Here is a 54333-nt window from a genome sequence, read left to right as displayed (position 1 = left end):
ATCGCGAGGCCGATCCCCGCGCAGCCCCAGAACAGTTCCTCCATGAACATGGGCAGCGACAGTCCGGTCGGGTCGCCGATCAGGTCGCGGTAGAACAGCGGACTGTAGAACCCCCGCTGGGCGGCCTCCTCCAGCACGGGCCACGGGAACTCCTGGCGCTGGTCGTATTCGAGCGCCACCGGGCGGATGCACTGCTCCGCGAACTCATGCGTGCGCCGCGCGAGATCATGCTGCGCGAGCGTGGGTCTCAGGTCGAAGGTCATCGAACGTTCGGATAACCGGTGATCGGCGGGGTGAAACCAACGTTTGCGTGCGCAAACATGAAACGAGGGGCGCCCCGTGTCGGGACGCCCCTCGTAGGTGTTCGGATCAGCGGACGGTGACCCAGACGATGCGGTCGTCGTTGTCGTAACGCACCGAGACGATCTTGGACTGGTCGAGCGGCTTGACCATGCCCTGGTGGGTCACCCGAATTGCGTAGCCGCGGTCGTCGAGCTGCTCGATCGCGTTCTGGGCGTTGCCCGGGCCGGCCGGGGCGGCCTGTGCAGGGGTGGCCAGGCCGAGGAACCCGGTGGCGACGGCGCCGGCGACGATGGTGGCGAATCCGATCTTGTTCATGTCCTGCTTCTTTCTATCCCTCAAGGTGTGCGTGCGAGCCGTGTGGCCACTGGCGTGGATTCGTCGCGGTTCGAACGTCTTCGGTGACCGTTCCGGGGGCCCTCCGTTCCGGTCTGCACTGGTAAACCCGCTGGTCAACGATTTAATTCCACTGGCAGTAATTGATTGACGAGTGGCAGGATGTTTTGGTTCATTCTTTTGCTCGGATAGCACAGCTTCGTAATGTGGACAGGTCGTGATCTGCACTCGCAAACGAGTGCGGACCGACGGCGCGGGCGGCGGCGTTCGAACGTATGATCGAACTCGTGGGCGATTTGCAGGGGATCGGCTACAACGGGCAGCCGGTACCGCCGCCGTTCCGGCGGGTGGATCCGCCGGTGCCGGTATTGGTGGACCTCGGGGTGCTGTTTCCCCGGGAACCGCACCGGCACGGCGGTTACAACCCGGCCGGGCTGCAGATGCACGCCGTCGTGGAGGGGCGCCTGACGTGTTGGGGGATGTGCGAACAGGGCTACTGGTGGGGCCTGGTCACCTACGACATCGCCTACGGCGCGCAGCGCAAATCGGTCACCCACTGGGTGCCCGCGTGGGTGCTCAAGCGGCAGATGGATCCTCGGTGACGGCATCGATGCGGCGCTGCGCCTCGCCGGGAGAGATACGCAGCCGCTGGGCCAGCACCTCGGCAGGGGTCCGGTGGGACGGGCCGCCGATGGTGACGAGCCGGCCGGTCAGCCGACGTTCCACCTCATGCACCTGTTCGCGCAGCCGGCCGAGGCGGAGCAGTGCGGACTGGGCGTCCGCCCGGCTCAAGCCGGCCACTGGCAGCGCGCTGAGCTGCCCCGACAGCACCTCGACGGTGTCCATCGCATCCATGACCTGATCTCGTATCGAACTCATGTTCGACACGTTAGCGGGGGTGGGTGACAAGTCGGCGCCGATATCGTGGACTCCATGTCCCCGAGGTATGCGACCGCCGACAGCGTCGACCGCGATGACCTGCTCGAGTTCGTGCGGTCCCGGCACAAGATGGTGCTCACCACCTTCCGTGCCGACGGCACACTGCAGAGTTCGCCGGTCACCGGCGGCGTGGACGAGTCGGGGCGGATCGTGATCGCGAGCTATCCGCAGCGCGCCAAGACCGCGAACATCCGGCGGGCGGGCCGGGCCAGCGTGACCGTGCTCTCCGACGAGTTCAACGGGCCGTACGTCCAGGTGGACGGCGATGCGGAGGTGGTCGGCCTGCCCGAGGCGGTCGACGCGCTGGTCGACTACTACCGCGCGATCGCGGGCGAACACCCGGACTGGGACGAATACCGCCGAGCGATGGTCGACCAGGGCAAGTGTCTGATCCGGCTCACCCCCACCCGGTGGGGACCGGTCGCCACCGGTGGTTTCCCGCCGCCCGCCGACGGCTGAACAGGACATGCCGGTGTCGTTGTGATAGTCAGGCACCTGCGGACGCATTGCGTCGCCTAGCACGTCAAACTATAGTCTGGACACATGTCCAGAAGGTTCGGAGTCTCTGCGTGAATCGATTCGACCAGCTCAGCGCCACGCGGCCCAGCCTCGGATCGATCTGAGTATGCGTATCGCATTGCTGTCCTACCGCAGCAAAACGCACTGCGGCGGCCAGGGGGTCTACGTCCGCCACCTCAGCCGCGGGCTCGCCGACCTCGGTCACGACGTCGAGGTGTTCTCCGGCCAGCCCTACCCCGAAGGCCTCGATCCGCGGGTTCGGCTGACGAAGGTGCCCAGCCTCGACCTCTACCGCGAACCCGATCCGTTCCGGGTGCCGCGCCCCAGTGAGATCCGGGACCGCATCGACCTGCTGGAACTGCTGACGACGTGGACCGCCGCGTTCCCCGAACCCAAGACGTTCACGATGCGCGTGGCTCGCCTGCTGGCCGGGCGGCGCGGCGACTTCGACGTCGTCCACGACAACCAGAGCCTCGGCACCGACCTGCTGAAGATCGCGGACATGGGGCTGCCGGTGGTGGCCACCGTGCACCACCCGATCACCCGCGACAAGGTGGTCGACGTGGCGGCCGCGCGCTGGTGGCGCAAACCGCTGGTGCGCCGCTGGTACGCCTTCGCCGAGATGCAGAAGAAAGTCGCCCGCCGGATTCCGGAACTGCTCACCGTCTCGTCGTCGTCGGCCAACGACATCGCCGAGGACTTCGGCGTCGCACCCGAGCAGTTGCACGTCGTCCCGCTCGGGGTGAACACCGAACTGTTCCGGCCCGCCGAGCACCGGGTGAGCGGCCGCATCATCGCCATCGCCAGCGCCGACGTACCGCTCAAGGGTGTCAGTCACCTGCTGCACGCGGTGGCGCGGCTACGGGTCGAGCGCAACCTCGACGTGCAGCTGGTCTCGAAGCTCGAGCCCAACGGGCCGACCGAGAAGCTGATCGCCGAACTCGGCATCTCCGACATCGTGCACAGTTCGAGCGGGCTGTCCGACGAGGAACTCGCGGCGCTGCTCGCATCCGCCGAGGTCGCCTGCATCCCGTCGCTGTACGAGGGTTTCTCGCTGCCCGCGGTGGAGGCGATGGCCAGCGGGACACCGATCGTGGCCAGCCGCGCGGGGGCGCTGCCCGAGGTGGTCGGCGAGAACGACGAGTGCGCTCGCCTGGTGGCGCCCGGTGACGTCGACGAACTCACCGCCGCACTCGGCGAGCTGCTGGACTCGCCCGCCACCCGGCACCGGCTGGGAGCGGCGGGCCGCCGTCGTGCGCTCGACGTGTTCAGCTGGGAATCAGTTGCCGCGCAGACGGTTTCGGTCTACAAGAAGGCGATGGCACATGCTGACCGTTGATTTCGACCGGCTGGGAGTCGGGCCGGGCACCAAGGTGATCGACGTCGGCTGCGGTGCGGGCAGGCACACGTTCGAGGCGTACCGGCGCGGGGCCGACGTGATCGGCTTCGACCAGAACGCCCAGGACCTCAACGACGTCGACGAGATCCTGCAGGCGATGAAGGCTCAGGGCGAGGTGCCGGCGTCGGCGAAAGCCGAAGCGGTCAAGGGTGATGCGCTCGATCTGCCGTATGCCGACGGCACGTTCGACTGTGTGATCGCCTCGGAGATCCTCGAACACGTCCCGCAGGACACCGTCGCGATCGGTGAACTGGTGCGGGTGCTCAAGCCCGGCGGAAAGCTCGCGATCACCGTGCCGCGCTGGCTGCCCGAGCGGATCTGCTGGCTGCTGTCGGACGAGTACCACGCCAACGAGGGCGGCCACATCCGGATCTACAAGGCCGACGAACTGCGCGACAAGGTGACCGACCGCGGGATGCGGTTCACCCACAGCCACCACGCCCACGCCCTGCATTCACCGTTCTGGTGGCTCAAATGCGCTGTGGGAACGGAGAAGAACGACCACCCCGCCGTCGCGGCGTACCACAAGCTGCTGGTGTGGGACATGATCTCGGCGCCTTGGCTGACCCGCCGCGGGGAGGAACTGCTCAACCCGCTGATCGGCAAGAGCGTCGCCCTCTACTTCGAGAAGCCGGATGTCCGCGGCTGAGCTGCCCGGGATCCCCGGCGTCTTCACCCCGGCCCAGTGTCGGCAGACCGCGGAGTCCATTGCCGCCGAACAGGAGTCCTCAGGCGCGATTCCGTGGTTCCGCGGCGGGCACACCGACCCCTGGGACCACGTCGAGTCCGCGATGGCGCTGACCGTCGCGGGTCTGCTGGAACCGGCGCGCGCTGCCTACGACTGGTGCCGCACCACGCAGCGGCCCGACGGGTCCTGGCCGATCCAGTTCCGCAACGGCGTGATCGAGGACGCCAACAGCGACAGCAACTTCTGCGCCTACATCGCTGCGGGCGTCTGGCATCATCTGCTGATCACCGGTGACCGCTCCTTCGCCGAGGCCATGTGGCCCGTGGTGTCCAAGGCCGTCGACTTCGTCCTCGGTCTGCAGCGCCCCAACGGTGAGATCTCCTGGGCGCAAAGCGAATCCGGTCCCATCCCCGAGGCCCTGCTGACCGGGTGCGCGAGCATCCACCACAGCATGCGGTGCGCGCTCGCACTCGCCGACTACATCGGCGAACCGCAGCCCGAATGGGAGGTCGCCGTCGGCCGGTTGGGCCACGCGATCGTCGCGCATCCCGGCTCGTTCGTGCCGAAGGACCGGCACGCGATGGAGTGGTACTACCCGGTGCTCTGCGGTGCGCTGCGCGGCCCGGCCGCCCGGGCCCGGATCGACGACCGCTGGCACGATTTCGTCGTTCCGGACCTCGGCATCCGGTGTGTCGACGACCGGCCCTGGGTCACCGGCGCCGAGACCTGCGAGCTGGTGATGGCGCTCGACGCCATCGGTGACCGGGTGCGGGCGCACCAGCAGTTCGCCGCCATGCACCACCTGCGGGAGGCGGACGGATCCTATTGGACCGGACTGGTTTTCGCCGACGGCAAGCGCTGGCCGGAGGAACGCACCACGTGGACCGGGGCCGCGGTCATCCTGGCCGCGGACGCGCTGACCGGCGCGACGCCGGGCAGCGGGATCTTCCGCGGTGCGGATCTCCCGCGCGGCCTCGAAGACGAGTTCGACTGCGCCTGCGCCGTCAGCGACCGCTGACTTCTGGCGTTGACTCTGCGCCCACGGCGGTCGCCACTCGCACAATGGCGCCGTGAGCGCAGAGTCAGCGACCGCTGTTCACTCCAGCGAGCCGGCCTGTCCCGCAGTGCGTTCCAGCACCCGCATGGATCCGGTCACGGTGACCTCGCGGAACGCCCCGGTGCCCAGCGCGCGCTGGTAGATGTGGAACGGCGCCTGTCCGCCCTCGTCGGGATTCGGGAACACGTCGTGGATGATCAGTGCACCGCCGGGTTCCACCCACCTGGCCCAGCCCTCGAAGTCGCGCTGCGCGGCCTCCTCGGTGTGACCGCCGTCGATGAACAAGAGCCGCAACGGCGTTCGCCATCCGCGGGCCACCACCGGTGAGCGGCCGACCACCGCGACGACGTGGTCCTCGAGGTCGGCGGCGTCGAGGGTGTGGCGCATGGTGGGCAGGGTGTCGAAGCGCCCGGTGACGGGGTCGACCATGGTGGTGTCGTGGTACTCCCAGCCGGGCTGGTGTTCCTCGGAGCCGTGGTGGTGGTCGACGGTGTAGACCACACCGCCGGTCTCCTGCGCCGCCGCGCCCAGCATCAGCGTGGACTTGCCGCAGTAGGTACCGATTTCGACGCCGATCCCGTCGCCGAGGTAGCGGATCGCGGTGTCGTACAGCGTGCGTCCCTCGTCGGCCGGCATGAAGCCGACGGCCTCGTCGGCGAGCGCGAACAGCCGCGCGGCGCGGGGCGGGAGATCAGTGTCGGTGAGGCTCATGGTCATCCAACTTAGCCGTTGCTGGCCATGCGGCGTTGTAGTAGCGTCCGGACATGTGTCCGATCCGACGCTGGAGTCGACTCGGCGCCGCCTGACCGCGAAACAAGCCGACACCGTGGACCGGCTGGGACGCGCCGCGGTCGACATCCTCAACCGTGACGGTTTCGCCGGGATGACCGTGCGGCGCGTCGCCGCCGAAGCCGGGGTCGGGGCGGCGACGGCCTATACCTACTTTTCCTCCAAAGAGCATCTCGTCGCCGAGTTGTTCTGGCGCAGACTGGCCGCGGCGCCGCCGGCTGAGCACACGTCGGCCGACCCCGCCACCCGGGTGGTGGAGGTGCTGCGCGACATCGCGCTGCTGGTGGCCGACGAGCCGGAGTTCGCCGGTGCGGTGACCAACGCCCTGCTCGGCAAGGACCCCGACGTCGAGGTGCTGCGGCAGCGCATCGGACGCGATGTGCGCGACCGGCTGGTGAACGCGCTGGGAGCGCCGGTCGACTTCGACGCGGTCGAGGCGCTCGAGCTGCTCTACGTCGGTGCGCTGGTGTGGGCCGGGATGGGTTACTCGTCCTACGACGACATGACGCAGCGGCTGGAGCGTTCGGCGCGGCTGCTGCTGCGCTAACCGCCCACCAGCGCCGTCGACGCCGCGACGGCGGGGTCGAAGAGCTCGTGCACGTCGCGGCCGTCCTCGAAGATCAGCGCCGTCAGCTCCCGAAGCCCGCCCAGCAGCACCACGGCCAGCGGGCGACTCAGCGGGGCGCGCCCGGACCGGCGGAACCCCGGGCTGCTGGTCAGCGCGACGAGCATGTCGGCGAGCCGGTCGATCGCCCAGCGGTGCAGCGGGGTGGCCTGGGCGCCGAGGGCGGGCAGTTCGCGGATCCAGCTCAACGTGATCGCGGGCCGTGCGGAGATGTGGTCGACGTACGCGCCGACGGCGCAGCGGATCTGCTCGTCCCACGCGGCCTCCGGATCCACCGCGGCGGTGATCCGCGCGATCAGTGCATCGTTGTTGGCGCGCAGGAGTTCGACGAAACACTCCTCCTTCGTGGCGAACCGGTCGTAGAAGGTGCGTTTGGAGGTGCGGGCGTGCCGGACGATGTCGGCAACCGTGGTGTCGCGGTATCCGCGCTCGGCGATCGAGGCCGCCAGCCCGTCGAGCAACCGGCCGCGGAAGCCGTCGGAAAGAGTCCCGTCGTGCTCCGCCGAAGCCATCCCACCTCCCCGCAACCCTTGCGCCTCCTGGTACCGGCCGGTACCGTACCTCACAAGTTTCCGGTACACCGCAGTACCGCCAACCGGCTGGAGTGCCATGAGTGAAGCAATGATCGCTGAAGTCCCCACCCCGAGCCCCCGGGCGGCGCACCTGCCGCCCGCCCTGCGCGCCCCGATGCCGCTGCAGGGCCTCGCCTACGGCGCCGCCCGCCGCCAACTGGTGTCCTGGATGGCCCGCCGGCACGGACCGGCGTTCACGCTGCACATCCCGATGTTCGGCCGCACGGTCATCGTCGCCGACCCGCAACTGGCCAAACAGGTGTTCATGGCCCCGACCGACGCCGTCGGCAACATCCAGCCCAACCTGAGCCGCGTGCTGGGGCCGGGTTCGGTGTTCGCCCTCGACGGTGCCGAACACAAGCGGCGCCGCAAGCTGCTCACCCCGCCGCTGCACGGCAAGAGCGTGAAGAACTACGAGAAGCTCTTCGAGGAGGAGACCCTCCGCGAATCGGCGAACTGGCCCGACGGGCGGCCGTTCGAGACGCTGGAGCCGATGATGCGGATCACGCTCAACGTGATCCTGCGGGCGGTGTTCGGCGCCGACGGTGAGAAACTCGACGAACTGCGCCGCATCATCCCGCCGTGGGTGACGCTGGGCTCGCGCCTCGCGGTGGTCCCGAGCCCGTCCCGCACATTCGGGCGGTGGACGCCGTGGGGCCGGCTCGCCGCATACCGCAGGCAGTACGACGCGGTGATCGACCGGCTGATCGACGAGATCCGGCGCGATCCGCGGTTCGACGAACGCGACGACGTGCTCGCGCTGCTGCTGCGCAGCACCTACGAAGACGGTACGGAGATGACGCGCCGCGAGATCGCCGACGAACTGCTCACGCTGCTGGCCGCCGGTCACGAGACGACGGCGTCGACACTCGGCTGGGCCTTCGAGCGGATCAGCCGCCACCCCGAGGTGCTCGCCGAACTGGAAGCCGAAGCGGCGACCGACGACAACTCCTACCGGCAGGCCACGATCTTCGAGGTGCAGCGCAACCGCACCGTCATCGACTTCGCGGGCCGCCACGTCTACGCGCCGACCTTCGAACTCGGCGAGTGGGTGATCCCGCGGGGGTATTCGATCGTCGTCGCTCTCTCGGAGATCCACGAACACGCCTCCGACTACGCGGACCCGGAGCGGTTCTCGCCCGAACGGTTTGTCGGGGCTCGCCCCTCCCCGCTGGCCCATGTGCCGTTCGGCGGAGGTACCCGCCGCTGCATCGGTGCGGTGTTCGCGAACGTGGAGATGGACATCGTGCTGCGAACGGTGTTGCGGCACTTCGCGATCGAGACGACCACGGCGCCGGGGGAGAAGGTGCACTCCCGCGGGGTGGCCTATACGCCGAAGGCCGGCGGGCAGGTCACCCTGCGCCGCCGGCCCCAGCCGCTGGCCTGAATCAGGCCTTCGCGTCGGCCCGCTTGGGCAGCTTCCAATCCGGCCGCGGGAAGTGGCAGGTGTAGCCCCACGGCATCCGCTCCAGGTAGTCCTGGTGCTCGGGTTCGGCCTCCCAGAACTCGGGGGCCGGCGTCACCTCGGTGACCACCTTGCCGGGCCACAGCCCGGAGGCGTCCACGTCGGCGATCGTGTCGAGCGCGACGCGCTTCTGCTCGTCGTCGACGTAGAAGATCGCCGAGCGGTAACTCGTGCCGATGTCGTTGCCCTGCCGGTTCTTCGTCGTCGGATCGTGGATCTGGAAGAAGAACTCCAGGATCGCCCGGTAGTCGGTCTGCGCCGGGTCGTAGGTGATCTCGATCGACTCCGCGTGCCCGGGATGGTTGCGGTAGGTGGGGTGGTCGTTCTGGCCGCCGGTGTAGCCGACGCGGGTCGACACCACGCCGGGCTGCTTACGGATCAGATCCTGCATCCCCCAGAAGCAGCCGCCCGCCAGGATGGCCTTCTTGTATTCGGTCATCGCGCTTCCTCCTTGCTGAACAGCCTCGTGTACTCCCCATATCCTTGCGCCTCGAGATCGTCGAGGTGGACGAACCGCAGCGCGGCGGAGTTGATGCAGTACCGCAGCCCGCCCTCGGAACGGGGTCCGTCGTTGAAGACGTGGCCGAGATGGCTGTCGCCGTGCGCCGAACGCACCTCGGTGCGGATCATCAGATGGCTGAGGTCCCGCTTCTCTTTCACGTTGGCGGAGTCGATCGGCCGGGTGAAGCTCGGCCAGCCGCTACCGCTCTCGAACTTGTCGACGGAGGCGAACAGCGGTTCGCCCGAGACCACGTCGACGTAGATGCCCGGCTCGTGGTTGTCCCAGTACTCACCGGTGAACGGCCGCTCGGTGCCGTTCTCCTGCGTGACGTGGTACTGCTCGGGGGACAGCGCGTTCACCGCGGCGGGATTCTTGATGTAGCTCGTGTTCTTGTGACGATCAAGTGCCACATGACCTCCTTGTGTGCGCTCTCTACAACCGTAGGTCGCGCCGCGATAATCCCTGTTCGGCGTGTACGAAACCTCGACAAAAACAGTTAGAACATGTTTCAGTTCTGGTGTGACGGAGACGGCCCCCGCCAGGTTCACCAACGCCGAGCTGCTGTCGGCATTCGCGACGTTCGAGGAGACGGTCGCCCACGCGGCGCAGACCCGGGACTGGGATCCCTGGGTGGAGCAGTACACCCCCGACGTCCTCTACATCGAGCACGCCGCGGGCACCATGCGCGGCCGCGAGGAGGTTCGGGCGTGGATCTGGAAGACCATGACGACGTTTCCCGGCAGCTACATGACCGCGTTCCCGGCGCTGTGGGCGGTCCCCGACGAGGCGACCGGTCGGATCATCTGCGAACTCGACAACCCGATGCGCGATCCCGGCGACGGCTCGATCATCAGCGCCACGAACCTCTCGATCATCACCTACGCCGGTGAGGGGCTGTGGTCCCGGCAGGAGGACGTCTACAACCCGCTGCGGTTCGTCTCGGCGACGGCGAAGTGGTGCCGAAAGGCCCGTGAGCTCGGCACGCTGACCGACGAGGCCGCCGCGTGGCTGCAGCAGTACGGGGGCGGGCGGTGAGCACCGCCCTGGTCATCGGCGCCAACGGGTTCCTCGGGTCGCACGTCACCCGCCAACTCGTCGCCGGTGGGCACGACGTGCACGTGATGGTGCGTCCGACGGCGAAGACGATCGGCATCGACGACCTGGCGGTGCAGCGCTTCACCGGCGACATCTGGGACGACGACACCCTGCGCGAGGCGATGACCGGCTGCGACGACGTCTACTACTGCGTGGTCGACACGCGCGGCTGGTTGCGCGACCCCGCGCCGCTGTTCCGCACCAACGTCGAGGGCACCCGCAACGTGCTCGACGTCGCGGTCGAGATGCCGTTGCGCCGCTTCGTGTTCACCAGCAGCTACGTCACCGTCGGACGCCGCCGGGGCAGGCGTGCGACGGAGTCCGACGTCGTCGACGAGAGGCGGGTGACGCCGTACGTGCGTTCGCGGGTCCAGGGTGAGCGGCTGGTACTGCGCTACGCGCAGGCCTACGGGCTGCCCGCGGTCGCGATGTGTGTGTCCACCACCTACGGCCCCGGTGACTGGGGCCGCACCCCGCACGGCGCGATCATCGCCGGCGCGGCGCTCGGCAAGCTGCCGTTCGTGATGAGCGGTATCGAACTCGAGGCCGTCGGTGTCGAGGACGCCGCGCGGGCCCTGCTCCTGGCCGCCGAGAAGGGCCGGCCGGGGGAGCGGTACCTGATCTCGGAGAAGATGATCAGCAATGCCGAGGTCGCGCGGATCGCCGCCGACGCCGTCGGGGTGGCGCCGCCCGCCCGGTCGTTACCGCTGCCCGCGGCGTACACGCTGGCCGCGCTGGGCAGCGTGAAGTCGCGGGTGCGCCGCACCGACGAACGGATGTCGCTGGCGTCGCTGCGGCTGATGCGCGCCGAGGCGCCGCTGGACCACAGCAAGGCCGAGCGGGAACTGGGCTGGCAGCCGCGGCCGGTCGAGGAGTCGATCCGCGAGGCCGCCCGGTTCTGGGTGGAGCTGCGGAAAAACAAGCGAGACAACAAGAGTCAGGTGTAGACATGCCAGCGCCCCGATGGCTTGCCCGGGCCAACCGCGTCGGCCTCAACCGCGTGGTCAAGTTCATCGCGCCGTGGCTGCCGGGGTTCGGCATGGTCGTGCACCACGGCCGGAAGTCCGGTCGGGAGTTCCGCACGCCGGTCAACCTCTTCCGCCGCCGGGACGGGTTCGTGTTCGCGCTCACCTACGGGTCGGGTGCGGACTGGGTGCGTAACGTCGTCGCGGCGGGCGGCTGCGAACTCATCACGCGGCGCAGGCATTACACGTTGACCGACCCGCAGCTCTACGTCGATGAGGATCGCGCCGAGATGCCGAGATTCCCGGTCCGCTCCATCCTGCGTGTCGCGAACGTCTCGGAGTTCCTGTATCTGCGGATCGCCCCGTAGTCGTCGCTCCCGTTGAGTCTTCGGTGAGGGCGCGGAAGGTCGAGAAGACGCCGCCCGGAGCGCAGAGTCAACGACGGCCGCGGGGCGACCGGTGCAGCGGACACCGCGTCTCCCGCACCCCCAGCACCGGCTGCCGCACACCGCCGGGGTTGAACAGCGGCGACCACGGAAACTCGTACGCCTCGTCGGCCCACACCAGCTGCAGCGCCGTCACGTCCGGCCCGTAGATCTCGACCGCCACGCCCATGTGCGCGTGGGGTTCGGCGACCTCGACGAATTCGAGCAGCTGATCCGGCAGCCCCATGGTGTCACCCGGTAACACCGTGCCGTCGTACTCGATGCAGTAGCGCGCCACCGTATTCAGAACCAGCCGGGCGCGGTCGGTGTCCACGGCGGTGATGAGCAGTTCCGGCAGCCCGCACTCGTGGAGCCCGATGGTGTAGGCCCACGGTGTGGGCTCGGCCTCGACGTATTGGATGGCCCAGCCGTTGCGCACGGATATGTCGTAGATGTAGTCGAGGTATTCCTTCCGAGACGCCTCCGGGTGATCGCAGAGCCAGCACATCTTCGCCCCTTCCTCGTGGTTGCCCACAGCATGCGCGCGGGGTCCGACAAGGCCGCCTTTCGTGGCAGTACCGGCAATGACGACAACATCCTGCCACCGATCGGTCAATCACTGCCATCCGGAATCACCGCCCTGACCTGCTGGTTCAAGCCATCAGAACGGCCGAGAAGCCCTCCCGACCGAAGACGAGAAAGAGGAACGGAAATGAACAAGTTCGGATTCGCCACCATCGTCGCCGGCGCCGTCGCCACCGGGTTCCTGGGCCTGGCCGCCCCTGCGCAGGCCGCCCCGGCCGGCCCGGGCAACGCCCAGAACGCGATCGCGCAGCTGGATGACCGTGGCTACTCGGTACGGGTGAACCATCAGGGCATGGTCAAGCCGCTCGACCAGTCCAAGATCGTGTCGGTGCGCTACGACAACGACGACCGCGTCGTCTACGTCACCGTCCGCTGAACACTCAACACGAAGGGGCGCCCCGATCCCGGGGCACCCCTTCGTGTTGTCGGCCGTTACGGATTGTTCGCCGTCGAGCCACCGCCGTTGCCGACGAGCAGGACCAGATCGCGGTCCCAGCCGCGGGCGCGCACCCGGTTCAGCGACCGGCGGAGCGCGGCAAGGGCGCCGGCGACCACCAGCGCGCACAGCCCCCACACGCCGAAACCCGCACCCACGCCGGCGGACCGGATGTCGGCGTCGCCTCGGGGCGGGGACACCGCATCGCCCCGCGCGTCGACCCAGATGCCTACGCGGTCACCGGCCTTGACCGGACCCTGCGCGTCGACGACCTTCTCGCGAGTGGTGCCGTTCGCGAACCACTGCACGCGCACCGTGAACTTCGTGACGGTCCGCTGTGGGGTCGCCTTGGCCCGCTCGAGGGCGATCGCATCGACCGGATGGCGCTGGGCGGCCTCGACGTCGGCGGCTTCCGCCTGATCGGCACGCACGGCGTCCGACACCTGCACCGCGAAGAGGGCCGCCACGACGAGCAGCGCGGCGGCGGTCACCGCGGCGCACGCCTCCACGCGGTCGACGAACCGCACCAGCGGACCGCCCGCCAGTCGACGCAGGGTGCACCGTAGCCGGGCGAACGCCCTTTGCTGAGCAATTGTTACGGGCATGTTTCCATGGTCTCGCGACGAGACCGATAAGCCAACTTCGCGCCGGGCGATTTCAGACACACTCGGGCCCGCAAGCCTGAATGCCAGAATCATCCGGTGCCCACGCTCAACGGTCAGGTGTCTCACTGGTTCGACGCGCTACCGCCCTGCAGGGCCGCGTTGCCCGGCGACAGGAACGCCGACGTCTGCATCGTCGGCGCCGGCTACACCGGGCTGTGGACCGCCTACTACCTCAAACGCGCCGACCCGTCGCTGCGGATCGTCATCCTCGAGGCCCGCTTCGCGGGTTTCGGCGCATCCGGGCGCAACGGCGGGTGGCTGTCGGGGCTGGTGCCCGGTGACCGGCGTGCGATGGCCGAACAGTACGGCCGCGACGGTGTGCTGGCCTGGCAGCGCGCGCTCAACGACGCCGTCGACGAGGTGGCCGCCGTCGCCGCCGCCGAAGGGATCGACGCCGGCATCGTCAAGGGCGGCAACCTCGAGATCGCGCGCAACGCCGCACAGGCCGCCCGGCTCGCGGCCGAACTCGACGAGGAGCGGTACTGGCAGGTCGACGGCGTCACTGCGTTGACGAAAGCCGAAGCGGCAGAACGTATCCGGTTCGACGGGGTGGTGTCGGCGTATCACAACCCGAACTGCGCACGCATCCAACCCGCCCGGCTGGTCCGGGGGCTCGCCGAGGCCGTCGAGCGGCTCGGTGTGCCGATCTACGAACAGTCCCCGGTGACCGCGATCAGCCCCGGCCTGGCCCGCACCCCGCACGGCACCGTGCGGGCGCCGATCGTGCTGCGCGCCACCGAGGGGTTCACCGCCGGGTTGCCTGGGCTGCGCCGCCGGTGGCTGCCGATGAACAGTTCGATGGTCGTCACCGCGCCGATCCCCGACGACCGGTGGGCCACCATCGGCTGGGCCGGCTATGAGACCGCGGGCGACACCGCCCACGGGTTCTTCTACGCCCAGCGCACCGTGGACAACCGCATCGCGATCGGCGGGCGCAGCGTGCCGTACCGGTACGCGTCCCGGACCGACGACGACGGCCGGGTCCCGGAGCGGACGATCACCGCGCTCACCGCCGTTCTGCATTCGCTGCTCCCGCAGATCCGCGACGTGCCGATCGACCACGGCTGGTGCGGTGTGCTTGCGGTGCCGCGGGACTGGGAGTCCACCGTCACCCTGGACCGGGCGAGCGGGTTGGGCTGGGCCGGCGGGTATGTCGGCCACGGCGTCACGGCGACCAACCTGGCCGGGCGCACGCTCGCCGATCTGGTGCTCGACCGGTCGACGCCGCTCACCGAACTGCCGTGGGTCGGACACCGGTCGCGGGGGTGGGAACCCGAACCGCTGCGCTGGCTCGGCGTGCGCGGGCTCTACCTCGCCTACCGGCTGGCCGACCGGCTCGAGGAGCGTGGGCGGGCCACCACGTCGCCGATCGCCAGGATCGCCGACCGGATCACCGGGCGGCCCTGACGCTCGGCATTGCACGCTCGGCATTGCGCGAGCGTGCGCAGAGTGCTGCACTTTTCTCGGCGTGTCGTGTGCAGACACGCACGCTCGCGGACGGGGGAGTGCGGATGAACGGCGGTGAACGCGATGTTGAAGTGGCTGCGACAACTCGACCTGAGGAGGTCCGTCATGTCCGGGCGACCAGTTCTCGAACCGACCACCGAACATCCGATCACCGTCACGCCCACCGGCAGGCACGTCCACGTCGAGGTGAACGGCACCGTGATCGCCGAGACCGACAGTGCGCTGACCCTGCAGGAGTCGAATTATCCGGCAGTGCAGTACATTCCGTTGGCCGACGTCGTCGAGTCGGCGCTGGTGTGCAGCGACACCACAACGTACTGCCCGTACAAGGGCGACGCGTCGTACTACCACGTCACCGCCGCCGGGGAGACCGTCGAGGACGTGATCTGGACGTACCCGCAGCCCTATCCGGCGGTCGCCCCGATCGCCGGGCACGTGGCGTTCTACCCGGACAAGGCGACCGTCACCGTCGGTGAGCGTCCGTAACTGCGGTCGAACCTGGTTTGGTCTTGATTCGCGTGCTGTAATGGCGGCACGACGACCACCGGCGCCGATCGGGGCTGACCATGCCGAGACTCCCGGGTATTCCGGCGCTGGCCGCTGTCGGTGAGCTGCCCCCGGGGCGAACCGTCGACCTACCTGGCAGGGGCAGCACGTATGTGCACGACTCCGGTCCGCAGGACGGCCCCACCTATCTCCTGCTGCACTCGGTGGCCTGTACGGGGCTGATGACGTGGTATCCGGCGCTCGACGTGGTCAAGCAGTTCGGTCGGGTGGTGGTGTTCGACCAGCGGTGTCATGGGAGCGGCATCCCATCCTCCCGATTTCTCCTCGAGGACTGCGCCGACGACGCCGCCGCACTAGCCGACGCGCTCGGAATCCGAACGTTCGTGCCGGTCGGGTATTCGATGGGTTCGCTTGTCGCGCAATTGATCTGGCGACGCCACCCCGGCCGGGTCGACGGACTGGTGTTGTGCGCGGCGGCCGCGGCTGTCTCCCGTGCCGCGTACGAGCGGCTGGCCACCGGCATCTTCGCGGCGTTGATCGACGCGTTCAGCCCGCCACTGCGGGGGCCGTCGGGTACGCCGGTGTGCGCGGCGGCCGACGGTGTCTTCGGGGTGCCGCAGTGGTTGCTCGACCAGTTCCGCAGCACCAGCCCCGGTGCGATCACCCGCGCCATAGCCGAGATCACCCGGTTCGACTCACGGCCGTGGATACCAGAGATCGACGTGCCGACCGCGGTGGTGATCACGATGCGCGACCGCGCATTCGGCACAGGACGCCAGCGCTGGCTGGCCGATCGGATACCCGAAGCCGTCGCCGTGCCGGTCGATGCCGGCCACGCCAGCTGCACGCTGCAGTCCGCCAAGTTCGTGCCCGCCCTGGCCGAGGCGATCAGCTCGGTGCACGACCGCGTGATCGCCGCTGCCGCATCATGAAACGGCTCAGCGGCTGGGACGTCCTGCTGCTGAACAGCGAAACGCCGAACGTGCACCAGCACACGCTGAAGATCGCCGTCGTCGACACGTCGGAGTTCGAGGGCGAGGTGAGCTTCGAGGTCTTCTGCGAAACCCTGCGCAACCGGATGCATCTGCTGGATCCGCTGCGCTACGAGTTGGTCGACGTTCCGCTGCGTCTGCACCGCCCGATGTGGCGGGAGGACGTCGCCGTCGACTTCGCCTATCACGTCCGGCGGACCCGGGTGGCCGCTCCGGGTGGACGACGGGAACTCGACGAGCTGATCGGTCAGATCGCAAGCACCGCACTGGATCGCAGCCGACCCCTGTGGGAGCTGTACTACGCCGAGGGGCTTGCGCACGGCCGGATAGCGGTCATCGGGAAGGTCCACCATGCGCTTGCCGACGGTGTGGCGTCGGCGAACCTGATGGCGCGTGCGATGGAGTGGCCGGACACCGTGCCCGGTGACGGTGAACCGGACCGCACGGGTGCCCGCCCGTCGGCGGTGACGCTGCTCCGCGGAGCGGTCCGCGACCACGCGCAGAAGCTGACCGAGCTGCCCGCCGTCGTCAGGGACGGTGCGCTCGGGATCTACCGGGTGGGACGCCGGTCGCGGCAGCGCCGCCACCACCCCGACCTGGCCTCTCAGTTCAATCCGCCACCGACCTTCCTGAACCACAAGCTGTCACCGGCACGCGGCTTCGCGAGTGCCACTCTGCCGCTGGCCGCAGCCAAGGAGACCAGTAAGCGTCTCGGGGTGACCATCAACGACCTGGTGTTGGCGACCGCGGCCGGCGGGCTGCGAGAACTGCTGCTGAGGCACGACGGTCACGCCGACGCACCGGTCATCGCCTCGGTGCCGGCCGCGACGGACGTCTCGAGGCACCGGATCGCCGGCAATGCGCTGAGCACCATGCTGGTGTCCCTGCCGGTGCACATCGCCGACCCTCTCGAGCAGGTTCGCGTGACCGCGCTCGGGACACGCGCCGCCAAGGAGGACCACGAGCTGCTCGGGCCCGGAACGGTCGGGCGCTGGCTGGAGTACGTGCCCCCGTTCGCGCTGCGGACCGTCTTCGCATGGACCGCCAGGCGCAGGGCGCCCAATCTCCTGTTCAACGTGATCGTCTCGAACGTGCCCGGGCCTCGCCGCCGCGGCCGCATCGCCGGAGCGGTGGTGACCGAGATCTACTCGGTGGGTCCGCTGGCGGCGGGCAGCGCCATGAACGTCACGGTGTGGAGCTACGTCGACCAACTGAACTTCTCGGTGCTCACCGACGGGGAAACGCTCGCGGACACCCACGAGGCGACCGACGCCATGGTCCGCGCCTTCGTACGGATACGCCGTGCGGCCGGGTTCAGCGAGACCGGGACGGTCGACATGGCGTTGCCGCAAGCACATTCGGGGAGCTGAGCGGGGGGAGAGAGAGATCAGCGGGTGCGGACCGCGTAGCGGCGCTCCGCGTACGCCAGATCGTCGCGCCACAGCCGCGTGGCCGCATGCCGCATCAGCGGGGTGATCAGCGGCGCGACCTTGCGGCCGTAGCCGAACCGCGGCCGATCCGAATGCGCGACGACGGCCTCGATCACCGCGGTGCGTGGCCGGCCGTCGGGTCCCGGCCCGACCGGGGTGGCATGGGTCTCGACCACGCTGCCCGCCCCCTCGCCGTCGATGATCCGCATGACGATCGTGCGGGGTTCGGGCGCGATGAACTCCGCGATCACCGGCACACCCAGGCGTCCGATGTGGAATGTCACCGCCACCAGGAACCGGTCCTCGGCCTCGGGGATCGCCCCGGACGGCGGTGCGCTGATCACCTCGAGACGGCTGAACGAGTACGGGTGGAACCAGGCGCCGTGCCACGGGTCGAGCCGGTTGGCGATGACGTCGTCGGGTTCGCACACCCCGACCAGCCGGGTGACCGCCGACAGCGTGGGTTCCGGGGGCCGCGCCGGGATGATCGGACGGTCGGTCGGCTCCTCGCCGCCGACCCGGTCCAGCCGCACCCACGACAACACCCCGTCGTCGAAGGCGGGCAACGGTTTCCAGCCGAACTCCCGCCGCTCCCCGGACAGCCGCAGCCCGTGCCACGGGCAGATCAACGTCCCGCAGTCCACGGTGCCGGTCGACAGGTCGGCACCCAGATGCGGACAGCTCGCCGGACCGACGTGCAGCTCACCGCCGGTGCCCCGCCATGCCACGATCTCGACCCCGGCGACCGAGGTGCCCAGCGGTTTGCGGCGGATGGTGTCGCTCGCGGCGAACGGATACCAGTTACCGCTGGGCCTGACCTTCGCACGGGCCAGCGCATCGTCGATCAGTGCGGGCTGCGCATCCTGGTAGGTGGGTTTCTGCTGCGCCCAGTCAATGTGGGGCAGCACCTGGAACGGCGACGTCTTCGCCCACTTGGCCTTGATGTCGGCGAGCTTGCTCATGTCTGCAGTTGCCTTCCTCGCGAGGCGAGCCGCCGCAGCGTCGCGGATCGGCCGCTGGTCGGGACGGTGGTGAGGGGATGCCCCGCGACACCGAAGTGCGCGAGCAGGCGGTTGGCGGCCGCCCATCCCGTGGTCGCGGCGCGCTCCATGAGCGCCACCGGCAGGTCGATGCGGATCCCGTCGCCGGCCAGCGCCAGCCCGTCGACAGGGGTGGCCACGGTGGGCCTGCGGGCGAAATCGCCGGGCGCGAACCGCGGACAGTCGCCGCGCAGCAGCAGCCGTTCCCCGACCACCCCGGCGTCCGCCGTCTCCGGGTAGATCTCGTGCAGCCGAGCCAGCAGTCGCCGGGGCAGATCGTCGCCGGCGTCGGTCACCGCGTAGGAATGCAGTTCGACCACCGAACCGCACGTGCGGCGCGCCCAGTCCGCGGCCTGCCGTTCGTAGCGTTCGAGCACGCTGACGTTGTCCAACGGGGTGAGCCCGCCGGTGCCCAGGAACGCGGGCCGGTCGGCGGCCACCGGACGGTTCAGCCACAGGCGCTGCACCAGGAACGGCGGGGCGACGCCCAGCCCGTCGACCGCCGCCCGCCACTCGTCGTCACCCAAACCCGCTGACGCACCGACGATTCCGCGCAGACCGGCCGGGTCCGCGGCGAGCACCACACCGTCGGCCGGTAGCGGCGGCCCCGCATCGCGGTGCACGGTGAACCCCGGCTGCACCGACGTCACCGACGCCCCGGTGTGGAACCGCACGCCGAGGCCTTCGAGGTAACGCCGCAACGGTTCCCACAGCACGACGTCGAAGTTGTCGCCCGCGACGTCGAACACCAGACCCTCGCTCGAGCCGAGGAAGTAGATGTGGAACATCGTCGCCAGCTCCGCGGCCGACAGATGCGGCGGCTGGGCGAAGAAGCTGCGGGAGAACACCTCGAACGCCAGATGCCGTGCGGCCTCGGGGAAGTTGATGTCCCGCAGGAACGTCTCGGCGTCGACGTGGTCGAGCCGGTCGTAGATGTCGGGCACCGACACCGTCGCCAACGGTGCGGCCGCCCGCGCGTTGATCCGCGCCAGATCCCGGAACCGGAAGGTGGGGCTGCGCAACGCGAATGCGACGGCGTTGAAGGGCGGGGTCAGCGGCAACCCGCGGAACGTGTCGCGACGACCCTGCCCGTCGATCAGCGGGTAGTCCTCGACCGGGACCAGCATGGACAGCTGCGGGTCGACGCGCCGCAGCAGGGTGCGCAGGTTGTAGTACTGGCGGAAGAACGCGTGGAATCCGCGGTTCATCGCCGCCGGGCCGAGTCCGTCGACGTCGTCGGTCCATCCGCCGACCCGGCCACCCAGGTACGGTTCGCGTTCGACGACGTCGACCTCCACGCCGCGTTCGGCCAGTCCGGTCGCGGCGGTCAGACCGGCGATACCGCCGCCGACCACCACCGCGCGCGGCGTGCGTGCCGGTGCCGCGGTGCCGGCCCGGACCACGGGCGCCGGATGCACGACGCGCCGCGGATCCCTCACTGTCGTGGCGCCTTCGCGGTGAACGTGTGCACGACGTTGCGCTGCCAGCCCGGGACGGTGTCGCTGCCGACATCGGTGAAACCGTTGCGCTGCAGGCGGTTCCGGAACGCCGATGCGCCGTCGAAGTCGAGCACGCTGCGCCGCAGATAGGTGTAGAGCGATGCGTCGCCGGTGCGCAGCCGCCCGGCCGGGATGATGATCGCCCAGCACACCGCATTCCACACCGCGGTCGCCACCGCGGAGTCGCGCACGGAGTACTCGTGCACGGCCAGCGGTGCACCCGGCCGTAGCAGCGCGCGGAACGCCTGCAGTTGGGCGTCCGGATCGTCGAGGTTGCGCAGCAGGTAGGCGGCGAAGATCCCGTCGAACGGCCCGGTCACCCCGGCGGACTCGAGATCCTCGATCCGGCTGTGCACGAACCGCACCGACCCCGGCCACGCTTTCGCCCTGGCCTCGGCCAGCATCCCGGCCGAGGCGTCGACGGCGACGATCTCGGCGTGCGGGGCGGCGGACAGCAGCGCGGCGGTCGAGGCTCCGGTGCCGCAGCCGGCGTCGAGCAGGCGCAGCCCGCGTCCCCCGTCGGGCAGCCCCATCCGCTGCGCGGAGAGCCGGAGGTGTTCGTGGTAGCCGGGATTGGCGCCGACGAGTTTGTCGTAGGCCGAGGCGCCGACGTCGAAGGCGGCGGGCACGCGGGCTCGGGGCAGCGAGTCACTCATCGCGCACCCCCTCCGGGGACACCTTGGCGCCCTGGGTCCGCTGGCGCTCCCACAGCAGCAGGACGCCCGTCACGAGCGCGAACCCGAACAGGAAGTCCTCGACCGGGATGTCCCACGGAAATCGGATACCACTGGTGTGCTCCTCGTTGTAGATGACGATCGGATCGCTCAGCTTGGTCAGCCAGCCGTCGACGGGGATCTGGAACCCGGTCACGATGAGCATCGAGATCCAGTACGACGTGCGCCGGAACAGGCCGGTGCGCAACCACCACAACTCCCAGGCCACCACCGCGAACACCGAGAGGATCGCGGGCAGGGTGTAGCCCAGGCCGGTCACGTCGACTGCGCCGATCGGGCCCGCCGCCGTCGCTTCCGCGTCAAGAGGGTGTCGACGGCGTTGTAGGTGAACAGTCCGCACAGCGGGATCACGAGGAAGAACAGCAGCTCCTCGATCGGCACCTGCGGGAAGCCGATGCCGGTGACGAACCGCGGGTTGTACCGCCAGACGCCGGCGGCGATCGCGATCAGATCCCACACCACGAACACCGCGGCCACCGGGAGGATGGCCGCGGCGGCCCGTCGTGCCTGCCGGTACACGCCCCTGCCGAGGACCTCCAGCGGCAACGTGATCACCAGGCAGGCGAGCAGTACGAGCAGATAGTGGAATCGATCCATACCTACCTCGTGCTCAAGCCTTCGCGGGGTGGACCAGCCGTGCGCGCCACGCGCGGAGCAGCCCGGCGCCCGCCACCTGGAGCCGGCGTCCGTTCCCCACGGTGGCACGCTGGTTGAAGATGTCGAAATCGATGGCTTCGATGCGGTCCAGTATCTCCGAATACAGCACGGCGGCGGCGCCGACGCAGGCCCGCGAGCGCGGCGCCAGCAGTTCGACGCCGTGGCGGGCGTAGTCGTAGATCCGCCGGGTGGTCGCATGCTGTTCGGCCAGCGCCTTGCGGACGCGGGGTTCGGTGCGCTTGGTGGTGTGGCACCACATCAGCAGTTCGCGGTCCACGCCGTGGGCGGCCAGCTCGTCGGCGGGCAGGTACACCCGGCCGCGGTCGAGGTCCTCGTCGACGTCGCGCAGGAAGTTCGTCAGCTGGAACGCCTTGCCCAGCGCGGCGGCGTACGGGGCGGCCTCCTCGCGGGGGCCGACCGTGCCGAGCACCGGCAGCAGCTGCAGCCCGATCACCTCGGCGGAGCCGTACATGTAGCGGTCGACCGCCGCCCGGTCCGGATAGTCGGTGACGGTCAGATCCATCCGCATCGACGTCAGGAAGTCGTCGAACAGCTCCCACGGGATCCCGTAGCGGCGGGCGGTGTGCACCACCGCGGCCAGTGCCGGATCGCCGCCGGTGGCCTGCCCCTGGACCAGCCCCTCGAACAGCTGGGTGGCCATCTGCTGCAGCCGGTCGGCGCGTTCGCCGACGGACGCGGTGTCGGTGAGGTCGTCGAGGATGTCGTCGGCGCGGCGGGCGAACCCGTACAGGGCGTGCACGGCCGGCCGCTGTTCGGGGGCCAGCAGCCGGGTGGCCAGGTAGAAGGTGCGTCCGTGTTCGGCGTTGAGGACGCGGCAGCAGCGGTAGGCGTTGCGCAGTGCGGGGTCCCGGACGCCCGCGGCGTCGAGTTCCGATCCGATCATGACAACCCGCTCCTCGCTCTGGTGGGGGCCGCCGTCGGGGCGCTGGAGGCGGCGGTCCCCGTGATTCGGTCTGCGGCCAGTCGGCCGGACAGCAATGCGGTCGGCACCCCGACACCGGGCACCGTCGACGATCCCGCCAGCACGACGTTGTCCACACCGCGCACGGTGTTCGCGGGGCGGAACGGTCCGGTCTGGCCGAACGTGTGCGCCAGCGCGAACGGGGTGCCCGCGGCCATGTCCTGCCGCGCCCAGCCGTCGGGGTCGACGACGTGCAACACCTCGAGGTCCTCGCCGACCCCGGGCATCCGCCTGCGCACCCTGGCCAGCATGTCCTCGACGTAGGCGTCGCCGGTCCGCGACCAATCCACCTGTCCCACTTTGTTGTTCGGCGCGGGGGCCAGGACATAGAGCAGATCCCGGCCGGGTGGGGCGAGGCTGGGGTCCCCCGCGGTCGGCCGGGTCACCAGCAGCGACGGGTCGCTCATCACGCGGCCGTCATCGATGATGTCGCGGAACGTCTGCTCCCACGCCCCGCCGAACAGGATGTTGTGGTGTGCGATACCGGGATCGACTGCGGCACATCCCACATGCGCGACGACCGCCGACGGCGCCGGCCGCAGCGGGAGCAGGCGGCGCGGGGTGCGGCCGAGCAGGCGGTAGGTCGTCGGGAGTTCGGTGGTCAACACGACGGCGTCGGTGGGGATCCGGTCACCCGCTTCGGTGCGCACCGCGGTGATCCGGCCGTCGGAGGTCTGCTCCAACGTCGAAACCGATGCACCGTAACGGAATTCGGCGCCGGCGTCGGTGGCCGCGGCGGCCATCGCATCCGGTACCGCGCGCATCCCGCCGCGCGGGAAGTACACCCCGGCGACGGTGTCCATGTAGGCGATGACCGCGTAGGCGGCCAGCGCCTTGTGGGGCGGGACACCGGCGTAGAGCGCCTGGAAGGTGAAGATCCGCCGCAGCCGTTCGTCGCGGATGTAGTTGCGCACCACCCGGTCCCACCGCCGGAAACCACCGATGGCGGCCAGCCGGGCCAGCTGCGGGGTGACCAGCGACAGCGGGGAGTCGAAGTTCGAGGCGATGAACCCGTTGAACTCGGCCTGGTAGAGCCGGGTCAGCCAGGTGCGCAGCCGCAGGTAACCGTCGGCGGCGTCGGCGCCGGCGAACCGTTCGATCTCGGTGGCCATCGCGGTCGCGTCGGTGTGCACGAGCAGGCTGCTGCCGTCGGCGAACGACGCACGGTAAGCCGGGTCGACGGGGTCGAGCTGCAGCCGGTCGGTCATCGAATCGCCCACCGCGGCGAACGCGTCTTCGATGATGTCCGGCATGGTGAGCACGGTGGGGCCGGTGTCGAGCCGGTAGCCGTTGATGTCGAGGCGGCCCATCCGGCCGCCCGGGAACGTCTCGCGTTCCAGCACGGTGACCGTGCGGCCGCGTCCGGCCAGCTGCAGTGCGGCCGACAGGCCGGACAATCCGGCGCCGACGACCACCACGCGGTCTGTTCGCCCCCCGACGGTGCGCATCAGTTCGAGTCTCCTACCTGTGAGCTGGTCATGCAGCCCGCGCAGTGCAGACGGCGGCCATGTTGACCAGTGCGGTTCGTACGGTGTCGTCGAGCGGGCTGGCGTGCAGCCGATCCAGTGCGTGGGACAGCCGCCGCTCGATGAGCTGCTCGATCCACTGCACCGCGCCCGTCGCGGCGATGAGGTGCTGCCAGCGGGCGATGTCGTCGGCGTCCAGATCACGCCGCGACATCAGTTCGGTGAGTTGGTGGCGCACTGACGGTTCGGCCAGCCGGTGGGCCGCCACCACGACGCTGGTGGCCTTGTGTTCGGACAGATCGCCGCCGGCGGGTTTCCCGGTGACGGTGGGGGTGCCGAAGATGCCCAGCAGGTCGTCGCGCAGCTGGAAGGCCTCACCGACCGCGTCCCCGTAGCGGCCGAGCAGCCGCAGCGTCGGTTCCGGACAGCCCGCCAGTGCGCCGCCGATCTCCAGCGGCCTGCGGACCGTGTAGTTGCCGGACTTGCGACGTGCGACGTCGAGCACGTCCTCCAGTGTCGGCCGTCCGCCCGCGTCGTTGACCAGATCGGCGAACTGGCCGACCGCCAGTTCGGTGCGCATCGCGTCGTAGCGCGGAAGCGCCCGCTCCAGCGCGGCGGAACCCAGCCCGCTCTCCCGCATCATCTGCCCCGCCCACACCAGGCACAGGTCGCCGAGCAGCACCGCCGCCGACGCGCCGAACCGGTCGGCGTCGCCGCGCAGGCCGTGGTTGTGGTGCCATCGGGCGAACCGCACGTGCGCCGACGGGCGGCCGCGACGCAGCGGGGAATCGTCCATCACGTCGTCCTGCAGCAGCGCGAAGATGTGCAGCAGGTCGAAACTCGCCGCGGCGCGCAGCGCGGCGTCATCGGGTGCGGCGGCGGACAGCCAACCGAGGTAGGCGAACGTCGACCGCAGGCACTTCCCGTCGCTGACGAAATCCCGCAACACGTCGAGGGTGATGTCGACACCGGTGAGCCGCAGATCCGCCGCGCAGCGGTCGGCGACGAACTCGCTCACCGCGTCGATGGCCGCCCGGCGGACCTCGGATCGCCACAGGTCGAAGGACCCTCCGCCGAGGCGGGCGCCCGGCGCCGGCCGCAGGGGAGCGGCGAGCAGCCGATCGTCGACACCGCTCACCCGCGCCCCTTCGTCGTCACCCGATCCAAACTAGGGTTGTAGGTGTCCGTACCCGTGATCGTGAAAACCAATCGGGATCCGATGTCACGATTGCGTCATCACCTCGTCAATGAGCCGGGAGGCCGCCCGTGGGGCTTGACCAGGCCTTTCGGCGTCGCGTTCAGTTCGGCGGCCCGGTCAGTCCGCGGCTGACGCTGCTGCCGTTGCGCCGGGGCCGCGGCGATCCGTGTTTCGTGGTCGGCGCCGACGGCGCGCTGTGGCGCACCAGCCTGCCGCCCAGCGGTCCGGTGACCGCGCGGATCACCCGGGCGGCGGCCGATGCGGTGGACGTCGAGGCGTGGGGTCCCGGCGCGGCGGAGTTCCTCGACGGCGCCCCGGCCCTGCTGGGCGCCGACGACGACGCAGGAGGATTCGACCCGCAGGAGCCGACGATCGTGCGGGCGCAGCGCAGGGTGCCGCATCTGCGGCTGGGACGCACCGGGCGGGTGCTCGAGGCGCTGGTCCCCGCGATCCTCGAACAGCGGGTGTCGGGAATGGACGCCTTCCGCGCCTGGCGGCTGCTGGTCACCAAATACGGCACACCCGCACCGGGACCCGCGCCCGCGCAGATGCGGGTCCCGCCGAGTGCCGAGGTGTGGCGGCACATCCCGTCGTGGGAGTTCCACCGCGCCAACGTCGATCCCGGCCGGGCCCGCACGGTGGTGCTGTGCGCCACCCGCGCGGCCTCACTCGAACGGCTGTCGGCGCGCCCGCCCGAACAGGCCAGGACGGCGATGATGTCATTGCCCGGGGTGGGGGAGTGGACCGCCGCGGAGACCGCGCAACGGGCCTGGGGCGATCCGGACGCGCTGTCGGTCGGCGACTACCACCTCGCGAAGACGGTCGGCTGGAGTCTGCTCGGGCATCCGATCGACGACCCCGCGATGGTCGAACTGCTCGAACCGATGCGTCCGCACCGCCACCGCGCGGTGCGCCTGCTGTTGGCCAGCGGGCTCGCCGTCAACCCGCGCTTCGGCGCACGGCAGGCGATTCCGAAACTTGTCGATCTGTGACGCGCGACGGGGCACTGATTACGTAGGCGCGGGGCCGGGTAGTCCGCTGATCGAGTCTTGATCAAAGCGCGGAAAGAAGGAGTCGCTTCATGACGTACACCGTTCCCGGAATGACGGACAAAGAGGGCGCCCAGGTCGCCGAGCTGCTGCAGAAGCAGCTGAGCCGGTACAACGATCTGCACCTCACGCTCAAGCACGTGCACTGGAATGTGGTGGGACCGAACTTCATCGGTGTCCACGAGATGATCGACCCGCAGGTCGAACTGGTCCGTGGCTACGCCGACGAGGTGGCCGAGCGGATCGCGACGCTGGGCGGTTCGCCGAAGGGCACCCCCGGCGCGATCATCAACGACCGCTCCTGGGACGACTACTCGCTCGAGCGCGACACCGTGCAGGCGCATCTGGCCGCGCTCGACCTGGTCTACGACGGCGTCATCTCCGACACCCGGAAGGCCATCGAGGAAACCGAGGAGCCGGATCCCGTCACCAACGACATGCTGATCGGCCACACCGCCGAGCTGGAGAAGTTCCAGTGGTTCGTGCGGGCGCACCTGGAGAACTCAGGCGGGCAGCTCAAGCACGCCGGTGAGTCCACCGAGAAGGGTGCGGCCAAGGCAGCCCAGAACAAGAGCTGACCAGCGAGAGACGAAACAGGCCCGCGTCGTGTGACGCGGGCCTTGTTCGTGCGCGGGGTCAGCCGCCGTTGGTGACGGGGTTCGACGACAGCGTGATGAAGCCGCCGTTGATCCACACGCCCCAGCGGCCACCCCAGCCCGAGCTCCACACCACGGGCTGGCCGAGCCACACCTCGGCCGGTTTGGGCGGCGCCCACGCCGGGACCGGTTCGCCCAGCGCCGGCGGCGGCGGGGGCGGCGGCTGCGCGGCGGCGACCGCCGCTCCGATGCCCAGGGCGGCCGAGGTGAGACCCACCGCGACGGCGACGGCCGAGAGTGTCGTCTTCATCGGGCGTTCGGCCCCCAGTGCCACACCGACGGATCCTGCGGCGGGTAGTTCATGCAGATGTCCGTGGCGTGCGCGACGACGCCCTTGTTGTTGAAGAACAACTTCGCCCAGTTACCCCAGCGGGTCGCCATCTGCTCGTAGAACACGTTGGTGGCGGTGGCCTCGGAGTACTGCCTGCGGGCCGGGTAGTCCAGCGAGAAGAACCAGTAGATCCGGTTGCGCGCGCCGTCCTGCACGTCGATCGGACGGTTGTTGTAGTCGATCATGTACCGCTGGTAGTAGATCGGCGACGTATCCCGCGCCGCGGCCATGTACTGCTCGACCGTGCAGGTGGTCTTGAGCATCCGGTTCGGGATCGGGTAGTCGTCGGTGGAGTCGGCCGAGGCGATCGCCGGTCCGGCGCCCAGGCTCATCGCCATGGCGGCACCCAGCGCGCCCGCCACGACCTTCAGACGGTTGGCCATCGTTCCCCTGCTCGTCCGGGTGTTCACGCGGGCTTCTCCGCGACCTGCTGCAGGAGCGCCACCTTGGCCGGGCAGTACGTCGGGTAGGCCAGACCGAGGAACTTCCACGCCTGCTCGGTGGTGCTGCCCTTCTCCAACTGCCCGGAGATGAACTTCGCCGAATCGAAGGCGTTCTTGTCGACGCCCCGGTCGAGCCGCTCACACGCGATCTTGGCGATCCAGGCGTTGTAGTCCTTCGCCCCGTAGATGCCGATCGTGTGCAGCGCGTTCGAGAAGTCGGTGTCCGGATCGGCGTGCGCGACGCCCGGCGTGGCGAACGCCAGGCCGGCGAAGGCGAACGCCAGGATCGCTCTCTTCATAAGCGCAGATGTTAGCTCGCCTAACTCTGCTTTGTCACGGCGGCCCTGGACGGTCCCTCGGATCGACCAGCGGATCGACCAGGGGATCGATCTGGGCGTCGAGGGCGTCGTCGCGCACCGGCCGGTCGGCCAGTTCCTCGTAGCGTCCGAACAGGTAGGGGTATGCCACACCGGCGATCGCGGCGCCGAGCAGCGGCGCGAGCCAGAACACCCACAGCTGGGCGGGTGCGTCGTTGCCGTTGAAGAACGCGACGCCGGTGGACCGCGCGGGGTTGACCGAAGTGTTGGAGATCGGGATCGAGATCAGGTGGATCAGGGTCAGGGTGAGCCCGATCGCCAGCCCGGCGAACCCCTTCGGGGCGCGGTCGTCGGTGGCGCCGAGGATGACCAGCAAAAAGATGCCGGTCAACAGGATCTCGGCGATGACGACCGCGAGCAGCGAGTAACCCGCCGGCGAGTGATCGCCGTAGCCGTTGGCGGCCATGTTCCCGGTCGCGGTCCAGCCGTCTCGGCCCTTGGCGATGACGTAGATGATCAGGCCCGCGGCCACCCCGGCGATCACCTGGGTGATCCAGTAGGCGGGTAACACGCGCCATTCGACCCGGCGCGCCAGCGCCGCGCCGAGCGTGACAGCCGGGTTGAAGTGGCCGCCGGAGATGGTGCCGAAGGCGTAGACGCCGGTGAGCACGGTCAGCCCGAATGCCAGCGAGACGCCGAGGAAGCCGATACCGAACGCGTACCCGTCGGCGCTGGTGAACTTGGCGGCGAACACCGCGCTGCCGCAGCCGCCGAAGACCAACCAGAACGTGCCGACGAATTCGGCGGCCACCCGATGCATCAAGGTCGGTTCCCGCATGGCGCGCTCCCTTTCCCTAGGGCTGTCCCCAGGGTGGCACACGTCACACCGTCGGGTCAGCGGTATCCGGTGAACCGCGCGGTCAACGCGAGCTGACCGTCGGCGCCGACCGCCTGCGCATCGGCCACCCCGGTGGACCGGCCGACCCGTACAGGCGTTGCGCTGTAACGGCATTCGCCGCCCGCGGTGAGCCGGCGCAGGAAGTTCACCCGCAACGATCCGGTGCGCAGCGGGGCGTCGGCGCGGCCGGCGTTCACGGCGGCGGATGCGACGAGTTCCAGGCCGGTGGCGGCCACCCCGCCGTGTACGACGCCGAGCATGTTGTTGACGACCGGGTCGGCACGCTGGGCGAGCGTGGCCGGACCGTCGGGTTCCACAGCCATGATCGCGGCGAGCCCCACCTTGCGGGTGTGGTGTTCGATCTCGCTGGGGAAGTCGGTGAACTGGGCGCCGGTGATGTAGAAGGACCGCACGCTTCCGGTGCCGATGACGATGCCGCGGTGGGTGAACTCGCACAACGCCAGTGCGGTGGCGTTCTTGGCGCCGACCGACCACGCCCGGCCGACCACACCCGCGTCGTCGGCGGTGATGAGGTCGGCCGCCTCGGGCAGCAGCTCGATCGACAGTTCGGTGGAGACCGTCCACTCGTCCTCGCCGCGACGCAGGTGGTTGGCCAGGCCGCCGACGTGGTCCAGCAGCATCGCCAGCGCCGCCGCGGTCGGCAGTCCGGTGAGCGGATTGACCAGGCCACGCGTGGGCAACGTGGCGATGCTGTGGTCGCCGGTGCCTTCGAGGGTCTCGATGCCGAACCGGCCGATGGGGGTGTTGAGCGGATGCGACATCGCCTTCAGCATGCGTGATCGTTTGCCGGGACTTACCCTCTGGGGGTATCGATGCGTCGGCGGGTGGCGCACGCCGAGGGTAATTGTGCTGCGACGCAGCATCTTCGGCGTCCGGCGCGGTGCCGCGGGCCCGCTCAGGGCCGGATCAGGCATTTCTAAGAATCTGACTAGGCTTTCTGCAAACGCCACATTCTCAACATTGCCAGTAAAACGACATGGATATTCGCCGCCAGCAAACTGTTCTGCCCGCATAGCAACCGATGGGCCCGCGGGTGGCGCATTGCGGGCCGGAAAGGCGCCTACCGAAAAGCGCTGTGCCGCAACAGTATTCGTTCGCCCCCGAATCGGCGGCAGCGGTCGCCGGCAACATGGCCGGCGTATTTTGTTAGGTCGGCCTAAGTTGGCATGTCAGCCCGGGTTTGACCTATCGTTTTCTCACTTGTGGCGAGTGGAAACAAAGGCCGCTGTTCAGTGCTGCACAGAGGACCGCCTCCGCCCCGTCGGCTCATGCCGTCGCAGACGGCAGCCAGTTGTCGCTTAGCCGAGGTTCGAGAGTAAGGGTCAGGTGGGAATGACGCCCAGAATCCAAGGGCTGTACAACCCCGCGTACGAGCACGACTCGTGTGGCGTGGCGATGGTGGCGGATATGCACGGACGCCGCAGCCGTGACATCGTCGACAAGGCCATCACGGCCCTGCTCAACCTGGAGCACCGCGGTGCCCAGGGCGCAGAACCGAACACCGGCGACGGTGCGGGCATCCTGCTGCAGGTCCCCGACGAGTTCTTCCGCGCCGTCGTCGACTTCGACCTGCCCGAACCGGGCAGCTACGCCACCGGCATCGCGTTCCTCCCCCAGTCCTCCAAGGACGCCGCGACCGCGTGCGAGCAGGTCGGCAAGATCGCCGAGGCCGAGGGTCTGACCGTGCTCGGCTGGCGCGACGTGCCGACCGACGACACGTCGCTCGGCGCGCTGGCCCGTGACGCGATGCCGACGTTCCGGCAGGTCTTCCTGGCCGGGGCGAAGGACATGGAGCTCGAACGCCGCGCCTACGTCGTGCGCAAGCGCGCCGAACACGAACTGGGCACCAAGGGCCCGGGGCAGGACGGCCCCGGGCGCGAGACCGTCTACTTCCCGAGCCTGTCCGGCCAGACGTTCGTCTACAAGGGCATGCTGACCACCCCGCAGCTGCGGGCGTTCTACCTGGACCTGCAGGACGAGCGGCTGACCAGCGCGCTGGGCATCGTGCACTCCCGCTTCTCCACCAACACGTTCCCGTCGTGGCCGCTGGCCCATCCGTTCCGCCGCGTCGCCCACAACGGCGAGATCAACACCGTCACCGGCAACGAGAACTGGATGCGCGCCCGCGAGGCGCTGATCAAGACCGACGTGTTCGGCAGCGAGGCCGACCTGGACAAGATCGTGCCGGTCTGCACGCCGGGCGCCTCGGACACCGCACGCTTCGACGAGGTGCTCGAGCTGCTGCACCTCGGCGGCCGCAGCCTGCCGCACGCGGTGCTGATGATGATCCCCGAGGCGTGGGAACGCCACGAGTCGATGGATCCCGCACGCCGGGACTTCTACCGGTACCACTCCTCGCTGATGGAGCCGTGGGACGGCCCGGCGGCGGTGTGCTTCACCGACGGCACCGTGATCGGCGCCGTGCTGGACCGCAACGGGCTGCGCCCGTCGCGGATCTGGGTGACCGATGACGGCCTGGTCGTGATGGCCTCGGAGGCCGGTGTGCTCGACCTCGACCCGGCGAAGGTCGTCAAGAAGATGCGCCTGCAGCCGGGCCGCATGTTCCTGGTCGACACCGCGCAGGGCCGCATCGTCGACGACGAGGAGATCAAGGCCGAACTGGCCGCCGAGCAGCCCTACGGCGAATGGCTCGAGGCCGGCCTGTTCCACCTCGACGAACTGCCGCCCGGCGACTACGTGCGCATGCCGCACCACCGGGTGGTGCTGCGCCAGCAGGCCTTCGGCTACACCTACGAAGAGCTCAACCTGCTCGTCGCCCCGATGGCGCGCACCGGCGCCGAACCGATCGGTTCGATGGGCACCGACACCCCGGTCGCGGTGCTCTCGCAGCGCCCGCGCATGCTCTTCGACTACTTCCAGCAGCTGTTCGCGCAGGTCACCAACCCGCCGCTGGACGCCATCCGCGAAGAGGTGGTCACCAGCCTGCAGGGCACCGTCGGCCCCGAGGGCGATCTGCTCAACGCAGGCGCCGACTCCTGCCGCCAGATCGTGCTGCCGCAGCCGATTCTGCGCAACGCCGAACTGTCGAAGCTGATCTGCGTCGACCCCGACCACGAGATCCGCGGCCACAAGCACGGGATGCGCGCCGCGGTGATCCGCTGCTTGTACCCGGTCAACCGCGGCGGCCAGGGCCTCAAGGAGGCGCTGAACAACGTCCGCGCCAAGGTGTCGGCGGCCATCCGCGACGGGGCGCGCATCATCGTGCTCTCCGACCGCGAATCCGACGAACAGATGGCGCCGATCCCGTCGCTGCTGAGCGTCTCGGCCGTGCACCACCACCTGGTCCGCGAGCGCACCCGCACCCAGGTCGGGCTCGTCGTCGAGGCAGGCGACGCCCGCGAGGTGCACCACATGGCCGCGCTGTGCGGCTTCGGCGCCGCGGCCATCAACCCGTACATGGCGTTCGAGTCGATCGAGGACATGGTCGACCGCGGTGTCATCACCGGCATCAGCAGCGATGCGGCCAAGGCGAACTACGTCAAGGCCGCGGGCAAGGGTGTGCTCAAGGTGATGTCCAAGATGGGCATCTCGACCCTGGCGTCCTACACCGGCGCGCAGCTGTTCCAGGCCATCGGCATCGACCAGAAGGTGCTCGACGAGTACTTCACCGGGCTGAGCTGCCCGGTCGGCGGTATCGACCTCGACGACATCGCCGCCGAGGTCGCCGCCCGCCACGCGCTGGCCTACCTCGACCGCCCCGACGAGCGCGCGCACCGCGAACTCGAGGTCGGCGGCGAGTACCAGTGGCGCCGCGAGGGCGAGTACCACCTGTTCAACCCGGACACGGTGTTCAAGCTCCAGCACTCCACCCGCACCGGGCAGTACTCGATCTTCAAGGAGTACACCAAGCTGGTCGACGACCAGTCCGAGCGGATGGCCTCGCTGCGCGGTCTGCTGAAGTTCAAGACCGGTGCGCGCCAACCGATCCCGATCGACGAGGTGGAACCCGCCAGCGAGATCGTCAAACGGTTCTCCACCGGCGCGATGAGCTACGGCTCGATCTCCGCCGAGGCGCACGAGACGCTCGCGATCGCGATGAACCGGCTCGGCGGCCGGTCGAACTCCGGTGAGGGCGGCGAGGCCGTCTCCCGGTTCGACCGCGACGAGAACGGCGACTGGCGGCGCAGCGCGATCAAGCAGGTCGCCTCGGGACGGTTCGGTGTCACCAGTCACTACCTGAGCAACTGCACCGACATCCAGATCAAGATGGCCCAGGGTGCGAAACCCGGTGAGGGGGGTCAGCTTCCGGGGCACAAGGTGTACCCGTGGGTGGCCGAGGTGCGGCACTCCACGCCGGGCGTCGGGCTGATCTCGCCGCCGCCGCACCACGACATCTACTCGATCGAGGATCTGGCCCAGCTGATCCACGACCTGAAGAACGCCAACCCGCAGGCCCGCGTGCACGTGAAGCTGGTCAGCGAGAACGGCGTGGGGACGGTTGCGGCTGGCGTCTCTAAAGCGCACGCCGACGTGGTGCTGATCTCCGGACACGACGGCGGCACCGGCGCGACGCCGCTGACGTCGATGAAGCACGCGGGCGCACCGTGGGAGCTCGGCCTGGCCGAGACCCAGCAGACCCTGCTGCTCAACGGACTTCGCGACCGCATCGTGGTGCAGGTCGACGGTCAGCTCAAGACCGGCCGCGACGTGGTGGTCGCGGCGCTGCTGGGCGCCGAGGAGTTCGGGTTCGCGACCGCACCGCTGGTGGTCAGCGGCTGCATCATGATGCGGGTCTGTCACCTCGACACCTGCCCCGTCGGCGTGGCCACCCAGAACCCGGTGCTGCGCGAGCGGTTCAACGGCAAGCCCGAGTTCGTCGAGAACTTCTTCATGTTCATCGCCGAAGAGGTCCGGGAACTGATGGCGGAGTTGGGTTTCCGCACGGTCAACGAAATGGTCGGCCAGGTCGCCGCGCTGGACACCACCCGGGCCGCCGAGCACTGGAAGGCCCACAAGCTGGACCTCGCGCCGGTGCTGCACGAGCCCGAGTCGGCGTTCATGAACCAGGACCTGTACTGCAGCTCGCGGCAGGACCACGGGCTGGACAAGGCACTCGACCAGCAGCTGATCGTGATGTGCCGCGAGGCGCTCGACTCCGGCACCCCGGTCAAGTTCTCGACCACCATCGCCAACGTCAACCGCACGGTGGGCACCATGCTCGGCCACGAGGTGACGAAAGCCTATGGCGGACAGGGCCTTCCGGACGGCACCATCGACATCACGTTCGACGGGTCGGCCGGTAACAGCTTCGGCGCCTTCCTCCCCAAGGGCATCACGCTGCGGGTGTACGGCGACGCGAACGACTATGTGGGCAAGGGCCTCTCGGGTGGTCGCGTGGTCGTGCGCCCGGCGGAGAACGCCCCGGCGGACTACGCCGCCGAGGACAACATCATCGCGGGCAACGTGATCCTGTTCGGCGCCACCAGCGGTGAGATGTTCCTGCGCGGTCAGGTGGGCGAGCGGTTCGCCGTCCGCAACTCCGGTGCCGTCGCCGTCGTCGAGGGCGTCGGTGACCACGGCTGCGAGTACATGACCGGCGGCAAGGTCGTCATCCTCGGGCCGACAGGACGCAACTTCGCGGCCGGTATGTCCGGCGGGATGGCGTTCGTCTACGACCCGGCCGGTGCGCTCGCCGACAACGTCAACGCCGAGATGGTCGAACTCGACGCACTCGACGACGAGAATCGCGACTGGCTCCACGGCATGCTGCAGGCCCACGTCGACGCCACTGATTCGGCGGTGGGACAACGAATCCTGAACAACTGGGAAGAAGAGTTGAAGAATTTCGTCAAGGTCATGCCGCGCGACTTCAAGCGCGTGCTGGCCGCAATCGCCGAGGCGGAACGCACCGGCGCCGACAAGAACGAGGCGATCATGGCGGCCGCAAGTGGCTGATCCGCGCGGTTTCATGAAGCACACCCAGCGCGAACTCCCGCAGCGGCGGCCGGTGCCGCTGCGTCTGCGCGACTGGAAAGAGGTCTACGAGGACTTCTCCCACGACACCCTGCAGGTGCAGGCGTCCCGTTGTATGGACTGCGGGATCCCGTTCTGCCACAACGGGTGTCCGCTTGGAAACCTGATCCCCGAGTGGAACGACCTGGTCTTCAAGGACCGGTGGCGCGACGCGATCGAGCGGCTGCACGCCACCAACAACTTCCCGGAGTTCACCGGCCGGCTCTGCCCGGCGCCGTGTGAGGCGTCCTGCGTCCTGGGCATCAACCAGGACCCGGTCACCATCAAGCAGGTCGAGGTCGAGATCATCGACAACGCCTTCGACGAGGGCTGGGTCGTCCCGCTGCCACCGGACCGGTTGACCGGTAAGAAGGTCGCGGTCGTCGGGTCGGGCCCCGCGGGTCTGGCCGCCGCCCAGCAGCTGACCCGGGCCGGTCACACCGTCACGGTGTTCGAGCGCGCCGACCGCATCGGCGGTCTGCTGCGCTACGGCATCCCGGAATTCAAGATGGAGAAGCGCCACATCGACCGGCGGCTGGAACAGATGGAGGCCGAAGGCACCCAGTTCCGCACCAACGTCAACGTCGGCGTCGACATCACCGTCGCCCAGTTGCGGTCGGAGTTCGACGCGGTGGTGCTGGCCGGCGGCGCGACGGCGTGGCGCGATCTGCCGATCCCGGGCCGCGAACTCGACGGCATCCACCAGGCGATGGAGTTCCTGCCGTGGGCCAACCGGTTTGCAGCGGGGGACTTGAAAAATGAAGTGACCGGCGACGACGGCGAACCGCCAATCACCGCCAAGGGCAAGAAGGTCGTCATCATCGGCGGCGGCGACACCGGCGCGGACTGCCTGGGCACCTCGCACCGGCAGGGCGCGGTCAGTGTGCACCAGTTCGAGATCATGCCCAAACCGCCGGAGACCCGTGCCGAGAGCACCCCGTGGCCGACGTACCCGCTGATGTACCGCGTCGCTTCGGCCCACGAAGAGGGCGGCGAGCGCATCTTCTCGGTCAACACCGAGGAGTTCTGCGGTGACGAGAACGGCCGCGTGAAGTCGCTCAAGGTGCACGAGGTCGAGATGCGGGCCGGCAAGTTCGAGAAGATCGAGGGCACGGACTTCGAACTCGAGGCCGACCTGGTGCTGCTGGCGATGGGCTTCGTAGGACCGCAGAAGGAAGGTCTGCTGACCGACCTCAAGGTGGAGTTCACCGACCGCGGCAACGTCGCGCGCGACGACGACTTCGCGACCTCGGTGCCCGGCGTGTTCGTGGCCGGTGACATGGGCCGCGGGCAGTCGCTGATCGTGTGGGCGATCGCCGAGGGCCGGGCCGCCGCCGCGGGCGTCGACAAGTATCTGATGGGTCGCAGCGCACTCCCGGCGCCGATCAAGCCGACGGCGGCACCGCAGCGCTGAAGTTCTCGCCGCGACTGTGCGGTGCCATACGGCTGTCACGGCGTGGCGCGTATGACACCGCACAGTCGAGCTCTCGCGAGTCACAGCCGTCACACCAGAAACTCGGCGGGTTCTCGTCGGCGCGCCTGACGGCGTTTGCCGAGGCGACGATCTCTAATGACTTGATGTGGGTTTTGCGATAAGGTTGCCCACGATCTAGCTATTGGTATATCGCAGGAGTGATCACCGTGTACATCAGCCCGATAACCCGGTCCCGGGTGGGTCGAATCGCCTGGTCATTGTTCCGTCACCCCGTCAAGAGCCGCGAGTTCCCCGCCAAGCAGGAGCGGTTGATCACGCCTGCCGAACTGGTGCGGTACGGCGTATAGCTAAACGGAGGCCCGCCGGTGCGGCACTCGGCGGGCCCCGTCCCGAGATTTTGCTTGTTCGTTATCGATTCGTGACCGTGAGTCCGGAGTCCCTGATCGTCTCCGCCAGCGGCTCCAACACCTTGGTGTCGTACGGCGGCGGCAGGTAGATGATCGCCAGGTCCAGGCCCTCTTCGCCCAGTGCGGCGGCCTCGTCGATCACCTTCTGGTAATCGCGATCCTCGCCGAGACGCACATGCGCCGACAGCATGATCTCCTTCGGATCCCGGCCGATGTCGGCGCAGTGCGACGCCAGCACGTCGCGCTTGCGGGCGAACTCCTCCGGTGTGCCGCCGACGAAATTCCAGTGCTGCGCCCAGCGGGCGGTGATGCGCAGCGTCCGCTTCTCCCCGCTGCCGCCGATGCAGATCGGCGGGTGCGGCTGCTGCGGACCCTTCGGCTCGTTGCGCGCGTCCTTGAGCTGGTAGTACTTGCCGTCGAACGACGTCGTCTCCTGGGAGAGCAGTCCCGTCAGCACCTCACAGGCCTCCTCGAAGCGGTCGAAGCGCTCGCGGATCGAGCCGAGCTCGATGCCGTATGCGCCGGACTCCTCCTCGTTCCAGCCGGCGCCGATACCGAGTTCGAGCCTGCCGCCCGAGACGATGTCGAGCGCGGAAGCCATGTTCGCGAGTACTGCCGGGTGCCGGTAGTGGATGCCGGTGACCAGCACGCCGACGCGCAGGCGTTTGGTGGCTTGGGCCAGCGCGGTCAGCGTGATCCAGCCCTCCAGACAGGGACCGGTCGAATCCGAGAAGATCGGGTAGAAGTGGTCGAAGGTCCACCCGGACTCGAAGACGTCGATGTCGTCGGCGGCTTGCCAGATCGGCAGCATCTCCGCCCACGTGGTGTTCTGCGGTGAGGTCTTGAAAGCGAATCGCACGTAGACCGACGGTAGTCACATTTGCTGTGAACTGCCGATGAGTTCTGCCCGGACGGGAGGTCCATACGCACATGATCAACTTGACCTCGGCGTGCCACCGAACCGCAGACCTGGTGCGCACGGTGTCCGACGACGCACTGGACGGCCCCACACCCAACGCGAACATGACGGTGCGCGACCTCCTCGCGCACATCGGCGGCCTCTCGGCGGCCTTCGCCGCGGCGGCCCGAAAAGAACTCGGCGAATGGACCGATACGCCGCCCGACGAACACGCCCCACTCGACGAGGGTTGGCGCAGCCTCTACCCGCAGCGGTTGGCGGCCCTGGCCGAAGCGTGGCGCGCCGGGGAGGCGTGGACCGGAATGACCCGCGCCGGCGGCGTCGATCTGCCCGGCGACGTCGCGGGCACGGTCGCGCTGGCCGAAGTCGTGCTCCACGGCTGGGACCTCGCAGTGGCCACCGGTCGCCGGTACGACTGCGACGAGGCGACCGCCCGCGCGTGTCTGGACCACCTCGCGCAGTTCGACCCGGCCGGCACCGAGGGATTGTTCGGTCCGGCCGTGCCGATCCCCGACGACGCGCCGGTGCTCGACCGTATCGTCGCCCGCAGCGGCCGCCATCCGCGCTGGCCCGCCTGAACTGCATGACGCCGCCGCGCGGGCACACTGGGGACATGGACCCCGTCACCGCGCTGCGCCAGATCGCCTACTACAAGGACCGCGCCCGCGAGGACTCCCGACGCGTGATGGCCTACCGCAACGCCGCCGACATCGTCGAACGGTTGTCCGAGGCCGAACGGGAACGGCACGGCGCCGCCAACTCCTGGCAGTCGCTGCCGGGGATCGGACCGAAGACCGCCAAGGTGATCGCGCAGGCGTGGGCCGGTCGCGAACCCGACGCGCTGGTCGAATTGCGGGAGAACGCAACCGATCTCGGCGGCGGTGAGATCCGCGCGGCGCTCAAGGGCGACCTGCATGTGCACTCCAACTGGTCGGACGGGTCGGCGCCGATCGAGGAGATGATGCTCGCCGCCCGCGACCTCGGCCACGAGTACTGTGCGCTGACCGACCATTCGCCACGGTTGACCATCGCCAACGGACTGTCCCCCGACCGGCTGCGCAAACAGCTCGACGTGATCGACGAACTGAGGGAAACCGTTGCGCCGCTGCGCATTTTGACCGGTATCGAGGTCGACATCCTCGAGGACGGGTCGCTCGACCAGGAGGAGGAGTTGCTCGAGCGGCTCGACGTGGTGGTGGCCAGCGTGCACTCGAAGCTGGCGATGGACGCACCCGCGATGACCCGCCGCATGCTCAAGGCCGTCGCCAACCCGCACACCGACGTGCTCGGACACTGCACCGGGCGGCTGGTCACCGGCAACCGCGGTATCCGCCCGGAATCCAAGTTCGACGCCGAGAAGGTCTTCACCGCATGCCGCGACCACGGCACCGCTGTCGAGATCAATTCCCGGCCCGAGCGCCGTGACCCGCCCACCCGGTTGCTGTCGCTCGCGCTCGACATCGGCTGTGTGTTCTCCATCGACACCGATTCGCACGCACCGGGCCAACTCGACTTCCTCGGTTACGGCGCGCAGCGGGCGCTCGACGCCGGGGTACCGGTCGAGCGGATCGTCAACACGTGGTCGGCCGACGACCTGCTGGCATGGACGGGTGGCGTTTAGTCCGAACGGCATGAGGGAAGTTGCCCAGGGACATTCACGCCGAACAAGGGGTTTGCGATGGCCGAGGACCGGGGAGCCAAAGAGACGATCAAGAGCGTCGTCAAGGACGCCAAGGACAAGGTCGTCGAAGCCGCCGAACGGGTCCAGCAGCACAGCACGAGCTATATTCCCGGTATGCCGGGTTCGAAGCCGCCGTCGTTCGAGGAGCCGACCGCCCCACAGGAGCCGCTGCCGCCGAAGCCGGATCAGTCCGGACCCGACTTGCGCACGGCCACAGGTGTTTCCGTCGGTGGCTCGCAGACCGCCCGCGGTCAGCAGGGTGAGTACCTGACCACCGCGCAGGGTGCGCGCCTGTACGACACCGACCACTCGCTCAAGGCCGGGGTGCGCGGCCCGACGCTGCTGCAGGATCACCACTTGCGCGAGAAGATCACCCACTTCGACCACGAGCGCATCCCCGAGCGCGCCGTGCACGCCCGCGGCGCGGCCGCGCACGGGACGTTCCGCGGCAACGGTGCCGCGGAGAAGATCTGCAAGGCGGCGTTCCTGAAGTCCGGTGCGGAAACCGATGTGTTCGTGCGGTTCTCGACGGTGCTGGGGTCTCGTGGCTCGGCGGACACGGTGCGCGACACCCGTGGGTTCGCCACCAAGTTCTACACCGACGAGGGCACCTTCGATCTGGTAGGCAACAACATCCCGGTGTTCTTCATCCAGGACGGCATCAAATTCCCGGACGTGGTGCACGCCGCCAAACCACATCCGGACCGGGAGATCCCGCAGGCCCAGAGCGCCCACGACACGTTCTGGGACTTCGTATCCCTGCACACCGAGGCCCAAGCCCACACCATGTGGAACATGTCCGACCGCGGGATCCCGCGCTCCTACCGGATGATGGAGGGCTTCGGAGTCCACACCTTCCGGCTGACCGGCCCCGACGGGTCGACGTCGCTGGTGAAGTTCCACTGGAAGCCGCGTCTGGGCGTGCACTCGCTGGTGTGGGAGGAGGCGCAGATCGCCGCGGGCGTCGACCCCGACCTGCACCGCCGCGACCTGGCCGACGCGATCGAGAAGGGCGCCTACCCGGAGTGGGATCTCGGCGTGCAGGTCATGCCGGACAGCCCGGACCACATGTTCGAGGCCATCGACCTGCTGGACCCGACGAAGATCGTGCCCGAGGAGCTGGCGCCGGTCCAGGTGATCGGCACCATGCAGCTCAACCGCAACCCCACCAACTTCTTCGCCGAGACCGAGCAGGTGGCGTTCCACCCCGGCCACCTCGTACCGGGGATCGACGTCACCGACGATCCGCTGCTGCAGGCCCGGTTGTTCTCCTACCTCGACACCCAGCTGAGCCGGCTGGGTGGGCCGAATTTCGGGCAGATCCCGATCAACCGGCCGCACGCCCCGGTCAACGACATGTTCCGCGACGGCTTCCACCAGCACGGCGTGCACCCCGGAGTGGCGCCGTACAAACCGAATTCGCTCGACGGCGGCTGCCCGTTCTTCGCGGGCGCCGACGCCGGCGCGTTCATCGAGGCGCCCGCCGTCGTCGCCGAAGCGACGAAACTACGTGGTGCGCCTGCGTCGTACGACGACCACTTCACGCAGGTGACGATGTTCTACCGCAGCTTGAGCCCGGCCGAACAGGCCCACGTCGCCGAGGCGTACACGTTCGAGCTCGGCAAGTGCTACGAGCAGGCGATCAAGGAGCGTCAGCTGGCGGTGCTGGCCAACATCGATGCGGACCTGTGCGCGACGGTGGCCGCGGGGCTGGGACTCGAACCGCCCGCGCCGACGGTGCCGCCGGTCGAGCCCGAGGTGCTGAGCCCGGCGGTGTCGCAGATCGGTGCCACGTGGCCGGTGGCGGGCCGCATGATCGGCATCCTCACCGGGCCCGACTCGGACGTCGCGGCCGTGGCCGCGCTGGTCGACGCGCTCGGCGAGGCCGACCTGGTGCCGCTGGTGATCGCGCCGCACGGCGGCACCCTCGACCACGACGGCGGCAGCGTGCCGATCTCGCGGACCTACGCCACCGCGCGGTCCATCGAGTTCGACGGCCTCGTGCTGGCGGGTTCACCGGCCACCGTGCAGGCGAAGATCCTCGTCGACGAGGCGTTCCGGCACTTCAAGGCCCTGGGGGTGCTTCCCCAGGGTGCCGACCTGCTCGCGAAGGCGGGGGTGACCGCCGACGTCGACGGGGTACTCGAGGCGCCCGAGCCGGCCGGTCTGGCCACCGCGCTGATCGAGAGTCTGGGCCGGCACCGGGTGTGGAGCCGGGTCGTCCCGGCGTGACCCCTCAGTCCGGCAGTGTCGGCATCTCCAAACCGGGGTCGCGGCCGAGCAGCACACCGCGGGTGACGGCCAGGTTGCCGTAACGGCTGCGCACCCGGTCGACGGCGGCGTCGAGCGCGCCGGTGTCGGCCTGGGCGAACGGCAGCTCGAGCTGCTGGGCGCCGTCGCGGTCGATGTTGGACACCGCGAACCCGATCAGCGTCAACCCGCGCGCGGCGATCTCCGGCGCCGCGGCGGCGACGAGGTCGCGGGCGGCGGCGAGCACCGCATCGGTCGAGGCCGTGGTGCGCGGCATGGTGTGCGAGCGGGTGACGCGGCTGAAGTCGTCGAAGCGCAACCGCAGCACGACCGTGCGCCCGGTGCGGCCGGCGTTGCGCATGCGGCGGGTGATGCGGTCGACGAGGTTGACCACCACCGCGTCCACCTCCGCGGCGGACATGCTGTTGCCGCGGCGGCCGAGCGCCCGCTGCGCACCCACCGAACGGCGGCGCACCCCGGTCACCACCCGGCGGCGGTCGATGTTGTGCGACAACGCGTAGAGCTGATGCCCCATCGCGCCGCCGACCATCGCGGAGAGCGTCGACTCGCCGAGTTCGGCGACGTCGGCGACCGTCTCGATGCCGTGGGCCCGCAGCTTGGCGGCGGTCTTCTCGCCGACACCCCACAGCCGTCGGACCGGCAGCGGATGCAGGAAGGCGAGCTCCCGGTCCGGCGGGACGAGCAGCAGCCCGTCGGGTTTGCCCTCCTGGCTGGCCACCTTGGCCAGGAACTTCGTCCGGGCGATGCCGACCGTGATCGGCAGCCCGACCTCGTCGCGGACCCGGGCCCGCAGCCGTGCGCCGATCTGCACCGGGGTGCCCGACACCCGGCCCAGCCCGGACACGTCGAGGAACGCCTCGTCGACCGACAGCGGTTCGACCAGGGGAGTGGTGTCGCGGAAGACCTCGAAGACATCGGCGCTGGCCTGCGAGTAGGCCGCCATCCGCGGCGGGACGACGACGGCGTGCGGGCACAGGGCGCGGGCCTGATGGCCGCCCATCGCGGTGCGCACGCCGTAGGCCTTGGCCTCGTAGCTGGCGGCCAGCACCACGCCGGCGCCGACGATCACAGGCCGTCCGCGCAGCGCGGGATCGTCCCGCTGCTCGACCGAGGCGTAGAACGAGTCGAGGTCAGCGTGCAGGATGCTCGCTTGCGCGTGGTCGTGCGCCGACACGAACATATGTTCGCATGGCGGTCCGACGCGTCAGCGGCATTCCCCGTAGACGGCGCAGGTCCACACGTGCACCAGCGAGTCGAGGACCCGGTCGGCCGGGATACCGGGGGTCTCGGAGGCGAACGCGGCGAGCAGGGTGCGTTCGTTCATGAGGTTGAGTGCGGTGGCGAGGTCGTGGGCGGGCAGCGTCTCCGGGGCGGCGCCGCGCCGGCGTTCGGCCTCGATGGTCGCCGCGGTGAAGTCGATCCACTTCTGCATGAACGTCGCGAAGACCTCGCGGATGTCGGCGTTGTCCGAACCCGACGCCGCGACGGTGACGTGGCGGTGACCGCCGAAGGTGTCGAAGAAGACCTTGATGCCGGGCCGCCAGACGTTGTCCGGGGTGGCCGCGGCCGCGGCGGCCTCCAGTGCGGCGTCGGCCTCCCGGATCACCCGCTCCCACAGCGTCAGCAGCACGGCCTCTTTGGACCCGAAGTAGAAGTAGAACGTGGGCCGGGAGATGCCCGCCCCCTTGGCCAGGTCGTCGACCGAGATCTCGGCGAACGAGCGCTCTTCGAGCAGGCGTTCGGCGGTCGCCAGGATGGCCTGTTCGCGGTCGTCGCCCGACGGACGGGCCGATCGGCGGCCGCGCGCGGTGCGGGCCTGGCTGGCGGTGGTCACGGCGGTTACTTTACACCGCGTCGAATTTCTCAACACACTGTTGACGCTGTCGACAAGGTGTTGATAGCTTTACAGCATGACTGACTTTGTCGACGTCGTGATCATCGGAGCCGGGATCTCCGGCATCAGCGCCGCCTGGCATCTGCAGCGCCAGAATCCAGACAAGACTTACGCGATCCTCGAGCGTCGCGACACGCTCGGCGGAACCTGGGACCTGTTCAAGTACCCGGGCATCCGGTCGGACTCCGACATGTACACCCTCGGCTTCCACTTCAAGCCGTGGGCCACCGACCAGGGCATCGCCGACGGGCAGTCGATCTGGAACTACCTCAACGAGGCCGCCGTCGAGAACGGCATCGACAAGCACATCCGCTACGGCCACAAGGTCGTCGCCGCCAACTGGTCCGACGAGGACAACCAGTGGGAGCTCAGCATCGAGCGCGGCGGTGAGCGGATCCAGCTCAACGCCGGCTTCCTGTGGGCCTGCAGCGGCTACTACGACTACGACAAGGGGTACGCACCGGAGTTCCCCGGCGCCGAGGACTTCACCGGGACCATCGTGCACCCGCAGCACTGGCCGGAGGATCTCGACTACCAGGGCAAGAAGGTGGTCGTGATCGGTAGCGGCGCAACGGCGATCACGCTGATCCCCGCGCTCGTCGACACCGGCGCCGGGCACGTGACGATGCTGCAGCGCACCCCCACCTACATCGGTTCGCTGCCGGACAAGGACGGGTTCGCCGCGAAGGCCTACCAGCTGCTGCCCGAGAAACCGGCCTATGTCGCCGTGCGGTGGAAGGCGATCCTGCGCGCGATGACGCAGTACCAGCTGGCCCGCATGCTGCCGAACGTGTTCCGGAAAGCGTTGCGCACCATGGCCGAACGCCGCCTGCCGGAGGGTTACGACTACGACCGGCACTTCGCGCCGGACTACAAGCCGTGGGATCAGCGCGTGTGCCTGGCCCCCAACGGCGACCTGTTCAAGACCATCCGCAAGGGCAAGGCCGACGTCGTCACCGACGCGATCGAACGTTTCACCGCCGACGGCATCCAGCTGAAGTCGGGCGAGCGCCTCGAGGCCGACATCATCGTCACCGCAACGGGTTTGAACGTGCAGTTCTTCGGCGGCGCCGACGTGCTGCGCAACGGTGAGCCGGTCGACCTCGCCGACACCGTGGCCTACCGCGGCATGATGCTGTCGGGCATCCCGAACATGGCGTTCACGTTCGGCTACACCAACGCCTCGTGGACGCTGAAGGCCGACCTCACCTCCGAGTACGTCAGCCGCCTGCTGCGCTACATGGACAAGAAGGGTTACGACGCCGTCGAACCGCGCGAACCGGGAAGCGACGTCGAGCGGTTGCCGTTCGTCGACCTGACGTCGGGATACATCAAGCGGGCGCTCGACCAGCTGCCGAAGTCGGGCGGCAAGGCGCCGTGGCGGCTCAAGCAGAACTACCTCGTCGACCTGCGGGTGATCCGCAACGCCAAGCTCGACGACGGCGCGCTGCAGTTCAGCAAGCGCCATGCGCCCGAGGCGATCTCGGTCTGACGCTACGGGGAGACCACCACGATGCCGTCGTCGTCGCTGTAGGCGACGTCGCCGGGCGTGAACGTCACACCGCCGAACTCGACCGGGACATCCCGTTGTCCGTCACCGGTTTTCGTGCTCTTACGCGGATTGGTGCCCAGCGCCTTGATCCCGATGTCGAGGGTGCGCAGCGTCGACGCGTCGCGCACGGCGCCGTTGATGATCACGCCGCTCCAACCGTTGTCGCGGCCCAGCGCGGCGATCAGGTCGCCGACCAGCGCGGTGTGCAGTGAGCCGTCGCCGTCGATCACCAGCACGCCGCCGTCGCCGGGTTCGCCCAGCACGGACTTGAGCAGCGCGTTGTCCTGGAAGCAGCGCACGGTGGTGATCCGGCCGGCGAACTCGGTCCGGCCGCCGAACTGGCGGAGCTGCAGATCGCAACTGCGGACGTCGGGTCCGATGTCGTCGACGAGGTCGGCCGTGGCGCGGAATTCGATGGTCACCGGTCGATGCTAGCGACGACGACATCGTGCAGATACCGGGCCAGCCCCGCCTCGCGGTCGTCGTAGTACCGGGTGAAGCGCTCGTCGGCCAGGTACATCTGCACGAGGCACAGCTGCATCACGTCGTCGCAGTCGTAGAACCGCTCGATCGATGCGCGGTGGCGCCGCGCGAGGCGGTCGGCGGCCGGGCTGCCTGGCGCAACGCCGGCGCGTTTCGCCGCGGCCAGGTCGGCCAGCAGCGCCTCACCCTCGTCGCGCACGTCGATCCAGTCCTGCTTGGTCATCCCGGCCGCCCGCTGCTGTGACTGGCGCCAGGCGTCGGTGTCACCCCACTGCTGCCGCGCCTCGTCGGCGTACTCGTCGCTGTGCGCGGTGCTCCCGAAGATCTCGACCTGCTCCTGCGCGGTCAATTGGATGCCTTCGCGGCGTGCGTTCATCAGTTCCTCCACCGCCTTGATGCTGTGCCGGATGCGGTCGGCGTGCTCGTGCAGTACCTCGAGCTGGTGTTCGAGGCGGGCGAGGACGTCGGCCCGCGGATCGTCGAGCAGGGTGCGGATCTTCTCGAGCGGCAGCCCCGCAGACCGGTACACCAGCACGAGGTGCAGGCGTTCGACGTCGGCGTCGGTGTATCGGCGGTAACCGGCCGCGGTGCGGGTGCTCGGCACCACCAACCCGATGTGGTCGTAGTGGTGCAGCGTGCGCACCGAGACACCGGTGAGCGCGGCGACCGTCCCGACGGTGGCGGCTGTGTCCTCCATGACGCCGACTATCGCCCCTGACGTGGCGTCAGAGTCAAGAGGAAATCAGCGGCGGCGGGCGACGAGTACGGCGAGCAGGACGAGCAGCGCCGCGGCGGCCGCCGCGGCGATCGGCAGCCGGTTGGCGGCGGCGGCGTCGACCGGCACCGGAGCGGGTCCCGAGACCGGGTTGTCCGCGGTCGCGACCGCGGCCTTGGCCTGGGCGGCGGCCTCCTCGGCCGCGCGGACCAGGTCAGCGGGCGGCGGAGGGGTCTGCTTCGGCGGGGCGGTCTTCTTCGCGGGCGCCTTGTTGGCGGCCTTGGCGGGAGTCTTCTTCGCCGGAGCCTTCTTGGCGGCCTTCTTCGCCGGGGCTTTCTTCGCCGCCTTGGCCGGCGGGGCCTTCTTCGCGGGGACCTTCTGCGCGGGGGGCGTCTCGGCCGGGGTGGCGGGCTGCTCGTCGGACCCGTCCTGGCGGTCTGCCATCAACAACTGCTCCTTTTCGGGTTCGGCGACCCGTCCATCATGCCAGGTGGCTGCGGCGGCTCACCCGGTGACGGCCAGCGCCGCCGCGAGCGTCAACGCGACCGCCATCCCCGCCAGTTCCCACTGCGACCTCGTCCGTGACAGCCCGGCGCCCGCGCGGTGGGCCCGCGCCGCGGGCAGCCACCGGCTGCGGTGGTGATAGGCCAGGCCCGCCAGCGCGACGGTCACCAGCAGTTTCGCGGTGAGGATGCGGCCGTAACCGGTGGTCAGCAGGGCGGCGGGGGAGCTGACGGTGACCACCGCGCCGACCGCGCCGGCCAGCGCCAGCGCGCCGACACACCACAGCGCCAGCACCGAGAACCGCGGCAGCACCCGCGCCCACTGGCCGCGGTGCGACACCGTCACCAGCAGACCGAGCAACGCCCCGCACCACAGCCCCGCGGCCACGGCGTGGACCGCGACGGCCACCCCGCCGACCGGATCCTCGGCCAGGTGCCCGACCAGCGTCCTGGCCGCCAGCCCCGCAGCGGCCGTCCCGGTGGCGGCCAGCGCGACCGGCGTGGTGCGCGGCCCGGCGAGCGCCAGCACGCAGACCGCGGCAGCCGCGACCGCACTGAGCGCCGCCGAGCGGCCGACGCCTGTGAGGAGCAAAAAGTCGAGATACGTCCGCACGCCGAGGGTGGGCACACCGACCGCGGCGGCCTGCGCGCCCGTCACCACCGACCGCACCAGCTCGGCGAGCAGCCACACCGCGGCGCCCACGGTCAGCGGCATCCCCGCGGACCGGAGCAGCACAGCGCGGTGTCGGCCGGTGTCGAGTAGTGGCACCACCGCGAGCCCGAGGACGACGACGGCCGCACAGTCTGCGACCGCGCGGGCCGACGTCAGGCCGAGCGCGTTCTGCGGCTGTCCCAGTGCGTACGCCGCCATCGACGTCGCGGCGACGACGGCGACACCGCCGAGCACCGCCCGCGGGGTCACGTCCGGCGACGCGCCGCCCACCAGGCGCCCGCCCCGACGATCACACAGGCGCCGACGATGAAGGGCCACACCGGCATGTCGTCGCCGGGCTGCGGCGGCGGCGCGAGCGGCGCGGCCGACGGCCCCGGCGTGCCGGTACCGCTCACGGTCAGCTCGAACGACCACGAGCCGGTGACCACGTGGCCGTCCGCCGACGTCGCGCGGTAGTTGACCGTGTACCGGCCCGTCGGGCCCAGGGGGCGCAGGTCCACAGATACGACCGTGTCCTGCACACGTGCCCCACCCGTCGACCACAGATTGCCGTCCGGGCCGACGACGGTCATCGCGGCGAATGCCGACTGCATCGTCTCGTTGAACGTCGCGCTGACCTGACCGGGCGCCGCGGCGAGTGTCGCCCCGTCGGCGGGATCGGTGCTGACGACCGCCGCGTGCGCCGAGGCGGTCTGCGCGCCGGTCAGGGCGAGGGCGACCAGCGCCAGCGCCGTGAGGGCAGCCGCGACCAATCGGGAAAACCGTTGCATGCGAGAAACTTTCGGTGCGTCAGGCGACGCCGAGGCGGGCCATCAGGTCGGCGTCGATGCCGTCGAGCTGTTCGGCGATCGCGGCGTGGGCCGCGCGCCTGCGCGTGGTCGGCATGTTCTCCGCGGCGGTGACGGCCGCGGAGAGGTCGCTGAGCCGTTCGGTGATCGCGGCGACGAACTGTTTGGTCTCGGCGTCCTTGGGTTTCTTCTGTGCGACGAGCCGCACCGACTGTTCGGCGCCCGCGATGCGCGCCGACAACTCGGCGCCGTGCCCGGAGAACTGCCCGAGCTGGCTCAGCGGGACGCCGAGGCGGTCGGCGCGGCGTTCGTCGGCGTAGCCGCGCGCCGCGATCGACGCCCGGTACACCAGCGGCACCGCGACCGGGGCGAGCAGTCGGGCGACCGTGAGCACGCGCCGGATGCGGCCGGGGGCGAACAGCTTGCCCTCTTTTGCCGCCTTGAGTTGCGTTTCAGCAACCTTCAGCGCGGTGCGGTCGCTGTCGCGCTGGGCGCGCAGGGCGGCCTTGAGCGCCCGCGTCTCGGCCTTCTGTGCGGACTTGTAGCGACGGGCCTCGTTCTTGGCCGAGAGCCTGGCTTCCAGCTTCGCCTTGGCCTTGATCGCACGGGCCTCGGCTCGGCGGGTAGCGCGGCTTTTGCGTCGCTTGAACAAACCCATACCCCGCTACCCTCCGGTCTGTGGTCGCGCAGCCGCTACGCGTGGCCGCATCGGTGCACTCCAACCCTAGCGGGCGGAGGCGCCGCGGCGACGCCCGCGCCCCGCGACGGTCGACCGATTCATCTCACTAGCAAACGCGCGCCCGGTTTTGTGCGAGAATCGTCACATCTGGCTGGGGCACGCCATCCGGATGCGGTTCGAGGGGCGGTGACAGGTGGGATCGCGGGTACGCGTCGCCGCGTCGGCCTGCCTGGTGGCGGTCGGCCTGTCCCTCATGGGTCTGGGCAGTGCGTTGGCGCTCGCAGGCACCGACGACACCGATCCGACGGCCGGCAGCGCCGATCCGCCCGCCACTCGCGAGCACTCCGCCACCGCCACGAAGACCTCCCGCACCAAACCGGTCGAGGAATCCGGCGACCAGGACCCGCCGACCGAGAAGACCGAGGAGACCGAGAAGGAGACGGACGAGGAGGACGAGGAGGACGAGGAGTCGTTCACCGAACCCACGACCGAGCCGACCACGGAGGCCCCCACTTCGGAGCTGACGCCCACCACCGACACGACGAGTCCCACGACCAGCAGCAAGACGACCACGACCACCACCGAGACGACGACCCCGTCGTTGGGCGCGCCGCCGGCCAATGACAGCGACCACGACGCTCCCGAGGTCTTGCCGCCCAAACTCGACGAACCCGGCCCCATCGCCCCGAGCGTCGTCGACGCGGCACCCGGACTACCCGTGGTGGCACCGATGGCGCCGATCGCCGTCCCGGTGATCGCGGTGCCGCCGATCCCGGTGCCCGCCGCCGCGGGTCTGGGATCGGCCGCCGGCGCCTCCGCTCGCGGACCCGCACCCGGCGGCGCAGCGCCGGAAGCACCGCCCCGCCGCGGGCCCGCGCAACGTCCGACTCAGCGCCGACCCGAACCACCACCCGTTCGCAGCGGTGACCCCGCGGCGGTCCCGGCCGGCTTCCGGACCGGGTACGGCGAATACCTGCGCACCGCGGGTGTCGGCCAGATCGCGGCGGTGGCCGTACCGGGCACCGCGGGCATCCTCGCGTTGACCGGGCTCGGCGGGCTCGCGGGATACCGGCAGGCCAGGGCGGGCCGGGCCCTGCGCACCGAGACCATCGCACGCTTCATGAACTGACGTCCGCACGTCGGAAAGGGGGACACATGCCAACGACCCGCGCGGTCACACGCGCCGTCACCTCGGTACTGGATCTCGCGCCGCGGCGCGGCGAGGTCTCGCTGTCCAGTCTGGTGCAGGCGGTCAGCGCCGAACGCGGCAGACCGATCGAGATCAAGACCGCTCACCTACCGCCCGGCGTCTGCGGCCAGTGGCGCCAGTACGCCGACCACGACGAGTTCCTGATCCAGCAGGGGCTACCCGCCTGGGACCGCACCCTCGCCCACGAGCTGGGTCACCTGGTGCTGGGCCATGAGGGCATCCCGGTGGTCCAGGCGGCCCGGCAGAACACCGAGGTCGCCAGCGCAGAACTGATCGGCTACATGCTCAACCAGCGGACCGGTTGCATGGGGCCCAGCGGGGAGGACGCCGAACAGGAGGCCGAGGACTTCGCGGCCCTGCTGCTCTACCGTCTCGGCCGGCTGCCGTGTGACCGTTCCTCGATCCTGCAGATCCGTCTCGGGGAGGCCTTCGGTTGATCGTCTGGGGGATCGCCGGACTCCTCGGCCTGGCCACCGGTCTGCGGATCGGCTGGGCGCTGGTGAACAAGCAGTCGCTGGTGAGCACCGCGATGATCCTGGCGCTGGGCAACCTCGCGGCCGTCGCGGCGCTGAACTGGCAGCCGTTGACGCTGCTGGTGAACACGGTGGTGCGGTGGCCCAACATCGCGATGGCGCTCAGCCAGGTCGCGCTCATCGGGTGCGCGGCGGGCAGTTGCGTGATGATCACGACCGTCGCGTCGGCACGCACTTCGGCGGTGACCCGCAACATCGCCGTCGCGCAGTATGCGCTCGCCGGTGTCGTTGCCGCGCTGAGCCTCGTGCTGTTCTTCGCCGACGGCAGGCAGCCCGAGATGGCGCCGGAGGAGTACCTGCGCCGCAATCTCGGCTCGGCCGGCGCCTCGTGGCTGCTGCCGCTGCTCTACGTGGCGCTGGCGCTGATGCTGGTGATGTGGTCGGGGCTGCGCCACTCCAGCGGCACCAGGCGCGGCCGGGCGCTGTTCGTGTTCACTCTGGGCATCACGCTGATCGTCGTGGTCGCGGTCCTGTTTTTGCTCCGCGCGATCGGCGTCGTCGACGCGATCGGGGTCGGGACCGGCGCCACGCTGATCGGGTGCGCGATGGTCACGGTGGCGGTCGGGGCGCTGCTGCCGAGCATCGAGGACTGGTTCGGGGCGCGGCGCGAACTGCGGATCATCGCCCCGCTGCTCGCCGAACTCGGCCGCCGCCAGCCCGACGTCGGGATCGGCGTCCGACCGCACGGTCCGCTGGTGTTCCGCGTGGCCGAACGGATGTCGTTGATCTCCGATGCGCTGTTCCTCGAGGCGACCGCGGGCGGACAGTCGGCGGGTGAGGACCCGCCGCCGGACGTGAGCCCGACCGACCAGGCACGGGCCATCGCGACCTGGATCCACCAGGGCTCGGACTTTCCCGGGTACCGGTGGTTACGTCAACCGGAGCAGTACTCGGATCGGGAGTGGATACTGGCGATCGCCCGGGAGTACCGCGCGCTCGATCGAGGGGTCGTGAGCACCGCTCGCTGACCCGTTCGCTCTAAGCAAACACCTCTGCCTTCGCCACCCGCCGCCGCAGCGGGTGATCAGTCGTCCAGGTGTTCCTTGCGGCGCAGTTCATCGACCTTGGCGACGATGTCCTGCTGGGCCTCCGGGGACAACCCGACCGTGCGGGCGGCGATGCGGCGGACGCCTTCGTCGCGCATGTTGGCCAGCCACGTCAGCTCCTTGTCGAGCTTTTCGTAGTACTCGTCGTCGGTGAAGTAGGCCGGCTTGATTCGGAAGAAGTTGGCCAACGCGGCCATGGTCGCCTGCGAGGGATTGGTGCGGTTGCCGGAGCGCAGCTGGGACAGGTACGGCGCCGACATCGTGATGCCCTCGGACTTGAGAGCCCCGATGACCTCCGCGGACGTGTGCGGGCCTCGGCCGGGCGGATAAACCGTGTCGAACAGGCGGTTCAGCCGGGCGGCGAACGTCTTGCTCATCGAAATGACCTCCACTGGGGGACGAGCGGGCTAAAGAAGCGGCGTATTTGCTGACCATCGTAGCGAGAGTTATGCCCCCAACCAAGTGCAAACCGCGGGAATGTTCGTGTCGGCTCGCTCACTTGGTTATTGAAACGACGCCGAACAGCGGTTATGTGCTCTCGGGGGGCCTCGCAACAATGGTCGGAGGCAAATAATAACGGTTCCGTAGCATACCCTGTGCTGGGCCCCCTCTCAGGTGGCTCCCAGCAATCGAACGGGTCGTTGGGGGCGCAATCGAGGGGCGCAGTGTGACGAAATCGTGCGTTTGCCCGTGTTGCTCAACGGTTATGCGACGCGCCCAGAATGCCCGCAGAACCGGGATAAGACGGGCGGTTCGCGGTGGTGGGGACGTTGCCGGCGGCGGCTCAGGCCGCTTCGGACGACGATTCGCGCGAAGGTTGGGATGCCGACGGCGTCCGGCGGGCCCGTACCGTCCGCAGGACGGCGACGATCAGGACGGCGGCGGCCGTCGTACCGGTCACGGCCAGCGCCACCAGCCGCCAGCCGAGGGCGGCGTCGAACAGCATCCAGAGTCCGAACAGCAGGAACAGCACGCTGGCCATCGCGTGCAGGAAGCCCTCCGGCAGTTTCCTGTGCAACATTGCCCCGACGATGATGGCAACGCCGTCGGCCAGCACCATGCCGATCGTCGCGCCGATCCAGACGCCGATCGCGTCGCGGTCGCTGGCCAGCGCGACCGTGGCCAGCATGGTCTTGTCGCCGAGTTCGGCCAGCACGAATGAGGAAATGATCGCGGGGATGACGAACCGCGGTTCGGCGACCCGGACGGCCTCGTCGTGGTCGGCGTTGCGGCCCTCCCGCCACGTCCACACGGCGAAGAGCAGAAAGGCGACGGCCGCGGCGTACGCGATGGGCTTCTCGGGCAGCGTGACACCGAGGAAGTGGCCGATCGCGACGGACAGGCCGTGCACGAGCATCGCCGCGACACCGACACCCGAGAGCACCACCCACCACCGGTGGCGAAGCGCGTAGGTCATCGTGATGAGCTGGGATTTGTCACCGAGTTCGGCGACGAACACGACTGCGAGGCTGACCAGGACGGCGCCGAGCATCTTCGCACACCTTTCGACACGTCGCCGCGGCGTCGCTGGGACACCACAGCGTCTGAGTCGAAGGTCTCGCCCACCGAGGGTGCGGTTCGCCGGCCGGGCCCGCAGGCCAGTATGTCGACACGACGATTCGGGGCTACTCCCCTTCGCTGACGACATCGACCATAGCCGCGCGTTTCGGCGTATGCCAGCGCCGCAGGCGATTTCGGGAAGCCGTATTCTCCCGTTCGGGTAGCGGTGTTCGCGGCTTTCCGGGACCCGTCAGGCGGCGAGCAGCATGGCCAGCACCGCGGTGTCCGGGTGGCTGATGGGGTCGACGCCGACGCGGCTGACCATCGAGGTGACGGTGCCGTCCGATTCGGCCTCCACCCATGCCGCCCGGTGTTCGAGACCGAGGTGCGGCAGACCCGGCAGCAGCACGCATCCGGATGCCGCGCCGCTGCACTCGGGCAGCGACGGTGTGGTCTCCGACGGCGGGTGCAGCATCAGCAGGGCGGGCGGTTGACGCTCGGCGAAGTAGCCGGGCGGGACCGCGGCGTCGCCCATGACCGTGCCCTCGGCGAGCACCAGGCCGACGGTGCCCGGTTCGGGTTCGTCGGGCAGCTCTTCGCGCACCCCGAAAATCGTTGTGGTGGAGAGCAATCCGGGCAGCGAGGCGACGCGGACGGTGGCCATCAGCAGCTGGGCCCACTCCTTGGTGGAGTCCGGCCAGCGTCCCGACACGACGAAGCCCTTGAGTGAACCGCCGGAATGAAAGGGCGCGATTTCGATCGCCCGACCGGACCCTGCCTCCATAGCGCCTCCGAGACATCGGTATTCATCAACCGACACACCTGTGGGTCGTGCAGGAAAGCATGCGGTAGCACCGCGCTGGCACGCAAGACCGCACGAGTGCTAACGCGTGGTGAACGGTCGCAGAACGCAGACGGGGCGCCCCGCGAAAGAGCGCCCGGGCCCCGGTTGGAAAGGGGATTGCGCAAACCCCCGAGATAGCCCAGGGCCGACGGGGGGGGGGAGGCCAACCGGTTAGGAA

Annotated in this window: 60 protein-coding genes (1 of these 60 only partly in view); 26 read left to right on the top strand and 34 right to left on the bottom strand. The window is 69.4% G+C overall.

Going from position 1 to position 54333, the window contains the following annotated elements; all coding sequences use genetic code 11:
* A protein-coding gene (locus tag AU194_RS17310; RefSeq protein WP_059090478.1) for an acyl-CoA dehydrogenase family protein crosses the window boundary here: on the bottom strand, nucleotides 1-263 show its start. Its footprint begins 1129 nt before the window's first position; the window shows 263 of its 1392 coding nt (coding positions 1-263); its start codon is at nucleotides 261-263; its stop codon lies beyond the left edge, outside the window.
* A gap of 106 nt (nucleotides 264-369) precedes the next feature.
* A complete protein-coding gene (locus AU194_RS17305) occupies nucleotides 370-618 on the bottom strand; it encodes a hypothetical protein (protein ID WP_059090477.1) in 249 nt (82 codons plus the stop codon).
* 293 nt (nucleotides 619-911) lie between these two features.
* On the opposite strand from AU194_RS17305, the gene AU194_RS17300 reads away from it, so the two are divergent.
* Complete coding sequence (locus tag AU194_RS17300; protein WP_197417647.1) at nucleotides 912-1238, top strand: hypothetical protein; 327 nt, start codon at nucleotides 912-914, stop codon at nucleotides 1236-1238.
* Here the strand turns inward: AU194_RS17300 and AU194_RS17295 are convergent.
* On the bottom strand, nucleotides 1213-1515 hold the full coding sequence (locus AU194_RS17295) for a hypothetical protein (RefSeq protein WP_059090476.1): 303 nt from the start codon (nucleotides 1513-1515) through the stop codon (nucleotides 1213-1215). The genes AU194_RS17300 and AU194_RS17295 overlap by 26 nt on opposite strands.
* 54 nt (nucleotides 1516-1569) lie before the next feature.
* On the opposite strand from AU194_RS17295, the gene AU194_RS17290 reads away from it, so the two are divergent.
* The 4 genes from AU194_RS17290 to AU194_RS17275 all read left to right on the top strand — a co-directional run bounded on the left by AU194_RS17290 (nucleotide 1570) and on the right by AU194_RS17275 (nucleotide 5199).
* Complete coding sequence (locus AU194_RS17290) at nucleotides 1570-2034, top strand: PPOX class F420-dependent oxidoreductase (protein WP_059090502.1); 465 nt, start codon at nucleotides 1570-1572, stop codon at nucleotides 2032-2034.
* A 166-nt stretch (nucleotides 2035-2200) separates the two neighbouring features.
* Nucleotides 2201-3433: a glycosyltransferase family 4 protein gene (locus AU194_RS17285; RefSeq protein WP_059090475.1), complete on the top strand. Its 1233-nt coding sequence runs from the start codon at nucleotides 2201-2203 to the stop codon at nucleotides 3431-3433.
* On the top strand, nucleotides 3420-4142 hold the full coding sequence (locus AU194_RS17280) for a class I SAM-dependent methyltransferase (protein WP_059090474.1): 723 nt from the start codon (nucleotides 3420-3422) through the stop codon (nucleotides 4140-4142). The genes AU194_RS17285 and AU194_RS17280 overlap by 14 nt, the downstream gene beginning before the upstream one ends.
* On the top strand, nucleotides 4129-5199 hold the full coding sequence (locus AU194_RS17275; RefSeq protein WP_059090473.1) for a prenyltransferase: 1071 nt from the start codon (nucleotides 4129-4131) through the stop codon (nucleotides 5197-5199). Before AU194_RS17280 ends, AU194_RS17275 begins: the two co-directional genes overlap by 14 nt.
* Before the next feature lie 78 nt (nucleotides 5200-5277).
* Here the strand turns inward: AU194_RS17275 and AU194_RS17270 are convergent, their stop codons facing one another.
* Entirely contained in the window at nucleotides 5278-5949 is a 672-nt protein-coding gene (locus AU194_RS17270) for a class I SAM-dependent methyltransferase (protein ID WP_059090501.1), read from the bottom strand.
* Between the two features lie 55 nt (nucleotides 5950-6004).
* Here AU194_RS17270 and AU194_RS17265 point away from each other — a divergent pair, with 55 nt between their 5' ends.
* Nucleotides 6005-6574: a TetR/AcrR family transcriptional regulator gene (locus tag AU194_RS17265; protein ID WP_059090472.1), complete on the top strand. Its 570-nt coding sequence runs from the start codon at nucleotides 6005-6007 to the stop codon at nucleotides 6572-6574.
* On the opposite strand, the gene AU194_RS17260 is transcribed toward AU194_RS17265, so the two are convergent.
* Nucleotides 6571-7164, bottom strand: coding sequence for a TetR/AcrR family transcriptional regulator (locus AU194_RS17260; RefSeq protein ID WP_059090471.1), 594 nt, complete (start codon nucleotides 7162-7164; stop codon nucleotides 6571-6573). The genes AU194_RS17265 and AU194_RS17260 overlap by 4 nt on opposite strands.
* Before the next feature lie 97 nt (nucleotides 7165-7261).
* On the opposite strand from AU194_RS17260, the gene AU194_RS17255 reads away from it, so the two are divergent.
* The gene (locus tag AU194_RS17255; protein ID WP_059090470.1) at nucleotides 7262-8611 is read left to right on the top strand and encodes a cytochrome P450; all 1350 of its coding nucleotides are present in this window, start codon (nucleotides 7262-7264) and stop codon (nucleotides 8609-8611) included.
* 1 nt (nucleotide 8612) lies between these two features.
* Here the strand turns inward: AU194_RS17255 and msrA are convergent, their stop codons facing one another.
* Together msrA and msrB are read right to left on the bottom strand one after the other, a co-directional pair.
* Nucleotides 8613-9128: a peptide-methionine (S)-S-oxide reductase MsrA gene (gene msrA, locus AU194_RS17250; RefSeq protein ID WP_059090469.1), complete on the bottom strand. Its 516-nt coding sequence runs from the start codon at nucleotides 9126-9128 to the stop codon at nucleotides 8613-8615.
* Entirely contained in the window at nucleotides 9125-9601 is a 477-nt protein-coding gene (gene msrB, locus AU194_RS17245; RefSeq protein WP_059090468.1) for a peptide-methionine (R)-S-oxide reductase MsrB, read from the bottom strand. The genes msrA and msrB overlap by 4 nt, the downstream gene beginning before the upstream one ends.
* 109 nt (nucleotides 9602-9710) lie before the next feature.
* Here msrB and AU194_RS17240 point away from each other — a divergent pair, with 109 nt between their 5' ends.
* Genes AU194_RS17240 through AU194_RS17230 form a run of 3 tightly spaced genes read left to right on the top strand, consistent with a single transcriptional unit; the run spans nucleotide 9711 to nucleotide 11619 of the window.
* Nucleotides 9711-10226, top strand: a complete 516-nt coding sequence (locus tag AU194_RS17240; RefSeq protein WP_059090467.1) for a nuclear transport factor 2 family protein — start codon at nucleotides 9711-9713, stop codon at nucleotides 10224-10226.
* The gene (locus tag AU194_RS17235) at nucleotides 10223-11233 is read left to right on the top strand and encodes an NAD-dependent epimerase/dehydratase family protein (RefSeq protein ID WP_059090466.1); all 1011 of its coding nucleotides are present in this window, start codon (nucleotides 10223-10225) and stop codon (nucleotides 11231-11233) included. The genes AU194_RS17240 and AU194_RS17235 overlap by 4 nt, the downstream gene beginning before the upstream one ends.
* A 2-nt stretch (nucleotides 11234-11235) precedes the next feature.
* A complete protein-coding gene (locus AU194_RS17230) occupies nucleotides 11236-11619 on the top strand; it encodes a nitroreductase family deazaflavin-dependent oxidoreductase (RefSeq protein WP_059090465.1) in 384 nt (127 codons plus the stop codon).
* 67 nt (nucleotides 11620-11686) lie between these two features.
* Here the strand turns inward: AU194_RS17230 and AU194_RS17225 are convergent, their stop codons facing one another.
* Nucleotides 11687-12184: a DUF4262 domain-containing protein gene (locus AU194_RS17225; RefSeq protein ID WP_059090500.1), complete on the bottom strand. Its 498-nt coding sequence runs from the start codon at nucleotides 12182-12184 to the stop codon at nucleotides 11687-11689.
* A gap of 204 nt (nucleotides 12185-12388) precedes the next feature.
* Here AU194_RS17225 and AU194_RS17220 point away from each other — a divergent pair, with 204 nt between their 5' ends.
* Nucleotides 12389-12637, top strand: coding sequence for a hypothetical protein (locus tag AU194_RS17220; protein WP_059090464.1), 249 nt, complete (start codon nucleotides 12389-12391; stop codon nucleotides 12635-12637).
* A gap of 56 nt (nucleotides 12638-12693) precedes the next feature.
* Here AU194_RS17220 and AU194_RS17215 read toward each other — a convergent pair whose 3' ends face one another.
* Nucleotides 12694-13302 carry a hypothetical protein gene (locus AU194_RS17215; protein ID WP_157576162.1) on the bottom strand — a complete coding sequence of 203 codons (609 nt, stop codon included), beginning with the start codon at nucleotides 13300-13302 and terminating at the stop codon, nucleotides 12694-12696.
* 96 nt (nucleotides 13303-13398) lie between these two features.
* Here AU194_RS17215 and AU194_RS17210 point away from each other — a divergent pair, with 96 nt between their 5' ends.
* The 4 genes from AU194_RS17210 (at nucleotide 13399) to AU194_RS17195 (ending at nucleotide 17698) form a co-directional block, all read left to right on the top strand.
* Nucleotides 13399-14769, top strand: coding sequence for an FAD-binding oxidoreductase (locus tag AU194_RS17210; protein WP_059090462.1), 1371 nt, complete (start codon nucleotides 13399-13401; stop codon nucleotides 14767-14769).
* 165 nt (nucleotides 14770-14934) lie between these two features.
* The gene (locus tag AU194_RS17205; RefSeq protein WP_059090499.1) at nucleotides 14935-15315 is read left to right on the top strand and encodes a DUF427 domain-containing protein; all 381 of its coding nucleotides are present in this window, start codon (nucleotides 14935-14937) and stop codon (nucleotides 15313-15315) included.
* A gap of 80 nt (nucleotides 15316-15395) precedes the next feature.
* On the top strand, nucleotides 15396-16268 hold the full coding sequence (locus tag AU194_RS17200) for an alpha/beta fold hydrolase (RefSeq protein WP_059090461.1): 873 nt from the start codon (nucleotides 15396-15398) through the stop codon (nucleotides 16266-16268).
* Entirely contained in the window at nucleotides 16265-17698 is a 1434-nt protein-coding gene (locus tag AU194_RS17195) for a wax ester/triacylglycerol synthase family O-acyltransferase (protein ID WP_059090460.1), read from the top strand. The genes AU194_RS17200 and AU194_RS17195 overlap by 4 nt, the downstream gene beginning before the upstream one ends.
* 17 nt (nucleotides 17699-17715) lie before the next feature.
* Here the strand turns inward: AU194_RS17195 and AU194_RS17190 are convergent, their stop codons facing one another.
* From AU194_RS17190 to AU194_RS17155, 8 genes are read right to left on the bottom strand one after another with little or no spacing between them, the layout of a single operon-like run.
* Nucleotides 17716-18720 carry a DUF5914 domain-containing protein gene (locus AU194_RS17190; RefSeq protein ID WP_059090459.1) on the bottom strand — a complete coding sequence of 335 codons (1005 nt, stop codon included), beginning with the start codon at nucleotides 18718-18720 and terminating at the stop codon, nucleotides 17716-17718.
* Nucleotides 18717-20237, bottom strand: a complete 1521-nt coding sequence (locus AU194_RS17185) for an FAD-dependent oxidoreductase (RefSeq protein ID WP_059090458.1) — start codon at nucleotides 20235-20237, stop codon at nucleotides 18717-18719. Before AU194_RS17185 ends, AU194_RS17190 begins: the two co-directional genes overlap by 4 nt.
* A complete protein-coding gene (locus AU194_RS17180; RefSeq protein WP_059090457.1) occupies nucleotides 20234-20953 on the bottom strand; it encodes a class I SAM-dependent methyltransferase in 720 nt (239 codons plus the stop codon). Before AU194_RS17180 ends, AU194_RS17185 begins: the two co-directional genes overlap by 4 nt.
* Nucleotides 20946-21290, bottom strand: a complete 345-nt coding sequence (locus AU194_RS17175; RefSeq protein ID WP_059090456.1) for a lycopene cyclase domain-containing protein — start codon at nucleotides 21288-21290, stop codon at nucleotides 20946-20948. The genes AU194_RS17180 and AU194_RS17175 overlap by 8 nt, the downstream gene beginning before the upstream one ends.
* Nucleotides 21287-21628, bottom strand: coding sequence for a lycopene cyclase domain-containing protein (locus AU194_RS17170; protein WP_059090455.1), 342 nt, complete (start codon nucleotides 21626-21628; stop codon nucleotides 21287-21289). Before AU194_RS17170 ends, AU194_RS17175 begins: the two co-directional genes overlap by 4 nt.
* Nucleotides 21629-21641: 13 nt before the next feature.
* Nucleotides 21642-22592, bottom strand: coding sequence for a phytoene/squalene synthase family protein (locus tag AU194_RS17165; RefSeq protein ID WP_059090454.1), 951 nt, complete (start codon nucleotides 22590-22592; stop codon nucleotides 21642-21644).
* Nucleotides 22589-24118, bottom strand: coding sequence for a phytoene desaturase family protein (gene crtI, locus AU194_RS17160; protein WP_059090453.1), 1530 nt, complete (start codon nucleotides 24116-24118; stop codon nucleotides 22589-22591). Before crtI ends, AU194_RS17165 begins: the two co-directional genes overlap by 4 nt.
* Nucleotides 24119-24146: 28 nt before the next feature.
* Entirely contained in the window at nucleotides 24147-25274 is a 1128-nt protein-coding gene (locus tag AU194_RS17155; RefSeq protein WP_059090452.1) for a polyprenyl synthetase family protein, read from the bottom strand.
* A gap of 128 nt (nucleotides 25275-25402) precedes the next feature.
* Between AU194_RS17155 and AU194_RS17150 the strand changes: the two genes are divergently transcribed.
* On the top strand, nucleotides 25403-26326 hold the full coding sequence (locus tag AU194_RS17150) for a DNA-3-methyladenine glycosylase (protein ID WP_059090451.1): 924 nt from the start codon (nucleotides 25403-25405) through the stop codon (nucleotides 26324-26326).
* Nucleotides 26327-26415: 89 nt separating this feature from the next.
* Nucleotides 26416-26961 carry a DNA starvation/stationary phase protection protein Dps gene (gene dps, locus AU194_RS17145; protein ID WP_059090450.1) on the top strand — a complete coding sequence of 182 codons (546 nt, stop codon included), beginning with the start codon at nucleotides 26416-26418 and terminating at the stop codon, nucleotides 26959-26961.
* 58 nt (nucleotides 26962-27019) lie between these two features.
* Here the strand turns inward: dps and AU194_RS17140 are convergent, their stop codons facing one another.
* Genes AU194_RS17140 through AU194_RS17120 form a run of 5 tightly spaced genes read right to left on the bottom strand, consistent with a single transcriptional unit; the run spans nucleotide 27020 to nucleotide 29822 of the window.
* Nucleotides 27020-27289 carry a hypothetical protein gene (locus AU194_RS17140; protein ID WP_059090498.1) on the bottom strand — a complete coding sequence of 90 codons (270 nt, stop codon included), beginning with the start codon at nucleotides 27287-27289 and terminating at the stop codon, nucleotides 27020-27022.
* On the bottom strand, nucleotides 27286-27753 hold the full coding sequence (locus AU194_RS17135; RefSeq protein ID WP_059090449.1) for a DUF5078 domain-containing protein: 468 nt from the start codon (nucleotides 27751-27753) through the stop codon (nucleotides 27286-27288). The genes AU194_RS17140 and AU194_RS17135 overlap by 4 nt, the downstream gene beginning before the upstream one ends.
* A 23-nt stretch (nucleotides 27754-27776) precedes the next feature.
* Nucleotides 27777-28112, bottom strand: coding sequence for a DUF732 domain-containing protein (locus AU194_RS17130; protein ID WP_059090448.1), 336 nt, complete (start codon nucleotides 28110-28112; stop codon nucleotides 27777-27779).
* A 34-nt stretch (nucleotides 28113-28146) separates the two neighbouring features.
* Nucleotides 28147-28968, bottom strand: a complete 822-nt coding sequence (gene aqpZ, locus AU194_RS17125) for an aquaporin Z (protein WP_059090447.1) — start codon at nucleotides 28966-28968, stop codon at nucleotides 28147-28149.
* A gap of 56 nt (nucleotides 28969-29024) precedes the next feature.
* Nucleotides 29025-29822 (bottom strand): PaaI family thioesterase, encoded by a 798-nt coding sequence (locus AU194_RS17120; RefSeq protein WP_059090446.1) that lies wholly within the window; start codon nucleotides 29820-29822, stop codon nucleotides 29025-29027.
* 559 nt (nucleotides 29823-30381) lie between these two features.
* On the opposite strand from AU194_RS17120, the gene gltB reads away from it, so the two are divergent.
* Nucleotides 30382-34965, top strand: coding sequence for a glutamate synthase large subunit (gene gltB / locus AU194_RS17115; protein WP_059090445.1), 4584 nt, complete (start codon nucleotides 30382-30384; stop codon nucleotides 34963-34965).
* On the top strand, nucleotides 34958-36436 hold the full coding sequence (locus tag AU194_RS17110; protein WP_059090444.1) for a glutamate synthase subunit beta: 1479 nt from the start codon (nucleotides 34958-34960) through the stop codon (nucleotides 36434-36436). The genes gltB and AU194_RS17110 overlap by 8 nt, the downstream gene beginning before the upstream one ends.
* A gap of 429 nt (nucleotides 36437-36865) precedes the next feature.
* Here AU194_RS17110 and AU194_RS17105 read toward each other — a convergent pair whose 3' ends face one another.
* On the bottom strand, nucleotides 36866-37723 hold the full coding sequence (locus AU194_RS17105) for an LLM class F420-dependent oxidoreductase (protein WP_059090443.1): 858 nt from the start codon (nucleotides 37721-37723) through the stop codon (nucleotides 36866-36868).
* Nucleotides 37724-37794: 71 nt separating this feature from the next.
* Here AU194_RS17105 and AU194_RS17100 point away from each other — a divergent pair, with 71 nt between their 5' ends.
* Genes AU194_RS17100 through AU194_RS17090 form a run of 3 tightly spaced genes read left to right on the top strand, consistent with a single transcriptional unit; the run spans nucleotide 37795 to nucleotide 41696 of the window.
* The gene (locus AU194_RS17100; protein ID WP_059090442.1) at nucleotides 37795-38361 is read left to right on the top strand and encodes a TIGR03086 family metal-binding protein; all 567 of its coding nucleotides are present in this window, start codon (nucleotides 37795-37797) and stop codon (nucleotides 38359-38361) included.
* A gap of 35 nt (nucleotides 38362-38396) precedes the next feature.
* Nucleotides 38397-39404, top strand: a complete 1008-nt coding sequence (locus AU194_RS17095; protein ID WP_059090441.1) for a PHP domain-containing protein — start codon at nucleotides 38397-38399, stop codon at nucleotides 39402-39404.
* A 57-nt stretch (nucleotides 39405-39461) separates the two neighbouring features.
* Nucleotides 39462-41696 carry a catalase gene (locus AU194_RS17090; protein WP_059090440.1) on the top strand — a complete coding sequence of 745 codons (2235 nt, stop codon included), beginning with the start codon at nucleotides 39462-39464 and terminating at the stop codon, nucleotides 41694-41696.
* A 4-nt stretch (nucleotides 41697-41700) separates the two neighbouring features.
* On the opposite strand, the gene dinB is transcribed toward AU194_RS17090, so the two are convergent.
* A complete protein-coding gene (dinB, locus tag AU194_RS17085) occupies nucleotides 41701-42915 on the bottom strand; it encodes a DNA polymerase IV (RefSeq protein ID WP_059090439.1) in 1215 nt (404 codons plus the stop codon).
* A gap of 24 nt (nucleotides 42916-42939) precedes the next feature.
* Nucleotides 42940-43569 carry a TetR/AcrR family transcriptional regulator gene (locus AU194_RS17080; protein ID WP_059090438.1) on the bottom strand — a complete coding sequence of 210 codons (630 nt, stop codon included), beginning with the start codon at nucleotides 43567-43569 and terminating at the stop codon, nucleotides 42940-42942.
* 76 nt (nucleotides 43570-43645) lie between these two features.
* On the opposite strand from AU194_RS17080, the gene AU194_RS17075 reads away from it, so the two are divergent.
* A complete protein-coding gene (locus AU194_RS17075; RefSeq protein WP_059090437.1) occupies nucleotides 43646-45121 on the top strand; it encodes an NAD(P)/FAD-dependent oxidoreductase in 1476 nt (491 codons plus the stop codon).
* Between the two features lie 2 nt (nucleotides 45122-45123).
* Here the strand turns inward: AU194_RS17075 and rraA are convergent, their stop codons facing one another.
* The 6 genes from rraA to AU194_RS17045 are packed head-to-tail and all read right to left on the bottom strand — an operon-like array spanning nucleotide 45124 to nucleotide 49001.
* The gene (gene rraA / locus AU194_RS17070; RefSeq protein ID WP_059090436.1) at nucleotides 45124-45603 is read right to left on the bottom strand and encodes a ribonuclease E activity regulator RraA; all 480 of its coding nucleotides are present in this window, start codon (nucleotides 45601-45603) and stop codon (nucleotides 45124-45126) included.
* Nucleotides 45600-46361, bottom strand: a complete 762-nt coding sequence (locus tag AU194_RS17065) for a MerR family transcriptional regulator (RefSeq protein WP_059090435.1) — start codon at nucleotides 46359-46361, stop codon at nucleotides 45600-45602. The genes rraA and AU194_RS17065 overlap by 4 nt, the downstream gene beginning before the upstream one ends.
* Before the next feature lie 45 nt (nucleotides 46362-46406).
* Nucleotides 46407-46823, bottom strand: coding sequence for a hypothetical protein (locus tag AU194_RS17060; protein WP_059090434.1), 417 nt, complete (start codon nucleotides 46821-46823; stop codon nucleotides 46407-46409).
* Between the two features lie 60 nt (nucleotides 46824-46883).
* Nucleotides 46884-47825, bottom strand: coding sequence for a CopD family protein (locus AU194_RS17055; protein ID WP_059090433.1), 942 nt, complete (start codon nucleotides 47823-47825; stop codon nucleotides 46884-46886).
* Nucleotides 47801-48325, bottom strand: a complete 525-nt coding sequence (locus AU194_RS17050; RefSeq protein WP_059090432.1) for a copper resistance CopC family protein — start codon at nucleotides 48323-48325, stop codon at nucleotides 47801-47803. The genes AU194_RS17055 and AU194_RS17050 overlap by 25 nt, the downstream gene beginning before the upstream one ends.
* A 19-nt stretch (nucleotides 48326-48344) precedes the next feature.
* On the bottom strand, nucleotides 48345-49001 hold the full coding sequence (locus AU194_RS17045) for a DUF6474 family protein (RefSeq protein ID WP_059090431.1): 657 nt from the start codon (nucleotides 48999-49001) through the stop codon (nucleotides 48345-48347).
* Nucleotides 49002-49215: 214 nt separating this feature from the next.
* Here AU194_RS17045 and AU194_RS17040 point away from each other — a divergent pair, with 214 nt between their 5' ends.
* The 3 genes from AU194_RS17040 to AU194_RS17030 are packed head-to-tail and all read left to right on the top strand — an operon-like array spanning nucleotide 49216 to nucleotide 51733.
* Nucleotides 49216-50151: a hypothetical protein gene (locus tag AU194_RS17040; RefSeq protein WP_059090430.1), complete on the top strand. Its 936-nt coding sequence runs from the start codon at nucleotides 49216-49218 to the stop codon at nucleotides 50149-50151.
* A 26-nt stretch (nucleotides 50152-50177) separates the two neighbouring features.
* On the top strand, nucleotides 50178-50669 hold the full coding sequence (locus tag AU194_RS17035) for an ImmA/IrrE family metallo-endopeptidase (protein WP_059090429.1): 492 nt from the start codon (nucleotides 50178-50180) through the stop codon (nucleotides 50667-50669).
* Nucleotides 50666-51733, top strand: a complete 1068-nt coding sequence (locus AU194_RS17030; RefSeq protein ID WP_059090428.1) for a hypothetical protein — start codon at nucleotides 50666-50668, stop codon at nucleotides 51731-51733. The genes AU194_RS17035 and AU194_RS17030 overlap by 4 nt, the downstream gene beginning before the upstream one ends.
* A gap of 56 nt (nucleotides 51734-51789) precedes the next feature.
* Here AU194_RS17030 and AU194_RS17025 read toward each other — a convergent pair whose 3' ends face one another.
* The 3 genes from AU194_RS17025 to AU194_RS17015 form a co-directional block, all read right to left on the bottom strand.
* On the bottom strand, nucleotides 51790-52188 hold the full coding sequence (locus tag AU194_RS17025; protein WP_059090497.1) for a secretion protein EspR: 399 nt from the start codon (nucleotides 52186-52188) through the stop codon (nucleotides 51790-51792).
* Between the two features lie 407 nt (nucleotides 52189-52595).
* Nucleotides 52596-53303 (bottom strand): TMEM165/GDT1 family protein, encoded by a 708-nt coding sequence (locus AU194_RS17020; RefSeq protein ID WP_059090427.1) that lies wholly within the window; start codon nucleotides 53301-53303, stop codon nucleotides 52596-52598.
* A 258-nt stretch (nucleotides 53304-53561) separates the two neighbouring features.
* Entirely contained in the window at nucleotides 53562-54095 is a 534-nt protein-coding gene (locus AU194_RS17015; RefSeq protein WP_059090426.1) for a hypothetical protein, read from the bottom strand.
* Between the last annotated feature and the right edge of the window lie 238 nt (nucleotides 54096-54333).

This window comes from Mycobacterium sp. GA-2829, from assembly GCF_001499965.1.
Classification (GTDB): domain Bacteria; phylum Actinomycetota; class Actinomycetes; order Mycobacteriales; family Mycobacteriaceae; genus Mycobacterium.
The sequence above is the reverse complement of the archived record's forward strand: the minus strand, read 5'-3'. Positions and strand labels throughout refer to the sequence as shown.

What these genes read in the sequence shown, in the direction of transcription:
- AU194_RS17305 (WP_059090477.1), bottom strand. Translation starts at nt 618, where the DNA reads ATGAACAAGATCGGATTCGCCACCATCGTCGCCGGCGCCGTCGCCACC.
- AU194_RS17300 (WP_197417647.1), top strand. Translation starts at nt 912, where the DNA reads ATGATCGAACTCGTGGGCGATTTGCAGGGGATCGGCTACAACGGGCAG.
- AU194_RS17295 (WP_059090476.1), bottom strand. Translation starts at nt 1,515, where the DNA reads ATGAGTTCGATACGAGATCAGGTCATGGATGCGATGGACACCGTCGAG.
- AU194_RS17290 (WP_059090502.1), top strand. Translation starts at nt 1,570, where the DNA reads ATGTCCCCGAGGTATGCGACCGCCGACAGCGTCGACCGCGATGACCTG.
- AU194_RS17285 (WP_059090475.1), top strand. Translation starts at nt 2,201, where the DNA reads ATGCGTATCGCATTGCTGTCCTACCGCAGCAAAACGCACTGCGGCGGC.
- AU194_RS17280 (WP_059090474.1), top strand. Translation starts at nt 3,420, where the DNA reads ATGCTGACCGTTGATTTCGACCGGCTGGGAGTCGGGCCGGGCACCAAG.
- AU194_RS17275 (WP_059090473.1), top strand. Translation starts at nt 4,129, where the DNA reads ATGTCCGCGGCTGAGCTGCCCGGGATCCCCGGCGTCTTCACCCCGGCC.
- AU194_RS17270 (WP_059090501.1), bottom strand. Translation starts at nt 5,949, where the DNA reads ATGAGCCTCACCGACACTGATCTCCCGCCCCGCGCCGCGCGGCTGTTC.
- AU194_RS17260 (WP_059090471.1), bottom strand. Translation starts at nt 7,164, where the DNA reads ATGGCTTCGGCGGAGCACGACGGGACTCTTTCCGACGGCTTCCGCGGC.
- AU194_RS17255 (WP_059090470.1), top strand. Translation starts at nt 7,262, where the DNA reads ATGAGTGAAGCAATGATCGCTGAAGTCCCCACCCCGAGCCCCCGGGCG.
- msrA (WP_059090469.1), bottom strand. Translation starts at nt 9,128, where the DNA reads ATGACCGAATACAAGAAGGCCATCCTGGCGGGCGGCTGCTTCTGGGGG.
- AU194_RS17230 (WP_059090465.1), top strand. Translation starts at nt 11,236, where the DNA reads ATGCCAGCGCCCCGATGGCTTGCCCGGGCCAACCGCGTCGGCCTCAAC.
- AU194_RS17225 (WP_059090500.1), bottom strand. Translation starts at nt 12,184, where the DNA reads ATGTGCTGGCTCTGCGATCACCCGGAGGCGTCTCGGAAGGAATACCTC.
- AU194_RS17220 (WP_059090464.1), top strand. Translation starts at nt 12,389, where the DNA reads ATGAACAAGTTCGGATTCGCCACCATCGTCGCCGGCGCCGTCGCCACC.
- AU194_RS17215 (WP_157576162.1), bottom strand. Translation starts at nt 13,302, where the DNA reads ATGCCCGTAACAATTGCTCAGCAAAGGGCGTTCGCCCGGCTACGGTGC.
- AU194_RS17205 (WP_059090499.1), top strand. Translation starts at nt 14,935, where the DNA reads ATGTCCGGGCGACCAGTTCTCGAACCGACCACCGAACATCCGATCACC.
- AU194_RS17200 (WP_059090461.1), top strand. Translation starts at nt 15,396, where the DNA reads ATGCCGAGACTCCCGGGTATTCCGGCGCTGGCCGCTGTCGGTGAGCTG.
- AU194_RS17195 (WP_059090460.1), top strand. Translation starts at nt 16,265, where the DNA reads ATGAAACGGCTCAGCGGCTGGGACGTCCTGCTGCTGAACAGCGAAACG.
- AU194_RS17190 (WP_059090459.1), bottom strand. Translation starts at nt 18,720, where the DNA reads ATGAGCAAGCTCGCCGACATCAAGGCCAAGTGGGCGAAGACGTCGCCG.
- AU194_RS17180 (WP_059090457.1), bottom strand. Translation starts at nt 20,953, where the DNA reads ATGAGTGACTCGCTGCCCCGAGCCCGCGTGCCCGCCGCCTTCGACGTC.
- AU194_RS17170 (WP_059090455.1), bottom strand. Translation starts at nt 21,628, where the DNA reads ATGGATCGATTCCACTATCTGCTCGTACTGCTCGCCTGCCTGGTGATC.
- AU194_RS17165 (WP_059090454.1), bottom strand. Translation starts at nt 22,592, where the DNA reads ATGATCGGATCGGAACTCGACGCCGCGGGCGTCCGGGACCCCGCACTG.
- crtI (WP_059090453.1), bottom strand. Translation starts at nt 24,118, where the DNA reads ATGCGCACCGTCGGGGGGCGAACAGACCGCGTGGTGGTCGTCGGCGCC.
- dps (WP_059090450.1), top strand. Translation starts at nt 26,416, where the DNA reads ATGACGTACACCGTTCCCGGAATGACGGACAAAGAGGGCGCCCAGGTC.
- AU194_RS17140 (WP_059090498.1), bottom strand. Translation starts at nt 27,289, where the DNA reads ATGAAGACGACACTCTCGGCCGTCGCCGTCGCGGTGGGTCTCACCTCG.
- AU194_RS17135 (WP_059090449.1), bottom strand. Translation starts at nt 27,753, where the DNA reads ATGGCCAACCGTCTGAAGGTCGTGGCGGGCGCGCTGGGTGCCGCCATG.
- AU194_RS17130 (WP_059090448.1), bottom strand. Translation starts at nt 28,112, where the DNA reads ATGAAGAGAGCGATCCTGGCGTTCGCCTTCGCCGGCCTGGCGTTCGCC.
- aqpZ (WP_059090447.1), bottom strand. Translation starts at nt 28,968, where the DNA reads ATGCGGGAACCGACCTTGATGCATCGGGTGGCCGCCGAATTCGTCGGC.
- AU194_RS17120 (WP_059090446.1), bottom strand. Translation starts at nt 29,822, where the DNA reads ATGCTGAAGGCGATGTCGCATCCGCTCAACACCCCCATCGGCCGGTTC.
- gltB (WP_059090445.1), top strand. Translation starts at nt 30,382, where the DNA reads ATGACGCCCAGAATCCAAGGGCTGTACAACCCCGCGTACGAGCACGAC.
- AU194_RS17100 (WP_059090442.1), top strand. Translation starts at nt 37,795, where the DNA reads ATGATCAACTTGACCTCGGCGTGCCACCGAACCGCAGACCTGGTGCGC.
- AU194_RS17095 (WP_059090441.1), top strand. Translation starts at nt 38,397, where the DNA reads ATGGACCCCGTCACCGCGCTGCGCCAGATCGCCTACTACAAGGACCGC.
- AU194_RS17090 (WP_059090440.1), top strand. Translation starts at nt 39,462, where the DNA reads ATGGCCGAGGACCGGGGAGCCAAAGAGACGATCAAGAGCGTCGTCAAG.
- dinB (WP_059090439.1), bottom strand. Translation starts at nt 42,915, where the DNA reads ATGTTCGTGTCGGCGCACGACCACGCGCAAGCGAGCATCCTGCACGCT.
- AU194_RS17075 (WP_059090437.1), top strand. Translation starts at nt 43,646, where the DNA reads ATGACTGACTTTGTCGACGTCGTGATCATCGGAGCCGGGATCTCCGGC.
- AU194_RS17065 (WP_059090435.1), bottom strand. Translation starts at nt 46,361, where the DNA reads ATGGAGGACACAGCCGCCACCGTCGGGACGGTCGCCGCGCTCACCGGT.
- AU194_RS17060 (WP_059090434.1), bottom strand. Translation starts at nt 46,823, where the DNA reads ATGGCAGACCGCCAGGACGGGTCCGACGAGCAGCCCGCCACCCCGGCC.
- AU194_RS17050 (WP_059090432.1), bottom strand. Translation starts at nt 48,325, where the DNA reads ATGCAACGGTTTTCCCGATTGGTCGCGGCTGCCCTCACGGCGCTGGCG.
- AU194_RS17045 (WP_059090431.1), bottom strand. Translation starts at nt 49,001, where the DNA reads ATGGGTTTGTTCAAGCGACGCAAAAGCCGCGCTACCCGCCGAGCCGAG.
- AU194_RS17035 (WP_059090429.1), top strand. Translation starts at nt 50,178, where the DNA reads ATGCCAACGACCCGCGCGGTCACACGCGCCGTCACCTCGGTACTGGAT.
- AU194_RS17025 (WP_059090497.1), bottom strand. Translation starts at nt 52,188, where the DNA reads ATGAGCAAGACGTTCGCCGCCCGGCTGAACCGCCTGTTCGACACGGTT.
- AU194_RS17020 (WP_059090427.1), bottom strand. Translation starts at nt 53,303, where the DNA reads ATGCTCGGCGCCGTCCTGGTCAGCCTCGCAGTCGTGTTCGTCGCCGAA.
- AU194_RS17015 (WP_059090426.1), bottom strand. Translation starts at nt 54,095, where the DNA reads ATGGAGGCAGGGTCCGGTCGGGCGATCGAAATCGCGCCCTTTCATTCC.